This is a genomic window from Luteibacter sp. CQ10, assembly GCF_040900725.1.
GTDB lineage: Bacteria > Pseudomonadota > Gammaproteobacteria > Xanthomonadales > Rhodanobacteraceae > Luteibacter.
This window is the reverse complement of record NZ_JAEUYM010000002.1, coordinates 571778-628705: the sequence shown is the minus strand read 5'-3', so window position 1 is coordinate 628705 and position 56928 is coordinate 571778. Positions and strand designations below refer to the sequence as shown.

52 protein-coding genes (2 of these 52 only partly in view) are annotated in these 56928 nt (G+C 66.3%); 33 read left to right on the top strand and 19 right to left on the bottom strand.

Annotation, left to right across the window (positions count from 1 at the left end; all coding sequences use genetic code 11):
* Window positions 1-348, top strand: partial view of a diguanylate cyclase gene (locus JNG39_RS11650; protein ID WP_368311546.1) — the end only. Its footprint begins 1164 nt before the window's first position; 348 of the gene's 1512 nt are visible here — the last part of the coding sequence; its start codon lies beyond the left edge, outside the window; it ends in the stop codon at window positions 346-348.
* Window positions 323-1147, top strand: a complete 825-nt coding sequence (locus JNG39_RS11645) for an SDR family NAD(P)-dependent oxidoreductase (RefSeq protein ID WP_368311545.1) — start codon at window positions 323-325, stop codon at window positions 1145-1147. Before JNG39_RS11650 ends, JNG39_RS11645 begins: the two co-directional genes overlap by 26 nt.
* Window positions 1148-1177: 30 nt before the next feature.
* On the opposite strand, the gene JNG39_RS11640 is transcribed toward JNG39_RS11645, so the two are convergent.
* Window positions 1178-1678, bottom strand: coding sequence for an OsmC family protein (locus JNG39_RS11640; RefSeq protein ID WP_368311544.1), 501 nt, complete (start codon window positions 1676-1678; stop codon window positions 1178-1180).
* Window positions 1679-1689: 11 nt separating this feature from the next.
* Window positions 1690-2067: a VOC family protein gene (locus tag JNG39_RS11635; protein ID WP_368311543.1), complete on the bottom strand. Its 378-nt coding sequence runs from the start codon at window positions 2065-2067 to the stop codon at window positions 1690-1692.
* A gap of 515 nt (window positions 2068-2582) precedes the next feature.
* Between JNG39_RS11635 and JNG39_RS11630 the strand changes: the two genes are divergently transcribed.
* Together JNG39_RS11630 and JNG39_RS11625 are read left to right on the top strand one after the other, a co-directional pair.
* On the top strand, window positions 2583-5465 hold the full coding sequence (locus JNG39_RS11630) for a TonB-dependent receptor (protein WP_368311542.1): 2883 nt from the start codon (window positions 2583-2585) through the stop codon (window positions 5463-5465).
* Between the two features lie 26 nt (window positions 5466-5491).
* On the top strand, window positions 5492-6679 hold the full coding sequence (locus tag JNG39_RS11625) for a glycoside hydrolase family 27 protein (RefSeq protein ID WP_368311541.1): 1188 nt from the start codon (window positions 5492-5494) through the stop codon (window positions 6677-6679).
* 119 nt (window positions 6680-6798) lie between these two features.
* Here the strand turns inward: JNG39_RS11625 and JNG39_RS11620 are convergent, their stop codons facing one another.
* Window positions 6799-7503 carry a FadR/GntR family transcriptional regulator gene (locus JNG39_RS11620; protein ID WP_368311540.1) on the bottom strand — a complete coding sequence of 235 codons (705 nt, stop codon included), beginning with the start codon at window positions 7501-7503 and terminating at the stop codon, window positions 6799-6801.
* 152 nt (window positions 7504-7655) lie between these two features.
* Here JNG39_RS11620 and JNG39_RS11615 point away from each other — a divergent pair, with 152 nt between their 5' ends.
* Entirely contained in the window at window positions 7656-10022 is a 2367-nt protein-coding gene (locus JNG39_RS11615) for a DNA polymerase II (RefSeq protein ID WP_368311539.1), read from the top strand.
* Window positions 10023-10046: 24 nt separating this feature from the next.
* On the opposite strand, the gene JNG39_RS11610 is transcribed toward JNG39_RS11615, so the two are convergent.
* Both JNG39_RS11610 and JNG39_RS11605 read right to left on the bottom strand, forming a co-directional pair.
* Window positions 10047-11978 (bottom strand): LTA synthase family protein, encoded by a 1932-nt coding sequence (locus JNG39_RS11610; protein WP_368311538.1) that lies wholly within the window; start codon window positions 11976-11978, stop codon window positions 10047-10049.
* Between the two features lie 252 nt (window positions 11979-12230).
* A complete protein-coding gene (locus JNG39_RS11605) occupies window positions 12231-13337 on the bottom strand; it encodes a glycosyltransferase family 9 protein (RefSeq protein WP_368311537.1) in 1107 nt (368 codons plus the stop codon).
* 268 nt (window positions 13338-13605) lie between these two features.
* Here JNG39_RS11605 and tehA point away from each other — a divergent pair, with 268 nt between their 5' ends.
* Window positions 13606-14559: a dicarboxylate transporter/tellurite-resistance protein TehA gene (gene tehA, locus JNG39_RS11600; RefSeq protein WP_368311536.1), complete on the top strand. Its 954-nt coding sequence runs from the start codon at window positions 13606-13608 to the stop codon at window positions 14557-14559.
* Between the two features lie 6 nt (window positions 14560-14565).
* On the opposite strand, the gene JNG39_RS11595 is transcribed toward tehA, so the two are convergent.
* Complete coding sequence (locus JNG39_RS11595) at window positions 14566-15159, bottom strand: NTP transferase domain-containing protein (protein WP_368311535.1); 594 nt, start codon at window positions 15157-15159, stop codon at window positions 14566-14568.
* A 117-nt stretch (window positions 15160-15276) separates the two neighbouring features.
* Between JNG39_RS11595 and paoA the strand changes: the two genes are divergently transcribed.
* Genes paoA through paoC form a run of 3 tightly spaced genes read left to right on the top strand, consistent with a single transcriptional unit; the run spans window position 15277 to window position 19059 of the window.
* Window positions 15277-15915 carry an aldehyde dehydrogenase iron-sulfur subunit PaoA gene (gene paoA, locus JNG39_RS11590; RefSeq protein WP_368311534.1) on the top strand — a complete coding sequence of 213 codons (639 nt, stop codon included), beginning with the start codon at window positions 15277-15279 and terminating at the stop codon, window positions 15913-15915.
* Window positions 15912-16862: a xanthine dehydrogenase family protein subunit M gene (locus JNG39_RS11585; RefSeq protein WP_368311533.1), complete on the top strand. Its 951-nt coding sequence runs from the start codon at window positions 15912-15914 to the stop codon at window positions 16860-16862. The genes paoA and JNG39_RS11585 overlap by 4 nt, the downstream gene beginning before the upstream one ends.
* Before the next feature lie 4 nt (window positions 16863-16866).
* Window positions 16867-19059 (top strand): aldehyde oxidoreductase molybdenum-binding subunit PaoC, encoded by a 2193-nt coding sequence (paoC, locus tag JNG39_RS11580; protein ID WP_368311532.1) that lies wholly within the window; start codon window positions 16867-16869, stop codon window positions 19057-19059.
* Between the two features lie 104 nt (window positions 19060-19163).
* On the opposite strand, the gene JNG39_RS11575 is transcribed toward paoC, so the two are convergent.
* On the bottom strand, window positions 19164-20249 hold the full coding sequence (locus tag JNG39_RS11575) for an XdhC family protein (RefSeq protein ID WP_368311531.1): 1086 nt from the start codon (window positions 20247-20249) through the stop codon (window positions 19164-19166).
* Between the two features lie 211 nt (window positions 20250-20460).
* Between JNG39_RS11575 and JNG39_RS11570 the strand changes: the two genes are divergently transcribed.
* On the top strand, window positions 20461-22545 hold the full coding sequence (locus JNG39_RS11570; protein WP_368311530.1) for a catalase: 2085 nt from the start codon (window positions 20461-20463) through the stop codon (window positions 22543-22545).
* Window positions 22546-22595: 50 nt separating this feature from the next.
* Here the strand turns inward: JNG39_RS11570 and JNG39_RS11565 are convergent, their stop codons facing one another.
* Window positions 22596-23507, bottom strand: a complete 912-nt coding sequence (locus tag JNG39_RS11565; protein WP_368311529.1) for an SDR family oxidoreductase — start codon at window positions 23505-23507, stop codon at window positions 22596-22598.
* Window positions 23508-23557: 50 nt separating this feature from the next.
* Window positions 23558-24298, bottom strand: coding sequence for an SDR family oxidoreductase (locus JNG39_RS11560; RefSeq protein ID WP_368311528.1), 741 nt, complete (start codon window positions 24296-24298; stop codon window positions 23558-23560).
* Window positions 24299-24424: 126 nt separating this feature from the next.
* Here JNG39_RS11560 and JNG39_RS11555 point away from each other — a divergent pair, with 126 nt between their 5' ends.
* The 6 genes from JNG39_RS11555 (at window position 24425) to JNG39_RS11530 (ending at window position 31311) form a co-directional block, all read left to right on the top strand.
* Window positions 24425-25333 (top strand): LysR substrate-binding domain-containing protein, encoded by a 909-nt coding sequence (locus JNG39_RS11555; protein WP_368311527.1) that lies wholly within the window; start codon window positions 24425-24427, stop codon window positions 25331-25333.
* The gene (locus JNG39_RS11550; RefSeq protein WP_368311526.1) at window positions 25306-26322 is read left to right on the top strand and encodes a GlxA family transcriptional regulator; all 1017 of its coding nucleotides are present in this window, start codon (window positions 25306-25308) and stop codon (window positions 26320-26322) included. Before JNG39_RS11555 ends, JNG39_RS11550 begins: the two co-directional genes overlap by 28 nt.
* An 89-nt stretch (window positions 26323-26411) precedes the next feature.
* On the top strand, window positions 26412-27401 hold the full coding sequence (locus JNG39_RS11545; protein ID WP_368311525.1) for a DJ-1/PfpI family protein: 990 nt from the start codon (window positions 26412-26414) through the stop codon (window positions 27399-27401).
* 212 nt (window positions 27402-27613) lie between these two features.
* Window positions 27614-28675, top strand: coding sequence for an efflux RND transporter periplasmic adaptor subunit (locus JNG39_RS11540; protein WP_368311524.1), 1062 nt, complete (start codon window positions 27614-27616; stop codon window positions 28673-28675).
* A complete protein-coding gene (locus JNG39_RS11535; protein WP_368311523.1) occupies window positions 28672-30198 on the top strand; it encodes a DHA2 family efflux MFS transporter permease subunit in 1527 nt (508 codons plus the stop codon). Before JNG39_RS11540 ends, JNG39_RS11535 begins: the two co-directional genes overlap by 4 nt.
* A gap of 147 nt (window positions 30199-30345) precedes the next feature.
* The gene (locus JNG39_RS11530) at window positions 30346-31311 is read left to right on the top strand and encodes a glycoside hydrolase family 43 protein (protein ID WP_368311522.1); all 966 of its coding nucleotides are present in this window, start codon (window positions 30346-30348) and stop codon (window positions 31309-31311) included.
* A gap of 21 nt (window positions 31312-31332) precedes the next feature.
* On the opposite strand, the gene JNG39_RS11525 is transcribed toward JNG39_RS11530, so the two are convergent.
* A complete protein-coding gene (locus JNG39_RS11525) occupies window positions 31333-32781 on the bottom strand; it encodes a glycoside hydrolase family 19 protein (protein ID WP_368311521.1) in 1449 nt (482 codons plus the stop codon).
* 238 nt (window positions 32782-33019) lie between these two features.
* Between JNG39_RS11525 and JNG39_RS11520 the strand changes: the two genes are divergently transcribed.
* Window positions 33020-33604: a TetR/AcrR family transcriptional regulator gene (locus tag JNG39_RS11520; RefSeq protein ID WP_368311520.1), complete on the top strand. Its 585-nt coding sequence runs from the start codon at window positions 33020-33022 to the stop codon at window positions 33602-33604.
* 47 nt (window positions 33605-33651) lie between these two features.
* Here JNG39_RS11520 and JNG39_RS11515 read toward each other — a convergent pair whose 3' ends face one another.
* On the bottom strand, window positions 33652-34572 hold the full coding sequence (locus JNG39_RS11515) for a patatin-like phospholipase family protein (protein ID WP_368311519.1): 921 nt from the start codon (window positions 34570-34572) through the stop codon (window positions 33652-33654).
* Window positions 34573-34754: 182 nt separating this feature from the next.
* Window positions 34755-35780: a class 1 fructose-bisphosphatase gene (locus tag JNG39_RS11510; protein ID WP_368311518.1), complete on the bottom strand. Its 1026-nt coding sequence runs from the start codon at window positions 35778-35780 to the stop codon at window positions 34755-34757.
* A gap of 107 nt (window positions 35781-35887) precedes the next feature.
* Here JNG39_RS11510 and JNG39_RS11505 point away from each other — a divergent pair, with 107 nt between their 5' ends.
* From JNG39_RS11505 to JNG39_RS11480, 6 genes are all read left to right on the top strand, one after another.
* The gene (locus JNG39_RS11505; RefSeq protein ID WP_368311517.1) at window positions 35888-36655 is read left to right on the top strand and encodes a glutathione S-transferase family protein; all 768 of its coding nucleotides are present in this window, start codon (window positions 35888-35890) and stop codon (window positions 36653-36655) included.
* A 69-nt stretch (window positions 36656-36724) separates the two neighbouring features.
* The gene (locus tag JNG39_RS11500; RefSeq protein WP_368311516.1) at window positions 36725-37429 is read left to right on the top strand and encodes a helix-turn-helix transcriptional regulator; all 705 of its coding nucleotides are present in this window, start codon (window positions 36725-36727) and stop codon (window positions 37427-37429) included.
* Window positions 37430-37614: 185 nt separating this feature from the next.
* Window positions 37615-39339, top strand: coding sequence for a DUF885 family protein (locus tag JNG39_RS11495; protein WP_368311515.1), 1725 nt, complete (start codon window positions 37615-37617; stop codon window positions 39337-39339).
* Window positions 39340-39425: 86 nt separating this feature from the next.
* Entirely contained in the window at window positions 39426-39827 is a 402-nt protein-coding gene (locus tag JNG39_RS11490) for an antitoxin Xre/MbcA/ParS toxin-binding domain-containing protein (RefSeq protein WP_368311514.1), read from the top strand.
* Window positions 39824-40522, top strand: coding sequence for an RES family NAD+ phosphorylase (locus JNG39_RS11485; protein WP_368311513.1), 699 nt, complete (start codon window positions 39824-39826; stop codon window positions 40520-40522). The genes JNG39_RS11490 and JNG39_RS11485 overlap by 4 nt, the downstream gene beginning before the upstream one ends.
* An 18-nt stretch (window positions 40523-40540) precedes the next feature.
* The gene (locus JNG39_RS11480) at window positions 40541-41248 is read left to right on the top strand and encodes an SGNH/GDSL hydrolase family protein (protein ID WP_368311512.1); all 708 of its coding nucleotides are present in this window, start codon (window positions 40541-40543) and stop codon (window positions 41246-41248) included.
* Between the two features lie 366 nt (window positions 41249-41614).
* On the opposite strand, the gene JNG39_RS11475 is transcribed toward JNG39_RS11480, so the two are convergent.
* Together JNG39_RS11475 and phhA are read right to left on the bottom strand one after the other, a co-directional pair.
* On the bottom strand, window positions 41615-41842 hold the full coding sequence (locus JNG39_RS11475) for a hypothetical protein (protein ID WP_368311511.1): 228 nt from the start codon (window positions 41840-41842) through the stop codon (window positions 41615-41617).
* Between the two features lie 70 nt (window positions 41843-41912).
* The gene (gene phhA, locus JNG39_RS11470) at window positions 41913-42800 is read right to left on the bottom strand and encodes a phenylalanine 4-monooxygenase (RefSeq protein WP_368311510.1); all 888 of its coding nucleotides are present in this window, start codon (window positions 42798-42800) and stop codon (window positions 41913-41915) included.
* A gap of 137 nt (window positions 42801-42937) precedes the next feature.
* Here phhA and JNG39_RS11465 point away from each other — a divergent pair, with 137 nt between their 5' ends.
* From JNG39_RS11465 to JNG39_RS11425, 9 genes are all read left to right on the top strand, one after another.
* Complete coding sequence (locus JNG39_RS11465) at window positions 42938-43417, top strand: Lrp/AsnC family transcriptional regulator (protein WP_368311509.1); 480 nt, start codon at window positions 42938-42940, stop codon at window positions 43415-43417.
* An 83-nt stretch (window positions 43418-43500) separates the two neighbouring features.
* The gene (locus JNG39_RS11460; RefSeq protein ID WP_368311508.1) at window positions 43501-44301 is read left to right on the top strand and encodes a lysophospholipid acyltransferase family protein; all 801 of its coding nucleotides are present in this window, start codon (window positions 43501-43503) and stop codon (window positions 44299-44301) included.
* On the top strand, window positions 44298-45299 hold the full coding sequence (locus JNG39_RS11455; protein WP_368311507.1) for a YheT family hydrolase: 1002 nt from the start codon (window positions 44298-44300) through the stop codon (window positions 45297-45299). The genes JNG39_RS11460 and JNG39_RS11455 overlap by 4 nt, the downstream gene beginning before the upstream one ends.
* 165 nt (window positions 45300-45464) lie before the next feature.
* Window positions 45465-46109, top strand: a complete 645-nt coding sequence (locus JNG39_RS11450) for a YbhB/YbcL family Raf kinase inhibitor-like protein (protein WP_368311506.1) — start codon at window positions 45465-45467, stop codon at window positions 46107-46109.
* A 114-nt stretch (window positions 46110-46223) separates the two neighbouring features.
* Window positions 46224-46385 carry a DUF1328 domain-containing protein gene (locus JNG39_RS11445; protein WP_144911839.1) on the top strand — a complete coding sequence of 54 codons (162 nt, stop codon included), beginning with the start codon at window positions 46224-46226 and terminating at the stop codon, window positions 46383-46385.
* Window positions 46386-46444: 59 nt separating this feature from the next.
* The gene (locus JNG39_RS11440) at window positions 46445-46834 is read left to right on the top strand and encodes a YqjD family protein (RefSeq protein WP_368311505.1); all 390 of its coding nucleotides are present in this window, start codon (window positions 46445-46447) and stop codon (window positions 46832-46834) included.
* Between the two features lie 23 nt (window positions 46835-46857).
* A complete protein-coding gene (locus JNG39_RS11435; protein WP_368311504.1) occupies window positions 46858-47322 on the top strand; it encodes an ABC transporter ATP-binding protein in 465 nt (154 codons plus the stop codon).
* Between the two features lie 3 nt (window positions 47323-47325).
* Window positions 47326-47643 carry a hypothetical protein gene (locus tag JNG39_RS11430; RefSeq protein ID WP_368311503.1) on the top strand — a complete coding sequence of 106 codons (318 nt, stop codon included), beginning with the start codon at window positions 47326-47328 and terminating at the stop codon, window positions 47641-47643.
* Window positions 47640-48800 (top strand): AI-2E family transporter, encoded by a 1161-nt coding sequence (locus JNG39_RS11425; protein ID WP_368311502.1) that lies wholly within the window; start codon window positions 47640-47642, stop codon window positions 48798-48800. Before JNG39_RS11430 ends, JNG39_RS11425 begins: the two co-directional genes overlap by 4 nt.
* 167 nt (window positions 48801-48967) lie before the next feature.
* Here the strand turns inward: JNG39_RS11425 and JNG39_RS11420 are convergent, their stop codons facing one another.
* The 4 genes from JNG39_RS11420 to JNG39_RS11405 are packed head-to-tail and all read right to left on the bottom strand — an operon-like array spanning window position 48968 to window position 55576.
* On the bottom strand, window positions 48968-49741 hold the full coding sequence (locus tag JNG39_RS11420; protein WP_368311501.1) for an SDR family NAD(P)-dependent oxidoreductase: 774 nt from the start codon (window positions 49739-49741) through the stop codon (window positions 48968-48970).
* Window positions 49738-51171 carry an efflux transporter outer membrane subunit gene (locus JNG39_RS11415; protein WP_368311500.1) on the bottom strand — a complete coding sequence of 478 codons (1434 nt, stop codon included), beginning with the start codon at window positions 51169-51171 and terminating at the stop codon, window positions 49738-49740. Before JNG39_RS11415 ends, JNG39_RS11420 begins: the two co-directional genes overlap by 4 nt.
* 3 nt (window positions 51172-51174) lie before the next feature.
* Window positions 51175-54366, bottom strand: coding sequence for an efflux RND transporter permease subunit (locus JNG39_RS11410; RefSeq protein WP_368311499.1), 3192 nt, complete (start codon window positions 54364-54366; stop codon window positions 51175-51177).
* A gap of 7 nt (window positions 54367-54373) precedes the next feature.
* Window positions 54374-55576, bottom strand: a complete 1203-nt coding sequence (locus JNG39_RS11405) for an efflux RND transporter periplasmic adaptor subunit (RefSeq protein WP_368311498.1) — start codon at window positions 55574-55576, stop codon at window positions 54374-54376.
* A gap of 195 nt (window positions 55577-55771) precedes the next feature.
* On the opposite strand from JNG39_RS11405, the gene JNG39_RS11400 reads away from it, so the two are divergent.
* Window positions 55772-56767, top strand: coding sequence for a LysR family transcriptional regulator (locus tag JNG39_RS11400; RefSeq protein WP_368311497.1), 996 nt, complete (start codon window positions 55772-55774; stop codon window positions 56765-56767).
* A gap of 40 nt (window positions 56768-56807) precedes the next feature.
* Here JNG39_RS11400 and JNG39_RS11395 read toward each other — a convergent pair whose 3' ends face one another.
* Window positions 56808-56928 carry the final stretch of an undecaprenyl-diphosphate phosphatase gene (locus JNG39_RS11395; RefSeq protein WP_368311496.1) on the bottom strand. The gene runs 674 nt beyond the window's last position, so 121 of the gene's 795 nt are visible here — the last part of the coding sequence; its start codon lies beyond the right edge, outside the window; it ends in the stop codon at window positions 56808-56810.

Sequence of the window (56928 nt, the reverse complement as noted above, 5' to 3'; positions counted from 1 at the left end):
CTCGGTCGCGGTGCGGTCGGGCGTATCGGGGGAGAGGAGTTCCTTGTCGCCATCGGTGGTATCGACAGGTCGTCCGCCTTTCAATTCCTGGACGGTATCCGTGCAGCATTCGCCGATGGGCAGGCCATCGCAAACCAAGGCCATGAGCCCATCACGCTAAGCATGGGAGTGGCGTTTGCCGAGGGACAGACGTGGCCCTCGCTGGAGATGCTGCTGCGACGCGCGGATGAGGCCCTCTACGCCGCGAAATCCCGTGGACGTAATCGCGTGATGGTCCATGGCCTCATGGAAAACGACAGACCCTTTCCATCGAGCGATGGCGATGCACGGTGGTTGGAAAAGGGATAGTCAGGCAGGCACATATACTGTGCCGCGCGGAACGCACGGCAAGCCCGAGCAAGTCAACTTGTTCACCGAACTGAAGCCCGAGGACACCATGGCCCCATCGCAAAGCGAAAACCCTTCCATTCTCATCGTCGGCGCATCCCGAGGATTAGGCCGTGCGCTCGCGGAAGCGTTCCTGGCGAAAGGGTGGAACGTGACGGGGACGGTCCGCGGAGACGGTCACACCCCGTTGCACGATCTGGTCGGCACGCACGACGGCCGACTGGCGATTGAGCGAATGGACATGACGGTGGCCGAAGACATCGCGGCGCTACGCGCTCGCCGGGCGAACGAGCGCTTCGACATCCTTTTCGTCAATGCCGGCACCACGAACGAACATCCCGACGATACCATCGCGGAGGTCACGACCGACGAGTTCACCCACGTCATGGTCACCAACGCGCTGAGCCCGATGCGTGTCATCGAAGGTCTCGAATCGCTGGTGAACGACGACGGCCTCATCGGCGTGATGTCGTCGGGCCAGGGAAGTATCGCCAACAACGAACGTGGCGGCCGCGAGCTGTATCGCGGATCGAAAGCGGCGTTGAATCAATTCATGCGCAGCTACGCCGCCCGCCACGCCGGCTCACGCCGGGCGCTGCTCCTGCTGGCGCCCGGATGGATCCGCACCGACCTAGGCGGTGATGACGCGCCCTATACCGTCGAAGAGAGCATTCCGCTCATCCTCGATGTGATACTGAAAAAGCGCAGTCGGCCTGGCCTCGAGTATCTTGATCGGAACGGGCTCACCGTACCGTGGTGAGCCCGCTCGACCACGCCTGGAACCGACGTCTCAGCCCGTCAGATCGAATCGATCGCAGGCGTCTGCCATGGCCAACGCATGCGCCGAATCGCGAGGAAGCGCGTGCCCGTCATGGGACGGTTCGTCCACCCGCCTCGAGGTGATGTCCGCACCGGCGGACATCGTCTTATGCACCGGACATCGATCCGCGATTTCCATCAGGCGCGCCGTCTGCGCTTCATCCAGCGCACCCTCGATGTAAATGCCGCGGTCGAAGCGGTCGCGGCCGGTACGCGCGTCGCGGCTGTGCAATACGGCGACCTGCACTTTTTCCAGCGGCAGGCCCTTCCGGCGCGCATACATCTGCATCGTCATCGCGGTGCATGCACCGAGCGCGGCGCCGAGAAGTTCGTAGGGCGTGGGTCCGGATGCGAGGCCGCCCAACTCGGTCGGTTCATCGACGTAAAACGTGGGGCCCTGCGCCGCCACCGACACCTGGTGGGTGCCGGTGCCGGTGGTTTCGACCACGACGGGTTTGGGAGAGGTTGCCATGGCGCAGTTTCTTACGGCCCCAGGTACATCGCTTCGATGTTGAACCCGTCAGGGTCCAGCACGAAGGCGGCGTAATAGTTGTCCTGGTAGTGCGAGCGGATGCCCGGAGGACCATTCTCGATCCCACCCGCGTCGACGGCCGCCTCATAGAAACGCTTCACCGCATCGCGGCTGTCCGCGGCGAACGCCACGTGCCCGTCGCCGGGCTTGCCGTGGTCGTGGATCCACAGGCTCGGATAGCCATCGCGTCCGAAACCGTGGCGGGTGCGACCGTTGTTCTCGCGGGTGATGATCAACGTCACGCCCAGCGGGGCGAGGGCCTGCTCATAGAAGCGGCGTGATACCTCGGCATCTTTCACGGCAAATTCGATGTGATCGATCAACGACATAGTCATTCCTGGCGTGGTGGCGCGCTCGGCCACGTCATCGGTCACCGGAATGTCGCATGAAACGCCCCGCGGATGCAGCCATGCGGCCCGTGGGAATCTCCCACGTCGGCGATGTCCGCAGGCGGCGCGGGAATCGAGGGCGAAGACGGTTCCCCGAACCGCTCGAAGGCGCCTTTCCGTCGATGCGGCTGATTGCAGCGCAACATGACGGCCTACATATGACCCCGCCGCCCGGTCACCGCCCCGTGGCGAAGCCCGCTTTTTCGGCACGTAGAGCCGGCAAGTGCCTGTAAGCAAGGGCGTGCCGCGTTCTTGTTGCGCCGCGGCTTGCAGGTACGCGTTTGCGTATTAATCTTAAAATACTACAAATGGAAGATCGGCCCGGTTGCCTTGGGGAAGGGTGGGGTCGGTGGCCGTAAGCCGCGGTGAGGCCGTCACGAGGGATGACCGCGCCGATGGACACGACGCTTTGCACGTCCGAAAAAAAGCTATTTCACATAGAGGGGAGGAAAGTCATGCAGCTCACGAAGATGGCGTTCGCGGTTCGCGCGGCGCTGGTTGCGACGGGTGTCATCGGGATGGCCGGCTACGCCGTGCAGGCAAGCGCCCAGGCGGCCCCCGCCGCAAGTTCCACGAGCGCCGCGCCCGCCACGCCAGCTCCGCAGGACGATGCGACCAAGAAAGCCCAGGACAAGAAGGTGACCGACCTCGGCGCCATGACCGTGACCGGTCAGCTGGCGGCGTTGCAGCGCGCGCAGGAGATCAAGCGCGACGCGGTCAACGTGGTCGACTCGATCTCGGCCGAGGAAACGGGCAAGTTCCCCGATCCCAACGTCGCCGACGCCTTGCAGCGCGTTCCCGGCGTATCGGTGAATCGCAGCGGCGGTGAGTCGAGCCAGATCGCCGTGCGCGGCTTCGGTCCGGAATTCGTCGCCGTCACGGTCAACAACCGGCAGATGGCCACGGCCTCCGGCTCGCGTGCGTTCAACTTCGACGTGCTGCCCTCCGAAATCATCAGCGTGGCGCAGGTCAACAAGACCTCGTCGGCCGACATTCCCGAAGTGGACATCGGCGGCGTGGTCAACATCCAGACCGCGCGCCCGCTCGACTTCACCGGCATCCACGGCGCCTGGAGCGCGGCCGGCGTCAACAGCAACATCGACGGCGACTGGAAGGGCAAGACCACGCCCAAGGCCTCGGGCGTGTTCGGTTGGACCAACAACGACCACACCTTCGGCTACATGGTTTCGGCCACGTACTACAAGCGCAAGGATACGCAGATCAACACCCAGGCGAACTCCTGGTACGCCGATCAGAACATTTCGCAGTCCGCCGGCCTGGCCGATCCCAATTACCAGCACGTCGCCGTTCCCGAGACGCTGCAGAGCAACTTCATCGACGAGACGCGTACCCGCAAGGGCGTGAGCGGTGCGATCGACTGGAAGCCGATCGACCGCCTGACCGTGCAGCTCGATACGCTCTACTCGAGCTACAAGGTCGACAACCTCCAGCGCGCGTTCGGCGAGTACGGCAACACCAACGACATCCAGTCGCTCACCACCGACGAGAACAACACGGTCACCAGCTTCACGCGCAAGGCCCAGAGCAACTCGACGATGGCCAACGACTACATCCTGTCGTCGAGCCCGAGCTACGAGAAGAGCTACCAGAACGGCCTGAACCTGGGCTTCGACATCGACCCCAACACCAAGCTGAGCCTGGACGTCTCCAGCTCCAAGGCGTGGAACAAGGTCAGCCCCGACGGCTACTTCCTCGTGATGGGCGCGAAGAACTTCGGCGTCAACCCGACCTGGACCAACGGTGGCGACAACCGCCCGCCGGCCTACTCCAACATCCTGTCCACGACCGACCTGACCAACCTGGACGCGCATTGCTGCAACGCGGGTTCGGGCAACAACGTCACCAACAAGGTCGACCAGTACCAGCTCAAGCTGGACAAGAGCTTCACCGACGGCATGCTGGCGCGGTTGGTGTTCGGCGGCGAGTACACCCGGCAGTCCGTGACGTCGGTGAGCTACGGCACGCCGAACGGCATCCTGTGCAACGCGTATTGCGGCTACAACGTTCCCGTGGATCCGAATGCGGTGGGTGCCTACCTCTACACGCCGCCGGATCGCGTCAAGGGCGTCACCTCGGCGGGCCTGCCGGACCAGTGGGTCGCCTACGACCCGCGCGCGTACCTGGCCTGGCTGGCCTCACCGGCGGCCTACAACCAGCTGCCGGCCGACAAGCGCGACGCCCTGCTCGCCGGGCTCGCGGCCAACGGCGGCAACCTCGACGCGGCCATCAACCCGGGCAGCTACAACAAAGTGGCCGAGAAGCAGAAGTCCTTCTTCGCCAAGGCCGAACTCGAAGGCACCCTGTGGAACATCCCCTGGGGCCTCGACCTGGGCATGCGCTACGTGAACGTGACCTCCACCTCCACGGCCATCAACCAGCCGCCGATCAGCTATCGCATCGACCCGAACGACACCAGCAACGGCCAGGTCGCCTACGGCGGTCTGCAGCCGCAGTCGGCCGATGGCGGTTACCACAAGTGGTTGCCGTCGCTGAACTTCAAGTGGAACCTGCTCGACAACCTGATTTACCGCTTCGCGTACTCCAAGACGCTGACGCCGCCCCAGCTGAGCAACCTGTACTACAACACCAGCTTCGGCACGCGCCCGAATTCGCTGACGATTTCGCGCGGCAACCCGGCGCTGCAGCCCTACACGTCGACCAACTTCGACATGGGCCTGGAGTGGTACATCAACGATGCGAGCTACCTCGCGGTCGAAGGCTTCCACAAGAAGGTCGGCAACTTCACCACGCTGGTGAGCACGCCTACCACGTTCCTGAACGACTCGGCCAGCGGCAACCCGCTGACCTGGACGCTCACCCAGCCGGTCAACCTCAACTCGTCGAAGATCTACGGCGAGGAAGTGACCTTCAACTACCAGTTCAAGAACGTGCTGCCCGATCCGTTCGACGGGCTGGGCATGGCCTTCAACTACACGCACGTGTCGAGCAGCACCTCGCTCAGCCCGGGCCTGATCTCCACCCAGGGCGCGTTCGCGGTGCCGGGCATCGGTAATTCGGGCAACCTCAGCGCGTATTACGAGAAGGGCCCCGTGCAGGTGCGCCTGGCCTACAACTGGCGCGGTTCGTACCTGGAGAGCATCTCGTACGGCGCCGGCGCGCAGCCTGCCACGCGCACGTCCTACGGCCAGCTCGACCTCAGCGCGAGCTACGCGATCAACAAGAACCTGTCGGTCTTCGTCTCCGGCACCAACCTCACCCACGAGCATCTGTACGACTACTCGGTGTACCGCAACCGCTTCCTCTATGCCGAAGCGGACGGCACGCAGTACACCATCGGCGTGCGCGGCACCTTCTGATCCACGGAGTATCGATGAACGTTTCCATGACAACGCTTCTGCGAGGCGCGGCGCTCGGCATGCTCATGGGCGTGCTCGGCGTCGTCGCCGCCCCTGCGAACGCCGCGCAATCCACGCCGGCGCTCCCGCAGATGGGCTTCAACAACTGGAACTCCACGCATTGCCGCGATGAATTCAACGAGGACATGATCCGCGGCATCGCCGACAAGTTCGTCAGCCTCGGCCTGAAGGATGCGGGCTACCAGTACGTCAACATCGACGACTGCTGGGCGAACTGGCAGCGCGACAAGGATGGGCACCTGCAGCCCAACCCGAAGCGCTTCCCCAGCGGCATCAAGGCGCTGGCGGCCTACATCCACTCCAAGGGCCTGAAGTTCGGCCTGTACTCGAGCGCCGGTACCTCCACCTGCGAGCCGCTGAAGGAAAACCGTGGTTTTCCGGGTGGCCTGGGCCACGAGAAGGACGACGCGAAGTCGTTCGCCTCGTGGGACGTGGATTACCTCAAGTACGACAACTGCAACAACCAGAAGATCGACGCGAAGAAGCGTTATACCGCCATGGCCGACGCCCTGCGCGAAAGCGGGCGGGAGATCTTCTTCAGCATGTGCGAATGGGGCGAGAACAAGCCCTGGCTGTGGGCCGGCAAGGCACCCGTCGAAGCCGGTTCCTGGCGTACCACGGGTGACATCACCGACACCTACGCGTCGATGCTGAAGATCTTCAAGCAGAACGTGGTGCTCGACCAGTACGCGAGCATGGGGCACTGGAACGACCCCGACATGCTCGAAGTGGGTAACGGCGGCATGACCGACGTCGAATACCAGAGCCACTTCAGCCTGTGGTCGATCATGAACTCGCCGCTGCTGATCGGCACGGATCTACGTAAGATCAAGCCCGATGCGCTGAAGATCCTGCTCAACAAGGATGTCATCGCCGTCAACCAGGATCCGCTCGGCGTTCAGGGCAAGCAGGTGAGCGATGCCGGCGGCATCCACGTCATCGTCAAGCCGATGAAGGACGGCTCGCATGCCGTGGCCGTGTTCAACGAGAACGACGCGGCGAAGGATGTCAACGTGACGGTCGCCGACCTCGGGCTGAAAGCGGGTAGCTACACCATGCGCGACCTATGGGCGCACACGGATGCGAAGGGCGACGGTTCGATCAAGGTGAACCTGGCACCGCATGCCACGGTGATGTACCGGATCAGCGAGTAATCGCGCTTAGGGCAAGCCCGTTCGCCGATACGATCGGCTCCCACCCCTTCGGTAGTCAGGTTGTCGAAACCTTGCGACCGAAGGGGTGGGAGCCGACCGTGTCGGCGAATCCGACGGAGCTATCGGCTACGCTGTTTCTTCAGGTTGCTGCGCGAGTCCGACACCATGCGGTTCATGGCCTGCCTGGCCACCTCGGGGTGACGGCGACGGATGGACTCGTACACCTTGTAGTGCTGCGGCAGCGCGTTCTTGAAGTTCGCTGAATTCCGCGCAGATAGCACGAAGTAAGTACCCAGGGCACTCTCGATCACCGAGAACAGCGACGACATCAGCTCGTTGTTCGTCGCCCGCAACACGGCCTCATGGAAGGCCAGATCGGCTACCGCCCATGCGTCCAGGGTCTCGGCGGCCGCCATGGCCTCGTAGGCCGACTCGATCACCGCGAGCTGTTCGTCGGTGCGGCGCCTCGCCGCCGCGGCCGCCGCGGCGGGCTCGATGAGTTCGCGCATTTCCACCAGTTTCTCGACGAAGGCATCGGTGGGCATGGACTCGCAGCGCCAGGCGAGCACGTCGGCATCGAGCTGGTTCCAGTACATCTCCTCGCGCACGCGCGTGCCGGTCTTCTGGCGCGATTCGATCAAGCCCTTCGCCGACAGGACCTTCATGGCTTCGCGCAACGCGGTGCGGCTGACGCTCATCCGCTCGGCCAGCACTTCTTCGCGAGGGAGGTTCTGTCCGATGGCCAGCTCGCCGCTGACGATCAAGCGGCCCAGCTCCTGGATGACCTGGTGATGCAGGTTCCGTACGACCGCCAGTTTCACCATCTGCCGATCCCCTATCGGAAAGCCCGGTATTTGTCCTACAAATACTGCTTCGTGACTTATAGCAGATCGAACGTCCAGCGTCATTGATGGCCATGCCGACCGTCGAGGGCACCGGAGGATCCTCGCACCGCCTGGAGTATCATCGGCGGCCCATGACGCCCCCGACGAACGCCGCGACCGCTTCCGAACCCGGCTTCATCCTTACGCGCCACTGGCGCGATACCCATGAAGGCGCTGAAGTCGAATTCTGGGTCACGACCGCGCGGGGCCCTTCGCTGGTGTCGGTGCCGGCGCATCCGTCGGTGGCCTTCGTTCAAGCGTCGCGTCGCGAGGATATCGAGGCGGCGATCGGCGGAGATCGCTCGGTAACGCTGAAGCCCTTGCCGATGAAGACCTTCGACGGGGAGCCGGTGCTTGGCCTGTACACGAAGGGCTACCGGACCATGCTTCGCCTGGAGAAGCGACTCGCGGAAAAGGGCGTGGCGGTTCACGAGGCCGACATACGGCCCGCCGATCGGTACCTGATGGAGCGCTTCATCACGGCGTCGGTCACCGTCGACACCGTGCCGGACGGGCGGCGGCGGATCCGGGCCGCCGACGCGTGGCGTCCCTCGCTACGCACCGTGTCGCTCGATATCGAGACCAGCGAGCGTGGCGAACTGTATTCCGTCGCCCTGGAAGGCTGCGGCCAGCGGCAGGTCTACATGCTCGGCGAGGCACCGTCCGGTGATGCCTCGCCCGACGGCTTCGACCTGACCTACTGCGCGGACCGAGCGCAGATGATCATGGCGTTGAACGCGTGGTTTCGCGAACACGACCCCGACGCGATCATCGGCTGGAACCTGGTGCAGTTCGACCTCAAGATGCTCCAGGCCTGCGCCGATCGGTGCGGGCGGGTGCTCGCGCTGGGACGCGGGGGACGGCCCATCGAATGGCGCGATCACCGGCGCCGCGAAGGCTTCGTGTTCGCCTCCATCCCCGGGCGGCTCGCCATCGACGGCATCGAGGCGATGCGGGCCGCGATGTGGTCGTTTCCTTCCTTCAGCCTCGAAACCGTCGCGCAGTCGCTGTTGGGCGAAGGCAAGTCCGTGGACGACCCGTGGCATCGCATGGCCGAGATCGAACGGCGCTTCCGTGAAGACAAGCCCGCATTGGCCGCCTACAACCTCAAGGACTGCGAGCTGGTCACGCGGATCTTCGACAAGGCGACGTTGCTGGACTTCGCGCTGGAGCGGGCGAACGCCACCGGCCTGCAGGCCGATCACTTCGGGGGATCGATCGCCGCCTTCAGCCACCACTACCTGCCGCGCATGCATCGCGCGGGATACGTGGCGCCGAATGTCGGCGACGGTTCGGGGCCATCCTATCCGGGTGGCTTCGTGATGGATTCGCGCCCCGGACTCTACGACTCCGTGCTCGTGCTGGACTATAAGAGCCTGTATCCGTCGATCATCCGCACCTTTCTGGTCGACCCGGTGGGATTGGCGGAAGGACGCGACGACGAGGATGCCGTTCAAGGCCCCAACGGGACGCGGTTCTCGCGTACCAGGCATTGCCTGCCGGGCATCATCGAAGCCCTGTGGACGAGTCGGGACAAGGCCAAGAAGGCCGGCAACCAACCGCTCTCGCAGGCATTCAAGCTGCTGATGAATGCCTTCGTGGGTGTGCTCGGCGCTTCCGGCGCGCGCTTCTTCGATCCCAAGGTGGCCGCCGCCGTGACCCTCCGCGGGCACGAGATCATGCGCGACACGCGCACGCTCGTGGAAGAAGCGGGCTACGAAGCCATCTACGGCGACACCGACTCGATCTTCATCTGGTTGGGGCGTGCGCATGCCGAAGACGAGGCCATGGCGGTGGCCGGTCGGCTGGTCGAACGGATCAACCGGTGGTGGACGGACCACCTCGCGTCGTCGATGCGCATCGAGAGCTTCCTCGAAATCGAGTTCGACACGCACTACCGGCGATTCTTCATGCCGACGATCCGCGGCAGCGAGCTGGGCAGCAAGAAACGGTATGCCGGCCTCACGGTGGCCGATGACGGGAGCGACGAGCTGGTGTTCCGTGGCCTCGAAACGGTACGAAGCGACTGGACCCCGCTCGCCCAGCGTTTCCAGCGGGAGCTGTTCGGGCGGATATTCCGTGGCGAGCCGTACGTGGACTTCATCCGCGGCTACCTGAAGGCCTTGCACGCGGGCGAGATGGACGACCTGCTGGTCTATCGCAAGCGGCTTCGCGGCAAGCTCAGCTCGTACGAGAGCATCACGCCGCCGCAGGTACGCGCCGCGCGGCTCGCCGACGAGCATCATGCACGGCAGGGGCGGCCGCTGCGCTATCAGAACGGCGGGTGGATCGCCTACGTCATGACCGTCAGCGGACCGGAGCCGCTCGAGGCCAGGCATTCGACGATCGACCACGAGCACTATGTCGACCATCAGCTGGCGCCGATCGCGGATGCGATCCTGGCCCCCCTGGGCGACAGCTTCGCGAGCCTCGCCAGCCGGCAGGTCGAGCTGTTCTGAAAGCGTGGGGCCGGCGCGACGCCGCTATGGCGTGTGTCGCATCAATCCGTGCGTGAAGAGATAGGCTGCCGTCTGGTAATAGGCCACGGCGTCGTCGCCGTTTTCCTTGTTCGGATGCTCCGCAGGCTCGGCGTCGCCGCTCACCCTGTCCGGAATCAGTTCCTTCACCGGTTGCCGCGGCACGAGCGAATCCAGCCGGTCGCCGCGCAGGTAGCCCAGTTCCTGATAGGTGCTGACGAAGGCCCGCTCACGCCCGGGCTCCAGCTTGAAGAGATCGTAGCCGTAGAACCGCGAGGTATAGCTGAAACCCAGCATGCCCAGCAGCGTCGGCGGAATGTCGATCTGGCTCATCAGCCGGTCGACGCGCCCCGGCGCGATATGCTTCGGCGAATAGATGTACAGCGGGATGTGGTAGCGATTGAGCGGCAGGCTGGTCTTGCCCGCGCTGGTGGCGCAGTGATCGGCCGTGATGACGAACACGGTATCGTCGAACCACGGTTTGCTCGCGGCGCGCTTGAGGAAATCGGCGATCGCCCAGTCGGTGTACTGCACGGCGGCCGGCCGCGTGCCCTGCGGAAGGGGTACGCGACCCTTGGGGAACGTGAAAGGCCGGTGGTTCGACGTGGTCATCACGTGGCCGAAGTACGGCTTGCCCTTCGCGTAGGCGTCGTCCATGCGCTTGATGACGAGGGAGAACAGGTCTTCGTCGGCCACGCCCCAGACGTTTTCCGCGTGGATGTCCTTCGCGTCGATCACGTTCCGGTCGATGGCGTCGTAGCCGTTGCTCGAGAAGAAGTGATTCATGTTGTCGAAGTAGCCGTAGCCACCGTAGACGAATTCGGACGTGTAGCCCTTTGCGTTGAATACGTCGGCCAGCGACCAGAGGTGCTCGTTGTCCGGACGCTTGACGATGGACTCGCCGGGCGTCGGCGGCACCGAGAGCGACAGCGCCTCCAGGCCGCGCACCGTGCGCGTGCCGTTGGCGTAGAGCTGCGTGAAGAACAGGCTCTTCGACGCCAGCGCATCGAGGTTCGGCATGAGATGCCGATGCTTGGACACGTCCAGCCCCTCGACGTAATCGCCCGACAGGCTCTCGACGCTGATCAGGACGACGTTGAGCTTCTTTTCCGGACCCGCGCCCTCGATGCGGCGCGTGATGTCCATGGGATCGTCGCTGGTGAACGTGGCATCCGGCGTCTTCAGAAGGGTGCGAAGGCGACCGAAGGCCTGCTTGTCGGGAAGCGACGGGTAGTACTTGGCGTAGTCGAGCTCGTTGTCCCGAAAGGCCGCGAAGAACTGGTAGATGCCGTTGCCCGCGAGTTCGTTGACGTAGTTGTTTCGCGATTGGTCTTTCATCGAGGCGTCGAACGCGAAGCTGACGCCCACGGTCAGCACGAGCCATGCGGCCACGACGCCAGTGCGTGCCAGGAAGCGCGAACCCTCGTCGCGGGGCGCGATGCGCCGGCGACTCGCCCAGATCACGGCGACCGTCGCGAGCACCAGCAGTATCGTCCACGTCGCGATCGGATACGACTCGCGGATATTGCCAACCACCTCGTGGGTGTAGACCAGGTAATCCACCGCGATGAAGTTGAAGCGCGCGCCGAATTCGCCCCAGAACACCAGCTCGGCCGCGCCCAGGTACAGCACGCCGAAGGCGAGGATGAAGGCGAAGGCGGTAAAGATGCGTCGCCCCCACGTGGATACGTAAGCCCGGCGCGGAACGAGCCACAGCACCAGCAGCATCGGCCAGCCGACGTAGAGCAGGGTGATCAGGTCGTAACCCAGGCCCACGCCGAACACGTAAAGCCAATCGATGACGTCGTGCGGCACGCCCTTGCCCGTCTTGACCAGGAGGATCAGCCGAACGAGGAAGGCGACGGCGACGAACAGCGCGCCGAACCATGCAAGGGGTTGGAAGCGCTGGCGAAGAGCGCCGAAGGATGCCGAAACCAATGAAGGATGCCTTGTGAACGAGGCCAGGCCGTTACGGCTGGCACGCGCCAAGCCTAGGAGCGGAGGCTTACGTCTGCCTTTCCCTTTCCTTATAACGACCTTAGCAAGAACTTTCGACCAAGGGTCACATCATGGACTCTGACGGAGAAGAGCGTCGGATCTTGCGCGTAGCGCGGCCGAAAACGCGTATCGACAAGCTCATCGCAGCGTCACCGTGGCGGCCCGCTCCCGATGAATCGGCAGGGTCCGTCCTCAGGCCGGAACGCCGATGGTGCGCAGAATCCGCTCGGCGGCTTGCCGGGCCGCGATGACGGCATCGCCGTCGGTGGTCTGTATGGCCAGGTTCATGCCGCCATAGGGTGCATAGCGGCGCGCATCGGTGGTGCCGAACAGTCCGATCGTCACGGCGCTCGTGGCGCCGGCGAGGTGCATCACGCCGCAGTCGGCGCTGACGTACATCCCCGCAGCGTCGATGAAGGCGGCGAGTTTGCGTACGTCGCTGGTGAAATACGTGGGGTAGCGGCTGCCCACGCGCGACTGGCCGTCGGCGGCCACCAGCTCGACGATGCGCAGGGGGCCGGTGAGGGAGGTCACTTCAGCCAGGAACGTCGACCACCAGCCCTCGTCGTAGCGCTTCGCGCCCGTGGCATTGGGAAAGATGGCCAGCACCGGTGCCGTTTCCGGGTACGAGGAGGACACCACGCGCCGTAGCGTGGCGCGTCCGGTCCTGAGCTCGTCTTCCGACAGGCGCAGGTCCAGGGGAGGCATCGGAAGCGTCGTATCCGCGCCCAGCGCCCATCGAAGCGCGTGCACGGGCCGCGCGGCCAGGTGCATCGGCACGGCGTCACCCGCGGCATCGACGCGCAGACGGAAGCGGGCCACGCTCATCGAGGCGAGTATCCTGCCCGAGGACGATCCCGACGCGGCGTCGATGACCAGGTCGTAGCGTTTCTTGCGCAACGCGAGGAGGGTTCCGATCGTGGCCAGCGGATGGCGGACCGCCTTGCGGTGGAGGAGGAACGTATCGCCCAGCATGGCGTAGCCGCCGTAGATGTCGAGCGTGGCCGAGCCGGCGCCGAGCACGTCGATTTCCGCGCCGGGATAGACGCGTTCCAGCTCCGCCATCAGCGGCGTCATCAGCACGGTATTGCCCAGCCGATGGTTGGGCCGGCACACCAGTACGCGCTGGATGCCGATCCGGGGAAGCGCGCCCGCCGTCACGTCGTTGCGCGCGGGGGGAACCAGTCTGTTCACCAGCCAGCGGACGGCACGGCGGCGCCATTGCTGGAGCGAACCGTGGTTCGGAACGCGCCCGGACGACACCGAGGAGGCCTGCGCGAGGGGTAACGTGCTTGTCATAGACGCTGCTCTTGGCCTGGACCACCCAGATACCGCGCCTACGATGCCAGCCGAACCTTAGCGGTTCCTGTGATGCGACGCGTCCGGCGCGCCGGGCGGCGGAGCGCTGCGGCCGTTCCGGCAAGGGCGTCGCGACCGGGGAGCCCCGGCGACGCATGCGTGGAAAAGTGCGAGAAAGCCGTCGCCAGGGTGTGCTACAGAAGTGCGCCGACGCGGATCCCCGCGGCCGGACTCCTCGACCAGCGCCACTTGACCAGGACAACCCGCCATGGCGATTCGACCCGTTCCCGCCTCGTTTTTCGGCATCGTGCTGGGCCTCGTGGGCCTGGGCGCCGATTGGCGCTGGGCGTCGCATCTATGGAACATGCCGCCGATCGTCGGCGAAGCCATCATGGCGGCAGGTTTCGTCGTATGGGCGCTGCTCATCGCCTCGTACCTGCTCAAGTGGGTGACGGATCGACGCGAAGCCGTGGCGGAAGCCATGCATCCGGTGCAGTGCTGTTTCATCGGCCTGGCCCCGGCGAGCACCGCGCTCATGGGTGTCGTGCTGGCGCCGTATTCGCACGTGGGGGCGATGGCGTTCCTGTGGATCGGTGCCGTCGCCCACGTGCTCTTCAGCGTATGGCGCCTGGGCGGCATGCTGCAGGGCGACCGCGAGATGACCACCGTCACGCCGGTCATCTACCTGCCGTCGGTGGCCGGTAACTTCATCGTCGCGATCGTCGCGGGTGCGCTCGGCCATCCGTCCTACGGCATCCTGTTCCTGGGCGCCGGCGGCTTCGCCTGGCTGGCGCTGGAGTCGGTGATCGTCAATCGCATGTTCCACGCCGTGCCGTTGCCGGTGCCGCTGCGACCCACGCTGGGCATCCAGCTCGCGCCGCCCGTGGTGGCCGTCACCGCCTGGCTGGCGATCGATCCGGGCATGCCCGGCCCCTTCGTCCAGGCGATGTGGGGTTACGGCCTCTTCCAGCTGTTCGTGTTGATCCGCCTGTTGCCCTGGATCACGAAGCAGCCGTTCGCACCGAGCTATTGGGCTTTCAGCTTCGGATTGACCGCGATCTCGGCAGGCGCGATCCAGATGGTGTCGCGCGGCGTGACGGGAGCCATCGCGGTGATCGCACCGGTGATCTTCGCCCTGACCAACATCGCGATGGCGCTGATCGCCATCGGCACGGTGGTGCGCATCGCGCAGGGAAAACTGTTGCCGCCGAAGACGGCGTGACCCGGCCTACCCAGGGGTGGGCACCGGATCGAGCAGGTTTCCGCGGATGGCCGCCAGCACGTCGTCTTCGGTGTCCAGGTCCTGGACGAGCCCGTCATCGCGAACGGAGCGGACGTCTCCCGTGCGCCACAGCTCGCGGAATCCCCGGTCGCCTTCGAGCGACGAGGCGCGCCGCATCGTCGCGGGCCGAAGGACGACAGGAACGCCGCGGATCGGACCATAAGCACTGACCACGTCGCATTCGCCGTCGTAAGCGGCAAGCAACGCCTGCAGATGGGCCTCGGAAAGCGCTGGTTGATCCACCACCGTGACCAGCACCGGCAACGCGCGGCCTTCGAGTGCGTCCGATGCCCGCCGCAGCGACGACGCCATGCCGCTGGCCCAGCGGGCGTTGATCAACACGTCGCCGTCCGGCAGCTGCGCCGCCAGCGTATCGGCGAACGCGCCCAGCACCACGATAAGCCTTTCCGGCCGAGTCGACGCCACGAGCCGCCGGGTGCGCGCGAGAAGGGTCTCTCCGCCGATGGTGAGATTCTGCTTGATCCGTCCGAGCCGACGGCTTCCGCCGGCCGCCAGGATCACCGCATCGTGCCGCTGCATCCTGATGCCTTCCGCGCGTGGTGGTTTCATGAAAGCTACACCAAGCGGGGCCTGGATTCTGGTATCTGTGATCGCAGCACGCATCCTTCGACTACCCGCCGGCATCGAGGTAACGCCATGGATTCCAACGATCTGCAGGTTTCCCGCCGCGGATTCCTGAAACTCAGCGCGGTGTCCGCCACCGTGGCCGCGTCGCCTCCGCTGCTCGCGAAAATGGCCACGGCCGACGGGGGCCGTCCCCCGGTCATGGCGCAGGTGGCGATGGAGGTCAACGGCAAGCCGCAGACGCTCGAGCTGGACACGCGCACGACGCTGCTCGACGCCCTTCGCGAGCACATGCACCTCACCGGTACCAAGAAGGGTTGCGACCATGGTCAATGCGGTGCCTGCACGGTGCTGGTCGACGGGCGACGGATCAACAGCTGCCTCACCCTCGCCGTGATGCACCAGGGCGCCAAGGTCACCACCATCGAAGGCCTGGGCACACCCGACAAGCTGCATCCGATGCAGGCCGCCTTCGTCAAGCACGACGGTTACCAGTGCGGCTACTGCACACCCGGACAGATATGCAGCGCCGTCGGCGTGCTCGACGAGATACGGCGCGACGTGCCCAGCCACGTCACCGCCGACCTGGGGTCGAAGGCCGCGGTGGGAGAGGTCGAACTGCGCGAGCGCATGAGCGGCAACATCTGCCGGTGCGGCGCGTATTCCAACATCATCGAGGCGATGACCGAGGTCGCCGGGAGCAAGGCATGAAACCGTTCACCTACGAACGTGCCACCTCCCCGGCCCAGGCGGCCGCCGCGGCGGCACGCACGCGCAACACGAAATTCATCGCCGGCGGCACCAACCTGCTCGATCTCATGAAGATCGGCGTGGAGGAGCCGGACCACCTGGTCGACGTCAACGGCCTGGACCTGGACACGATCTCGAAAACCGACGACGGCGGCCTGCGCATCGGCGCCCTGGTACGCAACACCGATCTCGCCGCCGACCGCATCGTGCGCAGCGACTACGCCGTGCTCTCGCGCGCGCTGCTCGCCGGTGCGTCGGGCCAGTTGCGCAACAAGGCGACCACGGCGGGCAACCTGCTCCAGCGCACGCGTTGCCCGTATTTCTACGACACGCATCAAGCCTGCAACAAGCGGCTCCCCGGCAGCGGTTGCGCGGCGCTCGGCGGCTTCAGCCGTTCGCACGCCATCGTCGGCGTCAGCAAGGCATGCATCGCCGCGCACCCCAGCGACATGGCCGTGGCGATGCGATTGCTCGATGCCAAGGTGGAAACCGTGCAGCCAGACGGCAAGGCCCGCAGCATACCCATCGCCGACTTCTACGTGCTGCCTGGCAACACGCCGAACGTGGAGAACACGCTCCAGCCTGGTGAACTCATCACCGCGGTGACGCTGCCCAGGCCGTTGGGAGGTACGCACGTCTATCACAAGGTGCGCGACCGGGCTTCGTACGCGTTCGCCCTGGTCTCCGTGGCGGCCGTGGTGCAGAAGGACGGCAGCGGTCGCGTGGCCCTCGGCGGCGTGGCGCCCGAGCCGTGGCGCGTCGAGGCCGCGGAGGCCGAACTGCCGCAGGGCGCGAAGGCCGTCACGGCCCGCCTGCTGGCCGGCGCGCAAACGACCCAACACAACGCCATGAAGGTTCCGCTGGTCGAACGCACGCTTGCCTCCGTGCTGGCGCAAGCGAAGGGGTGATGCCATGAAATTCGATACGCCCGCCACCATCAATCCCATCGATCGCCTCAAGGTCGTCGGCAAGCCCCATCCACGCGTCGAGGGGCCGCTCAAGACGACCGGCACCGCGCGCTATGCCTATGAGCGCCACGACGCGGTACCCGACCACGCCTACGGGTACATCGTGCCGGCGACGATCGGCAAGGGGCGCGTGCTTTCCATCGATACCAGCCGCGCAAGGCGCGCGCCGGGCGTGCTGGCGATCGTCACGGCGAAGGACGCCGGCGCTCTCGGCAAGGGCAAGTACAACACCGCCAAGCTGCTCGGCGGCCCCGAGGTCCAGCATTACCACCAGGCCCTCGCGGTGGTGGTGGCCGATACCTTCGAGCAGGCGCGTTGGGCCGCTTCGCTGGTGAAGGTGGAATACGCCCGCGAGAAAGGCGCGTTCGACCTGGCGGCCGCGAAAGGCTCGGCCACCAAGCCAGGCGACGACGCGGACAGCGCGGTCGGCGACTTCGCGGGGGCCTATGCAGGCGCTCCGGTGAAGTTGGACGCCACTTACACCACGCCCGACCAGTCGCACGCCATGATGGAACCGCATGCCTCCATCGCGGCGTGGGAAGGCGACAAGGTCACGATCTGGACGGCCAACCAGATGATCGCCTGGAGCAAGGGCGACGTGGCGGCCACGCTCGGCCTGCCCAAGGACAACGTCCGTCTGATCTCGCCCTATATCGGTGGCGGTTTCGGCGGCAAGCTTTTCGTCCGCGCGGACGCCTTGCTGGCCGCGCTCGGCGCGCGGGCCGCGAAGCGGCCGGTGGCCGTCACCCTGCCTCGGCCGGTGATGTTCAACAACACCACGCACCGGCCGGCCACGATCCAGCGCATCCGCATCGGCGCCGGCGAAGACGGCAAGATCACGGCGATCGGTCACGAAAGCTGGTCGGGCGATCTCAAGGGCGGCGGTCCGGAAACCGCGGTGAACCAGACCCGCCTGCTCTACGCGGGCGCCAACCGCATGACCGCGATGCGCCTCGCCGTGCTCGATCTGCCCGAAGGCAATGCGATGCGCGCGCCAGGCGAAGCGCCCGGCCTGATGGCGCTGGAAATCGCCATCGACGAAATGGCCGAGAAACTGAAGCTCGACCCGGTGCAGTTCCGCATCCTCAACGACACCCAGGTGGACCCGGAAAAACCGGAACGCCCGTTCTCGCAGCGCAACTTCGTGCAATGCATGCGCGAGGGTGCCGACCGTTTCGGCTGGAAGAACCGCTCGTCCACACCGGGCACGAAGCGCGACGGCGCCTGGCTGGTCGGCATGGGCGTGGCCTCGGCTTTTCGCAATAACCTCGTGATGAAATCGGGCGCGCGCGTGCGGCTGGCCGCCGATGGAACGGCCACCGTCGAGACCGACATGACCGACATCGGCACGGGCAGCTACACCATCATCGCGCAGACCGCCGCCGAGATGCTCGGGCTGCCCATCGAGAAGGTGGTGGTGAAGCTGGGCGATTCGGACTTTCCCGTCTCCGCGGGATCGGGCGGCCAGTGGGGCGGCAACAGTTCCACCGCGGGCGTCTACGCGGCCTGCGTGAAGCTGCGCGAGAACGTGGCGAAGAACCTCGGCCTCGATCCGGCGACGGCGGTGTTCGAGGAAGGCAAGGTCAGCGCGGGGGGACGCAGCCTGCCGCTGGCGCAAGCCGCCGCGAAGGGTGAGGTGGTGGGCGAGGACACCATGGAATACGGCGACCTCGAAAAGCGTTTCCAGCAATCCACCTTCGGTGCGCATTTCGTCGAGGTAGGCGTGCACGCCGCCACCGGCGAGATCCGCGTACGGCGCATGCTGGCCGTTTGCGCCGCGGGACGCATCCTCAACCCGACCTCGGCACGCAGCCAGGTCATCGGCGCGATGACCATGGGCGTCGGCGCGGCGCTCATGGAAGAGCTCGTGGTCGACAAGCGGCTTGGCTTCTTCGTGAACCACGACCTGGCCGGCTACGAAGTGCCGGTGCACGCGGACATCCCCCACCAGGAGGTCGTGTTCCTCGACGAGACCGATCCGAAGTCCTCACCGATGAAGGCCAAGGGGGTGGGCGAGCTGGGCATCTGCGGCGTGGCCGCGGCGATCGCCAATGCCGTGTACAACGCCACCGGCGTGCGCGTGCGCGATTACCCGGTCACGCTCGATAAGTTGCTGAGAGGATTGCCCACGGTTTGACGCTTTTCGCCGATACGATCGGCTCCCTTCCCTGGTAGAACGTCTGCCACCGAAGGAGTGGGAGTCGATCGTATCGGCGAATTCCTGCGAAGCGCGATCCCGCGTCAATGGATCGCGCCGTCGCGGTCGCGCAAGGGCCCGCCGGAGCGGTCATGGATCGTCGCGACGATCTCCGCGGCGATGGCCAGCGCGATCTCCGTCGGGGTTTCCGAGCCGATGTCCAGTCCGGCCGGCGCGTGGACGGTGCGGCCGGACAGCCGCTCGCCCTCGTGCATGCGCCGCACGCGGTCGCGCGAGCCGATGACGCCGACGTAGGTCAGCGGCGTATCGCGTAGCGCGTGGATGTAGGCCATGTCCTGTTCGAGGTTGTGGGTCATCACCACCACCGAGGTATATGCGTCGAACGGGTAGTGCCGGGTCAGGGCATCGGGACTCGCGCATACCGTGTGCACCTCGCCCGGAAGGGTCGGCAGGCGCAGGCGGTCGGGGTTCGAGTCGACCAGGGTCACGGGCCAACCCAGGGCGGTCGCCAGCGGGAGCATGGCATGGGCCGCCGCGCTGCTGCCGATCACGACGAGGCGGTGCAACGGTGCGACCAGCTCGACCAGCACCTCGGCGGTTCCACGCGACGTTTGCAGCGAAAACGTGGACGACCGGGCATCGTGGTCGGATACGGTGGCGGCGAGCGCCTCGTCCAGCACGGGGTCGCCGATGCCGTCATAGTGCCGTTCCCCGCCGAACCAGACCTGGCGTCGAGGCGGCACGGCCTGCCCGTTCTGGGCGAACAGGGTCACGAGGCGTCCCGGACGGCGCCGCCGGATACCCTCGTCGAGGGCATCGACGAAGTCGAGGCAACGAGGCCCCACCAACGGCTCGATCAGGATGTCCAGCTCGCCGCCGCACCCCATCTCGATCATCAGGTCCAGGCCGTTCGCCGCGTTGTACCGCACGATCCGCGGGGTGCCGTCGCGCATGGCGTCCCGCGCGCGCTCGACGATGTCGCGCTGCGGGCATCCGCCGGACAGTTCACAGACGATGCCGCCGTCGTCGTGCACGAGCATGCTCGTGCCTACGCGGCGGAACGTGGATCCGCGAGTACGGGTGAGCGTGGCCAGCGCGCCCGTGCGTGACCGTTCACGCAGGTCGATGAGCGCGTCGACCAGCGTGCGCAGTTCGTGGGCCGAGTTCATGGGTGTCGTGCGGTCCCTGCGATAAAGGAAGCCACTATGAAGCCTTTTTCATCGCCGCTGGGTCAAGCACCGGACATCAAGGCGCCCAAGACGCCCCGTCGAGGCTTGCTGCCGGACGTCGCGGCCGCGCTCCCGGCCGTTCATGGCATCGCGACCCTTTCTATACACGCGTGAGCGCAGGTTGGCCTGACCATTCAAGCCGGGGTCCGCCATGGTCAGCAAGAAGAAGAGCGCCGATGCGTCGGCAGCGAGCGAGTCGCGTGGAAACGGGGACGAACTCCACCAGGAAGCCGGAGGCTCGCATGCCCCGTTGACGACCAACCAAGGCGTCGCCGTCAGCGACGACCAGAACTCGCTGAAGATCGGTGAGCGCGGCCCCGTGTTGCTGGAGGATTTCATCCTCCGCGAGAAGATCACCCATTTCGACCACGAACGCATCCCGGAGCGCATCGTCCACGCGCGCGGCTCGGCGGCGCATGGGTACTTCGAACTGACGGCCTCGCTGGCCGACTACACCACCGCCCGGGTGCTCACCGAGGTCGGCGAGCGCACGCCCGTGTTCACCCGTTTCTCCACGGTGGCGGGCGGTGCGGGATCGGTGGACACGCCGCGCGACGTGCGCGGCTTCGCGGTGAAGCTGTATACCAAGGAAGGCAACTGGGACCTGGTGGGCAACAACATCCCCGTGTTCTTCATCCAGGATGCGATCAAGTTTCCCGACCTGATCCACGCCGTGAAGATGGAACCCGATCGCGGGTTCCCGCAGGCGGCCAGCGCCCACGACACGTTCTGGGATTTCATTTCCCTCACGCCCGAAGCCTTCCACATGATCATGTGGGCGATGTCCGACCGGGCCATCCCCCGGTCGCTGCGCATGATCGAGGGCTTCGGCATCCACTCGTTCCGCCTGGTGAATGCCAAGGGCAAGAGCACGTTCGTGAAGTTCCATTGGCGGCCCAAGCTGGGCCTGCAATCCACCGTATGGGACGAGGCGGTGAAGCTGGCGGGCGCCGATCCAGACTTCCATCGCCGCGATCTCTTCGAGTCGATCCAGGCGGGCAACTTCCCCGAATGGGAGCTCGGCGTGCAGTTGTTCACTGAGGAACAGGCGGCCAAGTTCCCCTTCGATCACCTGGACGCCACCAAGCTCATCCCCGAGGAGCTGGTTCCCCTGAAGATCGTCGGCCGGATGGTGCTGGACCGTTGGCCCGACAACTTCTTCGCCGAAACCGAGCAGGTGGCGTACTGCCCCTCGCACCTGGTGCCGGGCATCGATTTCAGCAACGACCCGTTGTTGCAGGGGCGGCTGTTCTCCTACCTGGACACCCAGCTGTCCCGCCTGGGCTCGCCCAATTTCCACCAGTTGCCCATCAACGCGCCGAAGTGCCCGTTCGCGAACAACCAGCGCGACGCTCACATGCAGCACCAGGTGCCGAAGGGACGCGTGGCTTATGGCCCGAGTTCGCTGGAGGGCGATACGCCACGCGAGGACCCACGCCGCGGCTTCCGCTCGTTCGCCGCCGAGGAAGCCGGGGCGCGTGGCCGCATTCGTGCGGAAACCTTCGCCGATCACTACAGCCAGGCTAGGCTGTTCTACACCAGCCAGACCGTCTACGAGCAGGCGCACATCGCCTCCGCGCTGGTCTTCGAATTGTCCAAGGTGGAAACGCTGCACGTGCGCCAGGCCGTGGTCGGCCATCTTCGTCATGTTGACGAAGACCTCGCCAAGCGGGTCGCCGACGGCCTGGCGCTGGACAAGCTCCCGCCGGCGCCCAAGGCGAAGGCCGCACTCGTCGAGATGAAGCCGTCCCCGGCGCTGCAGATCATCGGCAAGATGAAGGCCACGCTCGAGGGACGCACGGTCGGCATCCTCATCGACGACGGTTCCGACGCGGCATCGGTCGCGAGCGTCAGGAAGGCGGCGGAGAACGCCGGCGCCACGGTGAAGATCGTGGCACCGAAGGTGGGCGGCGCCCGTCTGTCGGACGGCGGCAAGATGGAGGCCGACGGCCAGTTGGCCGGCACCCCGTCGATCAACTTCGATGCCGTCGCCGTGGTGCTGGGTGCCGAGGGCGCCAAGGCATTGGCCAAGGAAGCCGCCGCCGTCGACTTCGTGCGCGACGCCTTCGGCCACCTCAAGGCCATCGGCCTCGATGCGGGCGGCCGGAGCCTGTTCGAGGCGGCCGGCCTGGAGGCCGACGAAGGCGTGTTCGACCTGGCGAAGCACAAGGCGTTCATCGAGGGTGCGAAGGGACGTTTCTTCGACCGCGAAGCGAAAGTGCGCCTCCTGGCCTGAAGCACTCCCACGGCGAGGGGCCGGTCGAACGGCCGGCCCCTCGCCGTGGGTTACCCGATGCGCGGCGTGAGCAGGTCGGCGAAGCCCACCCGGTGGAGCATCTCGGCTTTGATCCGGTCCATCACGGTGAACACGACGTCCGCGCCGTCCTGGGTCGGATCGACGTGCACCCGGAAGGGACGCTCACCGAAGGGTTTGGCGACGAGATCGACGATGGCGTCGGCCACCAGCTCGGCGCGGGCGCTGTCCGGCACGATCTCGGCGAACGCGGAGTTCACCTGTTCGATGAAGCCGCGGTACGGGCTGTCAGGGGCGTCCTGGTATTCGGCCAGGCGGGCCGTGTCGGCTGGCGGCGCGGTGTGGGCGAAGTGGTTGGTGCCGTTGGTGAAGGCTCCGGGCACGACGATGGAGGTTTCGATGCCCCAGCGTGCGAGTTCCCGGGCGTACTGGATGGCGATGGCGTCCATGGCCGCCTTGGCACCGAAATACGGCGCGAGGTAAGGCGGCGTGCCACCGGTGACCGAGGACGACGAGACCCAGATCACCAACCCTTTTCGTTGCCTGCGCAGCTGGGGAAGGGCGGCGCGGTTGACGCGCTGGGTGCTGAGCACGTTGACGTCGTAGACCTGGGCGTACTGCTCGGGGGTGAAGGCTTCGGCGGGGCCGGACACCATGTGCCCCGCGTTGTGCATCAGCACGTCGATGCGGCCGGCGTCCGCGATGACGGTGGCGACGGCGGCATCGACCGAGTCCTGGTCCTGCACGTCCATCTCGACGGTGCGCAGGTCGACGCCGTGGTCCTTCGCGAAAGTCGCCATCTCGGCGACCACGGTGGCGTTGCGCCCGGTGGTGGCACGCATCGACGCATAGACGGTATGTCCGGCGCGGGCCAGGGCTTCGGCGGTGAGGCGGCCGAAGCCGCTCGATGCGCCGGTGATGAGGATGACGTTGTTGGGGGTCATGGCGGTATCTCCCGATGGGGATGCGTGGGGGAAGGAAAGGCGGGCCGACGTCAGATGATTCCGCCGTTGGCGCGCAGCACCTGGCCGTTCACCCAGCCGCCGTCGGCGCCGGTGAGGAAGGACACGACGGCAGCGATGTCGTCGGGCTGGCCGAGGCGCTCCAGGGGAGCCGCCTTGGCGAGGCGATCGACCACCTCCTGCGGCTTGCCGTCGAGGAAAAGCCGGGTCGCGGTGGGCCCGGGGGCCACGGCGTTCACCGTGATGTTCCGGCCGCGCAGTTCCTTGGCGAGGATGTGGGTCATCGCCTCCACGGCGGCCTTGGTGGCCGCATACACGCCGTAGGTCGGCATGAGCAGGCCTACGAGGCTGCTGCTCAGGTTGATGATCCGGCCACCGTCGCGCAGGCGTCGGGAGGCTTCGCGCAGCGTGTTGAAGGTGCCCTTGAGGTTGACGGCGATGTGGCTGTCGAACAGCGCGTCGCTGCTTTCCGCTAGCGTTTCCAGGTTCATGATGCCGGCGTTGTTCACCAGTACGTCGAGTCCCCCGAACGCGGCTTCGGCGTTGTCGAAGAGGCGGGCGACGGCGGCCGGGTCGGTCACGTCGGCCTGGGCGGTCACGGCGCGGCCGCCGTCCCGTTCGATCTTCCGGGCGAGCGCTTCGGCGTCGTCCGCGCCGCCGGCGAAGTTCAGCAGGACGTTAAAGCCGTCCCTGGCCAGGCGTTCCGCGATCGCGGCGCCGATGCCGCGGGAGGCGCCGGTGACGAGGGCGGTCCGGGCTTGATTCGTGTTCATGGCGTGGTCTCCGATAAGTGCCCTGGGGGGGCGTGGAGACAGTCTGTGCCGGAGGTCGGGATAGATAATCCACCCGGGTTGGGTTTTACTGTTTTGCGCCCACGAACAATGCTCAAGGGAGGGGACATGGATCGGCTCGACGTGATGAAGCTCTTCGTCCGCGTGGTGGAGCGGCGCAGCTTCACCCAGGCGGCGAACGACATGGAGGTGCCGCGTTCCACCTGCACCAAGGTGATTCGCGACCTGGAAATCCGCCTTGGCACGCGCCTGTTGCAGCGAACCACCCGCGTGGTGCGCCCCACGCTGGACGGCGAGGCGTATTACCAGCGTTGCATCGCCATCCTCGACGACGTGGAAGACGCCGACGGCGCCTTTCGCGACCTGGCGCCGAAAGGCCTTCTGCGCGTGGAAGTGCAGGGCACGCTGGCACGTCACTTCCTGGTGCCCGCGTTGCCGTCGTTCTTCGCGCAATACCCCGACATCGAACTGTCGATGAGCGAAAGCGACCGCTGGGTGGATCTCGTGCAGGAGGGCGTGGACTGCGCGCTGCGCTACGGCCGTCCTCGCGACAGCGAACTGGTGGCGCGCAAGGTCGCCGAACTCGACCGCCTCACCGTCGCCACACCGGAATACCTGGAAAAATTCGGCACGCCCGCGACCGTCGATCACCTCGAGGGCCATCGCGTGGTGGGGCTGCGCTCGATCACCAGCGGCTTGGTGACACCGCTGGAATTCCGCGTCAACGGCGAACTGCGCACGGTGACGCTGCCGGGTCCCTTCACGGTTACCGGCACGGAGAGTTACCTCGCCGGCATCCGCCTGGGCCTGGGCATAGCGCAGGTGCCGCGCTTCCACGTCGAGGACGCGTTACGCGAAGGACGTCTGGTGGAGATCCTCAAGGACACGCCGCCGCCGAGCGTGCCCGTCTCGCTGCTCTATTCGCGCGTGCGCCAGCTCTCGCCGCGCGTGCGCGTCTTCCTGGACTGGGCCGCGCGCGAATTCGCCCTGTGCATCCCGTCGATGCGGGAGCACTGAACACCGTGGCGACGCGCATCGTCTGCATGCTCGCCTACGAGGGCGCGCAGTCGCTCGACATCAGCGGGCCGCTCGAAGTGTTCGCTCTGGCCAGCCGACAGGCGCAGGAAGACGGTCTCGCCCAGGCGCCCTTGTATCGCACGCAGGTGCTGACCAGGGACGGCGGCGCGGTGGCCCTGTCTTCCGGCATGCGCTTGTTGCCCGACCATGCGTGCGCGGCGATGCCCCGGGATACCGACACGCTGCTGGTCTGTGGCGGCATGGGCGATGCGGTGGACCGGGCCCGTGACGACGGCGCGCTGGTCGACTGGCTGCGGGGTGCCGCAAGACGGGTACGCCGCATCGCCTCGGTGTGCAGCGGTGCCCTGTTGCTGGCGGAAACCGGCGTGCTCGACGGATGCGAAGCCACCACGCACTGGAGCGACGTGCGTGAATTGCGCGAGCGCTATCGCGCGGTCAGGGTGGTGCCCGATGCCATCTATACGCGTACGGGCGAGGTCTGGACCTCGGCCGGCATTACGACCGGCATGGACCTCGCGCTGGCCATGGTCACGGCCGACCACGGCGCGGCGCTGGCGTTGAAGGTCGCGCGGCGCATGGTGATGGCGAGCAAGCGCTCGGGCGGGCAGAGCCAGATCAGCGCGGAACTGGCCGCCCTCGACCTGCCCGACCAGCTCCATGAACTCGCGAACTGGATTCGTGAAAACCTGCGCTCACGCCTCGACGCCGACCTGCTCGCGGAGCGCCTGCACATGAGCACGCGCCAGTTCGGCCGTCGCTTCGGCGCGGCCTTCGGAACCACGCCGCAGAAATACATCGAGGGTTTACGCGTGGAACAGGCCAAGCCCCTGCTGGAAAGCACGCGCAAGGACGTCAAGCGCGTGGCCGCCGAGTGCGGGTTTCCCTCCGCCGAAGCCATGCGCCGGGCGTTCGTGCGTCACCTGGGCATGGCGCCTAGCGACTATCGGCAGCGTCTGTCCGGCGAATGACGATGTCCGTCGCGGCGGCCACGATGTCCGCATGCGAGGGATGCCGTTCGCTACCGTGTCGATCGCATTCCATCTTGGGGAGATCTTCGATGCGTTCGACCGTGTTGCGTTTCGTCGCGATCGTGCTGGCGCTTTTCGCCGGCGCCGCCTTCGCCGCCCATGAACCGATGAACGAGCCCGTGGTGCGGGTGGGCATCGTGTTGTTCGACGGCGTGCAGATCATCGATTTTTCCGGACCGTACGAGGTATTCGGCACGGCCGGGTTCGGCGTGGTCACGCTCTCGCCCGACGGCAAGCCGGTGAAGACGGCCATGGGCCTCACCGTGACGCCCGACGCGAGCTTCGCCGGTGCACCACCCTTCGACGTGCTGCTGGTGCCCGGCGGTGACGTCGCCGACGCGCAGAAGGATCCGCGCATACTCGACTTCATCCGCAAGCGTGCGGGGTCGTCGCGCTACACGATGTCGGTGTGTACCGGCGCCTTCATCCTCGGCTCGAGCGGCCTGCTCGATGGCCTCAAAGCCACCACGTTCACGCCGCGGATCGACGGGCTCGCCGCGGCGTTCCCGAAGATCGACGTCGTTCGCGACGTGCGTTGGGCCGACAACGGCAAGATCATCACCTCGGCGGGCCTGTCCTCGGGCATCGATGCGGCGTTGCACCTCGTGGCGCGCCTGCGCGGCACGGAATACGCGCGCACCACGGCGATGCGCCTGGAATACGACTGGAAGCCCGAGGGTGGCTTCGTTCGCTCGCGCATGGCCGACCGGTATACGCCGCAGAAGCTGTATGCACAGGTCGAGTTTCCCAAGGACATGAAGAGCGAGGACATCTATACGTATGGCGACGAACACCATTGGCGCAGCCGCTTCCGGGTGACCTCGGCGACACCGGCCCCGGCGCTGGTCGAGCGGATCGCGGCGGGCATCGAGCGTTTCGGCGGCTGGACGCGGCAGGGAAAGGATGCGCGTTGGACGAGCCGACAGGAAGGCCACGACGTGACGCTGAGCATCGCCACGGCCCCTGGGAAAATGGCTGGAACGTTCGAGATGGAAGTGGATATCGACGTGGGGGCCTAAGGCACGGCCGGAGAACCCGGCTCTGGGCTCCTGCGCGCGCAGGAGCGACGTGAGATTTCTTGTGCGCGGCGGTGAATCTTTTAGCCGGTCGTTCCTGCGCACGCTGGAACCCAGAGCCCCAGTCTCCATTCAAGCCCCAGACCGCAATACTTGCAAACTAAAATGACGACCATAATAATTGATAATACGACCGTCATTTCACCGGTAACCCCGTGTCCGCCATCGCCGAAACCACCGCCCCGTCCGCGCGCAAAAAGCGGCTGAAGCCCGTCATCGCCGCCGCCGTCATCCTCGCGGTACTGACTTATGCGGCCTGGTGGTGGGCGAACGCCCGCTTCGTCGAAGACACCGACGATGCCTACGTGGGCGGCGACATCACCGTGATCGGCTCGAAGGTGGCCGGTTACGTGAGCGACGTGGTCGTGGTTGACAACCAGGCCGTGCACCGTGGCGACCTCCTGGTGAAGCTCGACGATCGCGACTATCGCGCGGCCCTCGATAAGGCCCTGGCCGCCGTGGCAGCGCAGGACGCCGCGTTGCGCAACCTCGACGCCACGGAAAACCTCCAGCGCAGCGTGATCGACCAGGCGCTGGCCGGCGTCAGCGGCGCGCGGGCGGAAGCGACCCGGTCGAAGCTCGACGACGAACGCTTCCGCCAACTGGTGGGGCGGGGCGCGGTGTCGGTGGAGAGCGCGCAGCGCGCCCAGGCCGACTTCCAGACCGCCCGGGCCACCACGGCGAAGGCGACCGCGGCGGTCAGCGAGGCGCGCCGCCGGCTCGACGTGATCGACACCGAGCGGCACCAGGTGGAAGCCGCGCTGGCCCAGGCGCGGGCCGAGGCCGAACAGGCCAGGCTCAATCTTTCCTATACCGAACTGCGCGCACCGGTGGACGGCGTGGTCGGCAACCGCAAGGCGCGCGTCGGCAGCTACGTCACCGCGGGCAGCCAGATGCTGGTGGTGGTTCCCGCCCGGGGCCTATGGGTGGACGCGAACTTCAAGGAAGACCAGCTCGCCCGCATGCGCGTGGGACAGGCGGTGGACATCCGTGCCGACGTGATGCCCGACAAGGTCTTCCATGGGCACCTGGCCAGCCTCGCTCCGGCCACCGGCGCGCAGTTCAGCATCCTCCCGCCGGAGAACGCCACGGGCAATTTCACCAAAATCGTGCAGCGCGTGCCCGTGCGCGTGACGCTGGACGGCAACGATGGCGACCTGGGTATCCTGCGCCCCGGCCTCTCGGTGACGACGCGGATCGATACGCGCGCGCCATGAGCCCCGTCGCACACCTGTCGCCAGCGCAGAAGGTGTTCGCCTTCGCCACGATGTGCCTGGGCATGTTCATCGCATTGCTCGATATCCAGATCGTCTCGGCGTCGCTGCGTGACATCGGCGGCGGACTGTCGGCGGGTGCGGACGACACCGCATGGGTGCAGACCAGCTACCTCATCGCCGAGATCGTGGTCATTCCGCTGTCGGGCTGGCTGAGCCGGGTGTTTTCGACGCGCTGGCTGTTCGCGGCATCCGCGGCGGGCTTCACGCTCACCAGTTTGCTGTGCGGCATCGCCTGGGACATCCAGAGCATGATCGCGTTTCGTGCCGCGCAGGGTTTCCTCGGTGGCTCGATGATCCCCCTGGTGTTCACCACGGCGTTCGTCTTTTTCGAAGGCAAGCAGCGCGTGGTCGCGGCCGCCACCATCGGCGCATTGGCTTCGCTGGCGCCGACGTTGGGGCCGACCCTGGGCGGCTGGATCACCGACAACTATTCGTGGCACTGGCTGTTCTTCATCAACTTGCTGCCCGGCGCGTTCGTCACGGTGGCGGTGCCGATGTTCGTGAAGATCGACCAGCCCGATCTTTCGTTATTGCGCGTGGGCGATTGGCCGGGCATCGCGCTGATCGCCACCAGCCTGGCCTGCCTGGAATACACGCTGGAAGAAGGGCCGCGCTGGAACTGGATGGACGACGCCGTCATCCGCGCCACGGCGTGGATCGGCGCGATCTCGGGCGTGCTGTTCGTATGGCGCGCGCTCACCGCGGAGCATCCGATCGTCGACCTGCGTGCCTTGCGTGACCGCAACTTCGCGCTCGGTTGCTTCTTCTCGTTCGTGACGGGTATCGGACTGTTCGCGACGATCTACCTCACGCCGTTGTTCCTGGGACGCGTGGAAGGCTACAGCGCCCTGCAGATCGGCCAGGCCGTGTTCTCGACGGGCGTGTTCCAGATCCTCACCATCCCCGTGTACGCGATGCTGGCCAACCGCGTCGACCTGCGCTGGATCCTGATGATCGGACTGGCGATGTTCACCGCGTCGATGTTCGAGTTCACGCCGATCACGCACGACTGGAGCGCGCGCGAACTGCTCTTTCCGCAGGCGTTGCGCGGCATGGCCCAGCAACTTTCCGTGCCGCCCATCGTGACGCTGACGCTCGGCGGCCTACCCCCCGCGCGATTGCGCCAGGCCTCGGGCCTGTTCAACCTCATGCGCAACCTCGGCGGCGCGATCGGCATCGCCGCCTGCGCCACCCTGCTCAACGACCGCACCAACCTCCATTTCCAGCGCATGGCGGAGCACCTGAACGCCACCAACGAGGCGATGAACGGGTTTTTCGCCACGATTCCCGATGCGCAGCAGGGGCTCGCGCGACTGTGGCAACTGACCTATCGCGAGGCGCAGACGCTGACCTACAGCGACGCGTTCCACGTGATGATGCTTTGTTTCGCGGCGGCGACGGTACTCGTGCCCCTGATGCGGCGCGTGCAGCCGCCGAAGGCGCCGTCGGCGGATGCGCATTGAGAGCCGCACCACCGTTTCGCGAAAACCGGTTGTCCGGCGCAGGCCGGCGCCCACGGCGATACGCGCGGCTTTCGCCCGACGGTTGCCCGTCGAAAGATGGCGGCTCCTGGGTTAGCATCGACGTTCCACGATGGGAGGGAAAGATCGATGCGGCTTCGTACGATGCTCGGGTGCGCCCTGCTGGCGCTGACGACGGCAGGCGCGGTACAGGCGGGAAATCCGGTTTTCCCCGGCTGGTACGCCGACCCCGAAGCGGCCATCTTCGAAAACCAGTACTGGATCTACCCCACCACGTCGTTGCGCTACAGCGAGCAGCAGGGTTTCGACGCGTTCTCGTCGCCCGACCTCGTACACTGGACGAAACACGCCAAGGTGCTCGACATCAAGGCGATCTCGTGGGCGAAGAAGGCGCTCTGGGCGCCGGCGCTGGTGAACAAGGACGGCAAGTACTATTTCTTCTTCGCCGCCAACGACATCCAGAGCGACAAGGAACTCGGCGGCATCGGCGTGGCCGTGGCCGACAAGCCCGACGGCCCGTTCAAGGACCTTCTCGGGAAGCCGTTGATCGGCGCGTTCCACAACGGCGCGCAGCCGATCGACCAGTTCGTGTTCCACGACGACGACGGCACCTGGTACATGATCTACGGCGGCTGGAAGCACGCCAATATCGTGCGGTTGAAGCCGGATTTCACCGGCGTGGAGCCCATGGCCGACGGCACCGTGTACAAGGAGATCACGCCGGAGAAGTACGTCGAAGGGCCGCTGATGTTCAAGCGGAACGGCCATTACTACCTCATGTGGTCCGAAGGCGGCTGGACGGGCCCGGATTATTCCGTGGCCTATGCCATCGCCGACAAGCCCACCGGGCCGTTCAAGCGCATCGGCAAGATCCTCCAGCAGGATCCGGCCATCGCCACCGGTGCCGGCCACCATTCGTTGTTCCACGTGGTCGACGACGACAGCTGGTATATCGTCTACCACCGCCATCCGCTCGGCGACACCGACGGCAATCACCGCCAGGTGGCGATCGACCGGATGGTCTTCGACAAGGACGGGAAGATCCTGCCGGTGAAGATGACCAACGAGGGCGTTCCCGCGCGTCGGTTGCGCTGACGCACGGGAACGCCGGTCGGCTTATGACTGCGTGTCGTCGACGATCTCCACGTCGGGGAAGGCGCGGCGCACGCACTGCACGTAGTCGCCGTCCTTCAGCGCCGAATGCGCGGTCTGGTAGGTGACGAGCTTGCAGCCCGGTTCCTGGGTCCAGTTGTTTTCCCAGTAGATCGGCAGGGCGCCCGCGCCGTTCTCGGCGAACTCCTTCATGCCGCGGCAGCCGAGCTTCTCGTTCGGCTCCAGCGGCACGCCGAGCTTGGCCGCGAAAGCGCGGTAGTAGGTGATGCGGTTGGCCGACGCGGCGTGCTCGGGACCGGTGCCGCCGCATTCGACGCCGCCGTTCATGATCATGGTGGTGACGCCGAAGCCCGGCGAGCGACCGTCGGCCAGGTCGGCGGCATTCGGCTGCCAGGTGCCGTCGATCACGTGGAGCATCGAAGGCTTGGGCGGCTGCGGATAGGTATAGAAGAAGCTCGCGCTGGCCAGGTTGAGCCAGGTGTCCGCCACGCGCTCGGGCGAATCCAGCAGCAGGTGCACGTCACCGTACATGGCCTCGGAGAACGGGCCGTAATTGAAGTGGTACGACAGCTGCTTCGCGCCGCGACCGAAGTAGCTCTTGTAGCGCCCGTCGGGCCAGGTGCCGCACGGCCAGGCTTCGGTGCTCCAGCCGTTGGCGCCGCATTCGCCGTTATAGCCGCTCTTGGTCTCGTCGAAGCCCATCTCGCGCACGTGCATGAGGCCCTGGCGGTATTCCTCCTGTTCACGCCACGACTCGTGGCCGCCGGTTTCCTGGGCGAAGTGGGCGAACATCGTCGCGAGCGTCTTGCGGCAGATGGCGTCGGCGTCGCGGCCGTCGTCGTAGTCGGCACACATCGACGGGAACTTGGCCACTGCCTGGAGGAAGCCGTGATAGGTGTACTCGGGCTGGCGCAACGGGAACAGGTAATCGAACGTGGCCTCGTCGACGATCGACTCCACGCGGCGCACGTTGGCCGGGTTTTGCGGGCGGCCGGGATTCACCGCTTCCACCGTGGCGTTGTCGAGCGTGCGGATGGAGCGGCGCACCGACTGCATGAGCGGACTGGCGGTCAGCGCGGCCTCGTCGGCGAGCAATCGGCTCAGCAGCACCTCGCGCGGCTCGCCGGGCGTACCGGGCTCGCCCGGATTCCCGGGGCCGGGTTCGCCCGGCGGCGGGGACACCGGCTCGCCCGGGCAACCGGTGGGCGTGCCCGTGGCGACGCGTTCCCACGAGGTATCCCATGGGTTGGGTGCGGTATCGACGTGGTCGGGCGTATGGCCCGGCGGGGTCCACCACTTGGCGCGGTAGGTCTGGTTTTTCCAGTTCACCACGCAGTTTTCGACGTAGATTTGAGAAGAATCGTAGTCGAGGGCGGCGGCGAGAGGGGAGATCAAAGCCGAAGCGACGGCGAGAGCCGCGCAGAGGGCGCGGCGGCGGGGAAGGGGCGTCATGACGGCATCCTTGGCTCGTATGGATGGGGAAGGTGCTTGCCACAAGGGGCAAGAGTCACGCTATCAGCGGACACCTTCGCTCGACATGGAAGCTTTCTGAAAATCCTTTGCGAATAAGCTCATAGAGCAGGCGAACGGCGCCGGAGCGCGCGGGGGACGCTTGATGAGGCTCGACATTTCAATCCGCAAGGAGGCGTTAGAATGGTTGCCGGTGGAACCATCCCGGGGAGTTAGCAACATGCGTTATGAGAAAGGCCACAAGGAGCAGACCCGACAGCGGATCGTCGAGGCGGCCTCCGAGCGGTTTCGTGCCGACGGTATCGATGCCGTCGGCGTGGTCAGCCTGATGAACGACGTCGGGCTCACCCAGGGAGGGTTCTACAACCACTTCGGTTCGAAGGAAGATCTCGTCCGCGAATGCGTGGCCACCGGTTCGAGCGCTTCGGTGCAGAAGATGTCGTCGAAGGTGGCGGCGTCCCGCGGCGAACCCTGGCGCGCGCTGGTCGGCGCCTATCTTTCGGCGGAGCACCGCGACCATCCGGAAACCGGTTGCGTTGCCGCCACGCTGTCCGGCGAGATGGCGCGGCGCCCTGACAGCACGCGCGAAGCGTTCACCGACGGCTACACCGAAATGGTCGAGCTCATCATGTCCACGTTGCCCGACACCGTGCGCGGCAAGCGCCGCCGCACGCTGGCGATGACGGTGTTCGCTTCGTTGGTGGGCAGCATGTCGCTGGCCCGCGCGGTGGCCGACCCGGGCCTGTCCGACGACATCCTCTCGCTGGGACGACAGGCGGCCCTGGAGCTCATCGACGCGGGCTGATCCGAACGGATCGCTCCCACCCCTGCGGTCGGTGGTGCTTTCGGGTATCAGCGCGCCGGCACCGGCGGCTTGCCCATGGCCGCCGTCTTCTCCGCGATCTTCGCCCGGATGGCCGGCAGGGCGGCCAGCGCGGCGCGCTCGCCTTCGAGGATCGCCACGTTTTTCTGGTCGAAGTCGGTCGGCCCGATCTGGCCCACCTTCGGGCGGATCACCACGTCGGCGCGAGAAAGCTCCTGCTCGGCCAGCTTGCGTCCCATGATGGTGATCGACTGGCCGACGATGCCCACCATGCTGCCGGGATTGCTGCCGTCGGGACGCGCGGAGATGTCCACCGCGATGACGATGTCGGCGCCGAGCTGGCGCGCGGCGTCCACCGGCACCGGACTTACCACGCCGCCGTCGACGAAATGCCTGCCGTTGATTTCCACCGGCTCGAACACGCCGGGAATGCTGCTCGACGCGCGCACGGCCTGGCCCGCGTTGCCACGGATGAAGACGGCGCGCTCACCGTTTTCCAGTTGCGTGGCGACGGCGGCGAAGGGTTTGGCCAGCTTTTCGATCGGCCGCTGGCCGAGCAGCCGGTTCACGTAATCCTGCAGTTTCTGGCCCTGCACCAGGCCGCCGGAGAAGAAACGCACGTCGCGGATGCTGCCTTCGTCGAGGGCGAAGGCCTGTTCCTGGAGACGGAAGGCATCCATGCCGCTCGCATAGAGCGCACCCACCACGCTGCCCGCGCTGGTGCCCGAGACCACGTCGGGATGGATGCCGCTGGCCTCGAGCATCTTGATGACACCGATGTGCGCGAAACCCTTGGCCGCGCCGCCGCCCAATGCCAGGCCGATGCGAGGTTTGGCGGCGAGTACGGGCACGGCGGTATCAAGCCGCGTATCGGCCTTGTGGCCTCCGCAACCGGCGAGCAGGACGGCGAGGAAGGGTACGAGCCAGGAACGGACGCTGCGCGGGGTCATGGGAGGGGCGAATGGGAAGGCGGGTGGATGATCGGGCCGCGAGGCGGCGCCCGGCGGGCGTAAAGGTGGCGGAACACGGGCGGTATGCATCGCCGATACGACCGGCCTCCCGTGGCAAGGTCCGAATGACCTGCCTACCGAAGGGGTGGGAGCCGATCGTATCGGCGAATCCCGCGGAGCGATCAGCCCCGGGTTCCGTCGGCTTCCAGGTGATACCGCGTGGCGATCTCCACCTCGTTCTTCGACCCCAGGAACACCGGCACGCGCTGGTGCAGGCCCGTGGGCTGGATGTCCATGATGCGCTCGCGGCCCGTGGTGGCGGCGCCGCCCGCCTGCTCGACGATGAAGGCCATGGGATTGGCTTCGTACATCAGGCGCAGCTTGCCGGTGGCGCCCTTGCCGGTGATCTTGGCGTCCAGCGGATAGAAGAACACGCCGCCGCGGGTGATGATGCGATGCACGTCGGCCACCATCGAGGCGACCCAGCGCATGTTGAAGTCGCGTCCGCGCGGGCCCTCGGTGCCGGCCAGCAGTTCGCCCACGTAGCGTTGCATCGGGGCTTCCCAGTGGCGCTGGTTCGACATGTTGATGGCGAACTCGCCCGTGTCGGCGGGAATGGTGATGTCGCGCTTGGTGAGGATGAAGCTGCCGATCTCGCGGTCGAGGGTGAACTCGCTCACGCCGTGGCCGAAGGTCAGCACCAGCAGGGTGCTCGGGCCGTACACCACGTAACCGGCCGCCACCTGCTCGGTGCCCGGCTGGAGGAAGTCGGCGGTGGTGGCTTCGGTCACGCCGTCGGGGCAGCGCAGCACGGAGAAGATGGTGCCCACCGACACGTTCACGTCGATGTTCGACGAACCGTCGAGCGGATCGAACAGCAACAGGTGGTGGCCCTTCGGGTAAGCGTCGGGAATCGGCTGCGGATCTTCCATTTCCTCCGACGCGCAGGCGGCCAGGTGGCCGCCCCAGGCGTTGGCCTCGAGCAGGATCTCGTTGGAGATCACGTCGAGCTTCTTCTGCGCCTCGCCCTGCACGTTGTCCGACCCGGCATTGCCCAGCACGCCGCCGAGGGCGCCCTTGCCGGTGGCCACCGAGATGCGCTTGCAGGCGCGGGCCACCACTTCGATCAGCAGGCTCAGCTCGCTGGTGATGCGGTCGGCGCGCTTGGCTTCGATCAGGAACTGGATCAATGAAATCGATTTCGTCATCGGGACGGGCTCTGGCGCGAAAACGTCCATTGTAGGGGCTGCTGACAGCACGTTGTCAGTAGCCCCCGCCCATGATCGCCCTACCGAGCCACCGGGAGGGGACCCGCATGTATCGCTTCCTTGAACGACTTGCCGACCTGTACGCGCCGCTGTCCCGCTGCGGCCTGCTGACGGACGGACCCGTGCCGTGGGACCGGCTCCGCGCCACCATCGACGAACCCCAGAGGGAGAAAGCCATGAACAGCCAGCGCATCGTTTTCCATCACGCGCCGCACAGCCGCTCCACCAGCACCTTGATGCTTCTGGAAGAGCTGGGTGCGCAGTACGACATGCACCTGCTCAATCTTTCCGCGGGCGAGAGCCGGCGCCCGGCTTTCCTGAAGGTCAACCCGATGGGCAAGGTGCCGGCCATCGTGCACCTGGGCAGCCTGGTGACCGAACGCACGGCGATCTTCAGCTACCTGGCCGACCTGTTTCCCGAAGCCGGATTGGCGCCGGGGCTGTCCGACCGGCTGCGCGGCCCCTACCTGCGCTGGTTGGCCTTCTACGGCAGCTGCTTCGAGCCGGCGGTGATGGACCGCCACCTCAAGCATGCGCCCGCGCCCCTGGCGTATTGCCCCTACGGCGATTTCGACACCGTGCTGGACATGGTCCGCACGCAGCTCGCCACGGGGCCGTGGCTGCTCGGCGAACGCTTCACGGCGGCGGACATCCTCTGGGGCAATGCGCTCGAGTGGACGATGGGCACGGGCCTGATGCCCCGCGAAGACGTCTTCGAGAGCTACGTGGCCCGCCTGTCGGCTCGCCCGGCCATCCGCCGCGCCGCCGACCAGGACGCGGCCCTGGCCCGCGCGCAGAACCGCGCGGCGGCGTGAGGACGTGGCCATGGGCGTCCGTGACCTTCATCGCTTCCCGCGCGCCGCGCGGAAAGCGATGATGCGCCGATGCGCCGCGCCGATCGCCTGTTCCTCATCATCAACGCCCTGCGCGGGCGGCGCACGGCCTTGCCCGCGCGGCAACTGGCCGACATGCTCGAGGTCTCCCCACGCACCGTCTATCGCGACGTGGCCGACCTCCAGCTCTCCGGCGTGCCCATCGAGGGCGAGGCTGGCGTCGGCTACATGCTGCGCAAGGGCTCGGACATCCCTCCGCTGATGTTTTCCGCCGACGAACTCGAAGCCCTCGTGGCCGGTACGCGTTTCGTTCGCTCCTTCGCCGGCGAACGGCTGGCGCGCGAGGCACAGTCGGCACTCATCAAGATCGAGGCGGTGCTGCCACCCGAGCTGCGCGAGCGCTCGGCCAAGTCGAAGATCTTCGCGCCCATCTGGCGCGATCCCGAACAGAACCGCATCGCCGCGATGCTCGACTGCCTGCACGAGGCGGTGCTGGGGCGGCGCGTGCTGTGCCTTGAGTACCGGGACGTCGAAGGCCGCGCGAGCACGCGCGAGGTGGAACCGTTGTGCCTGTCGTTCTGGGGCGGCTCGTGGACGTTGGGCGCCTGGTGCCGGCATCGGCAGGCGTTCCGCAACTTCCGGCCGGATCGGGTGGAGAGCTGCAGGGAGTCGGGCGAGACGTTCGCGGATCTGCCGGGGCGCGATCTACAGGCGTACCTGGATACGATGCGCGTTTACTACGCCGGGTTGGAGTGATGTCGCGGTCGTGATTCGCCGATGCGATCGGCTCCCACCCCTTCGGTGGCAAGGTTTCGATAGCCCTGCTACCGAAGGGGTGGGAGCCGATCGTATCGGCGAAGGCCGCGCGACATGACCCATGGCGGTGGAGCGGCATCATGGCCGGTGCGATCATCGGGCCTTTCCCCGTCACCGGAACCCCCATGTCCCCCTGGCTCCGCACCCTCGCCTTCGCCGGCCTCGTCGCCGGCACCGCCCATGCCTCCACCGCCGACGACGCCTTCAAGTCGATCTACGAGAAGGAGTGGGCCTGGCGCAACGGCCAGGCGGGCATCCTCACCTCCGGTGAAGCGCAGCCGGGCGGCGGCCGCCTGGACACAGTCGACGCGGCGAGCCAGGACAAGCGCCTGGTCTACTGGAACGACGTGCTGGCGCAGCTCGACCGCATCGATCCGAAGGCGTTGAGCGATGGCGAGCGCATCAACTTCGCCATCTATCGCGAGCAGATCCGCAACCTCGCCGCCGCGCAGACGTTCAAGCAGTGGCAGATGCCGTTCAACAGCGACTCGGCGTTCTGGTCCGACGTGGGCTACGTGTTGCAGGGCGACAACCTGCGCACGGTGCAGGATTACCGCAATTACATCGCGCACCTGAAGCAGGTGCCTGCCTGGATGGACCAGGAAATCGCCAACATGCGCCTTGGCCTCGCGCGTGGTTTCACGGTACCGCGCGCCGTGCTCGATGGTCGCGACGCTTCCATCGCCGCCGTGGCCGGGCTGAAAAAGCCCGAGGACAGCGCGCTCTACCGGCCCTTCGCCACGCTGCCGAAGACGATGCCCGCCGCCGACGCCGATGCACTGCGTGCGGAAGCCCGCCAGGCCATCGCCGAAGGCGTGATCCCCGCCTACGCGAAGCTCCTGGCTTTCTTCCGCGACGAGTACGTGCCGAAGGCGCGGCCGACCCTGGCCGCCGAATCGCTGCCCGACGGCAAGGACTACTACCGCCAGCAGATCCGCGAGTACACCACGCTCGACCTCTCGCCCGATGAGATCCATGCCATCGGCCTGCGCGAGGTGGCGAAGATCCACGCGCAGATGCTGGATACGATGAAGGAAACCGGTTTCAAGGGCGATTTCCCCGCGTTCCTGCAGTTCCTGCGAACCGACCCGCAGTTCTATGCGAAGACGCCCGACGAACTGCTGATGCGCACCGCCTGGGTCGCCAAGCAGGTGGACGGGAAGCTCGGTAACTACTTCGGCCTGCTGCCGCGCCAGCGCTTCGCCATCGAGCCGGTGCCGGCCGACATCGCGCCGTATTACACCTCCGGCCGCGGCGGCGCCGACACGTATCTGGTGAACACCTACGACCTGCCGTCGCGTCCGCTGTTCAACATGCCCGCGCTCACGCTGCACGAGTCGATGCCGGGCCATGCGCTGCAACTGGCCTTGTCGGCCGAACAGCAGGGCCTGCCGCCGTTTCGTCGCGATGGCTACATTTCCGCCTACGGCGAGGGTTGGGCGCTGTATTCGGAATACCTCGGCAACGAGATGGGCATCTACCACACGCCGTACGAGCGCTTCGGCTATCTCACCTACCAGATGTGGCGCGCCTGCCGCCTCGTGGTCGACACGGGCATCCACCACAAGGGCTGGACGCGCCAACAGGCCATCGACTACCTCACCCGGAACACGGCGCTCAGCCAGCGCGAGATCGCCAACGAGGTGGATCGCTACATCAGCTGGCCGGGGCAGGCGCTGTCGTACGAACTGGGTTACCTGAAGATCCTCGAGCTGCGCGAACGCGCGGAGAAGGCATTGGGCGGCAAGTTCGACCTGCGCGCGTTCCACGACACGATCCTCGCCCTGGGCTCGGTGCCGTTGCCGGTGCTGGAGGAGCGCATCGATGCCTGGATCGCCTCGCGGAAATGAAGTCATCGCAGTGGGCTTGGCAGCGGTAGCGCAAACACTCCACCAATGGTGTAAACTTCATCACAACTCCACAGGTGAAGCCGAAGATGCGCCCCGCCATCCATGCCGAACCGCTCCACGCCGCCGACCTCGGCGGCCCGGCCCTCAGGGCCTTCTTCGCGCTGGCCGAGCACTGGAAGCTCAAGGCCGCCGAGCAGCGCACCCTCCTGGGCGATCCGCCCGAATCCACCTACTTCAAGTGGAAGAAACAGCAGGACGGCACCCTCTCGCGCGACGCCATCGAACGCATCAGCTACCTGCTCGGCATCTGGAAAGACCTGCAGATCCTCTTTCCCGATCCCGCCCAGGCCGACGCCTGGGTGCGCAAGCCCAACCAGGCGGCCCTGTTCGGCGGACGCTCCGCGCTCGATCGCATGCTCTCGGGGAACGTGGCCGACCTCTACGTCGTGCGGCAATACCTCGACGCCCAGCGCGGTTGGAACGGATGAGCGCGCTGCCGCCGCAGCGGCGAATCCGCTGGGCCCAGGCCTACCGCATCGTTCCCAGCCGTTTCCCGCCGGTGGGATTGTTCGACCGCATCGCCGATCCGGCGGACATCGACGCGGTGATGGCCGTCGAATCCCTCACCAACCCGCGCCTGCGCGACGAAATGGGCGCGCTCAGCCTCGTGCCGCCGGCACGGCGCGTGTCGGGCCCGGGCACCACGCCGATCATGGCCGCGTTCGCCCACATCCCGCCCGAAGGCAGCCGTTTCTCCGACGGTCACTGGGGCGTGTTCTACGCGGCCCACAGCATCCCCACCGCCATCGAGGAGACGGTATTCCATCGCGAGGCCTTCCTGGCCGCGACGAAGGAGCCGCCCACCGACGTGCAGGTGCGTTGCTACAAGACCGCCGTCAGCGCCAGGCTGCACGACATCCGTGGCGGCTGGGGCGCCGAACACGATCCGGATTCGTACGCCGCCAGCGTGCGGCTGGCGCGCAGTCTCCGCGACGACGGCTCCAACGGCATCGTCTACGACAGCGCGCGGCATCCCGGCGGCGAATGCGTGGCGGCGTTCTATCCCGACGTGGTGGCGCCCTGCGTGCAGGCCGAGCACTTCATCTATCGCTGGAACGGCAAGCGTATCGAGGCGGTGCTCAAGGTCACCGCGGTGGAGCGTGGTTTGCCCCCGAAAGCCTGAGGAGGTACGGTCGGACGGATGAAACGTCCGATCTTCGCCCTCGCTCTTCTCGGCCTCGCTTTCGGCGCCGCCGCCCGCGACAACGATCACGCCCGCTGGGAATCCGACATCCAGGCCTTCGAGGCCACCGACAAGGCCAGCCCGCCCCCGGAGCACGCCGTGCTCTTCGTGGGCAGCTCGTCGATCCGCATGTGGACCTCGCTGGCCACCGACTTTCCGACCTACCGCACGATCAATCGCGGTTTCGGCGGCTCGGACATGGACGACGCCACCGCCTTCGCCGACCGCATCGTGAAGCCTTACCACCCGGTCGCGATCGTGGTCTATGCCGGTGACAACGACCTGGAAGGCGGCGACAGCCCGGAGAAGGTGCGCGACGACTTCACCGCCTTCGTGGCCAAGGTGCGCAAGGACGAACCCGACGTGCCGATCGCCTTCATCTCGATCAAGCCGAGCGTGGCCCGTGCGAACCTGCTGTCCCAGGTCGCCGAAGCCAACCGATTGATCCGCGACTGGTCGATGCACCAGAAAGGCGTGGCCTTCCTCGACGTCGCGCCCGCCATGCTCGATAAGAACGGTCAGCCCAGGCCGGAATTGTTCATCGAGGACGGCCTGCACATGAACCCGAAAGGCTACGCGCTATGGGTCGCCCAGGTGCGCCCGTGGCTGGCCGACCACGCGACGGGCGCCGAAGTTAAACAGACCCCAAACGCGGCCACCCGGTGATACGGGAACTTCACGGCTCCGCCCTTATCTAAGTATTCGATCGCCGAGAGGCGACCTGTTGGCAAACAGGCCGAACCATTCGCCTGATTGTCCCGGGTCCCGTCATTTCCCCTGATGACCTGGACCCGACGCGACCCCGGCAGCTCCTCCCCTGGCTGCCGGGGTTTTATTTTGCCTGCGATATATGCCGTCCACCTGCCGAAGGGCTACGGGTGGGCGAGGACCCTGTCCGCGAACCCTCCGCCTGTCGTGCATACGAATGAGGCCATGCAGTGATCGGGCGAGCGGTCGAAAACCGCCCGGATCACTGCATGGCCTCATTCGCGATAGCCACTGCCCTTCGGTAGATGGCCCGGATAAACCCCGTCAGATCGGCTTGATCGACGTATCGAACGCCCGCCAATGCCCGTCGTTGCCCTCGATGTTCAGGACCACCCGCGCCGGCCTGCGTCCGGACTCGATGCGCTGCCCTTCGGCAAGCGCGCACGCCAGCGCGTCGTCGCGCGAGCAGAATTCACCGAATTCGGTCTCGTTCTTCTGCAGCAACCACAGACCCGGACCGACGGAAGCGAAAGGAATATCGAAAACGACCACGATGCATCCACCCTGATTTCAACAACGTGGGTGCATCGTAGAGGGACGTTCGTTAGGCCGCCGTTGAGCTTTAGTTGTCCGCGCCGGCGGCGAAGCCTTCGCGGGTGCCGGCCTGGAACACCTTGTCGCCCGGGAGCACGTCCGCGGCCGCCACCGGCACGCCACCGGCCAGCCTGGCGTAGATGGGCGTGAAATCGGGCCGGGTGGCGTCGAACAGCTGCTGGAAATCGTCGATCACGAAGTAGGTCTGCTGGAAGGTGTCGATGCGGTACTTGGTATTCATCACCCGCTCCAGGTCGAACCCGATGCGGTTGGGCGCCTTCGAATCGATGGAGTAGATCGACTCGCCTTTCGAGCTGACGATGCCGGCGCCGTAGATGCGCAGGCCCGCGTCGGTGCGGATCAGGCCGAACTCCACCGTGTACCAGTACAGGCGCGTGAGGTTCATCAGCGCGTCCGGGCCGATGGCGTGGGCCTTCATGCCGCCCTTGCCGTAAGCCTGCATGTAATCGGCGAACACCGGGTTGAGCAGCAACGGCACGTGGCCGAAGAGGTCGTGGAACAGGTCCGGCTCGGAGAGGTAGTCCAGCTGCTCGGGCTTGCGAATCCACCAGCTCACCGGAAAGCGACGGTTGGCCAGGTGGTCGAAGAACACCTCGTCGGGCAACAGGCCTTCCACGGCCACGATGGTCCAGCCGGTAGCCTTGCCCAGCACCTCGTTGAGGTCGTCGAAGCGCGGGATGCCGCCCTCGCCCATGCCGAAGGTATCCAGGCCGTCGAGAAACTCCTGGCAGGCATAGGCCGGCAGCAGCTCGCGCTGGCGACGGTACAGGGTGTCCCAGACCTCATGGTCGGTCTTCGTGTAGCTCGCCCATGGCTGCTCGACGGTGCCCGTCGCGTAGACGGGCACGTATCCGCGGTCGGTCTGCTGGTGTTCGACGCGGCGGGGGGTGTCCATGGCGGGCCTCCTGGGTGCGGTGGGATGGGTCGAACAACAGCTTAGCCAGAATCGCGCACAACAGGCTTGTTTTGTTGCATGGAAGCTCGCCATCTGTGCAATGATCAGGCAATCAGGACCGAAAAGAAGACAGAATCATGCAAGCCAGCCTCGACCGCACCGACCTGCGCATCCTTGCCGTGCTCCAGGCCAACGGTCGGATCACCAACGCCGACCTCGCCACCGAGGTGAACCTTTCCCCCTCGGCCTGCCTGCGCCGGGTACAGAAGCTGGAAGCCGATGGCGTGATCGCCGGTTACGGGGCGCGTCTGGAACCGCGGGCCCTGGGGTTGGGCCTCCAGGCCTTCGTGCGCGTGCAACTGAGCCACCATGAATCGCCCGCCATCGACGCCTTCACCGACCGGGTCTCCGCCTGGGAGGAGGTCGTGGCCTGCTATGCGCTCACCGGCGACATGGACTACCTGTTGCAGGTCTACGTGGCCGACCTCGACGGATTCTCGCGTTTCCTGCTCGATCGCCTGCTCAATGCCTCGGGCGTGGCCGACGTGAATACCAGCTTCGTGCTGCGCACCGTCAAGGCTTCCACGGCCCTGCCGCTGGGCTCCGCCACCGCATAAAGCCCCGTAAGCGCCCGATAGACAAAAACAATCGGTGTTTCCCCTAGCGGGCGAGGTCGCCCATCGTTAATCTTGTCCGCTCGATGGAAGCCGCCACCGCCAACCTGACCCCTCGCGACCGCCTGCGTCCCCTGCGTTACGTCTGGCGGGTGCCCTTGCTCGTGCTCCACGTTCTGTTCGGCATCCTGATCTGCGCCCTGATCCTGAGTTGGGCGGGCGGGGTGATGAAGAACGGCCGCGAGCCGCTGGCCCATCGCACCATCCGCATGTGGTCGACAATGCTGCTGCGCATCTTCGGTTTCCGCAGCCGCCGATTCGGCACGCCGCTGCCCGACCCGGTGCTGTTCGTGGCCAACCACACCTCCTGGCTCGACATCGAATTGCTGCACTCCCAGCGCGCCGCCTGCTTCGTGGCCAAGGCGGAAATCGCCAATTGGCCGCTGGTGGGCTGGATGGCCTCGCGCGGCGGCACGATCTTCCACCGTCGCGGCAACAACCACTCGCTCGCCTCGGTGATGGCGGTGATGGTGCAACGCCTGCGCGAAGGCCGCTCGGTGGCCGTGTTCCCCGAGGGCGGCACCGGCCACAACGGGGTGCTGCGCGTGTTCCATGCACGCATCTTCCAGGCGGCGCTCGACGCCGACGTGCCCGTGCAGCCGGTGGCCCTGCGCTTCGCTCGCCACGGCCGCCGCATCGTCGACGCGGGTTTTCGCGAGGGCGAGAGCTTCATGGGCAACTTCCTCCGCCTGCTCGGCGAGGCCCCGCTCGATGTCGAGGTGCATTTCCTCGAGCCGGTGGCGATGTCGCCCGACGGCCGTCGCCGCATGGCCGAAGCCTCGCGTGAGCGCATCGCCGCCGCGCTGGAAGACGGCGCCGTCGTATGAGCCTGCCGAAAGGCTCCGATTTCGTTCCTCCCTGGCCCCTGCGCAGCGGCCATGTCCAGACGATGCTCTCATCCAGCGGCGTGCGCCGTCGGCTGCTGCCCAAGCGCGCCCACAAGGTGCAGGAGAACGCCCACGAAGTGCTCATCGACGTGGGCCAGGGCGATCGCCTGAGCGGGCGCTACACGGCGCAGACCACCGGCGCCGAATCACGCGGCCTGGCCATCCTCTTCCATGGCTGGGAAGGCAGCGTCGATTCCACCTACGTGCTGCAGACCGGCAGCCGTCTGCTCGAAGACGGCTGGGACGTTTTCCGGCTCAACTTCCGTGACCACGGTGACAGCCACGGGCTCAACGAAGCGCTGTTCCATTCGTGCCGCATCGACGAGGTGGTGATCGCGCTGGGCGAGATATCGCGCATGTTCCCGTCGCGCGCGGTGGGTATCGCCGGGTTTTCGCTCGGGGGCAATTTCGCGTTGCGTGCCGCCATGATGGCGCCCTCGCAGGATATCGCCATCGACTACGTGATGGCGGTATGCCCCATCATCGACCCCAGCGAGGGCCTGTTCTCCCTGGAAAGCTCGGCGCCGTGGTTCTATCGCACGTACTTCATGCAGAAGTGGCGCCGTTCGTTGCGCATGAAGCAGCAGGCGTTTCCGCAGCAGACCTATTTCGAACTGGACGAACTCAACCAGAACATGCGCGACCTCACGCGCTCGCTGGTGCTGCGCCACACCGATTTCGGTTCGCTCGAAGCCTATCTCGACGGTTATTCGGTAGCGGGGGATCGCTTGATGGGCCTGCACGTTCCCGCCACCATCCTCACCTCGCGCGACGATCCCGTGATCCCCGTCGCCGCCTTCGACCAGTTGCGCCTGCCTCCCAACGTGGAGCTGGACATCACGAAATACGGCGGCCACTGCGGGTTCATCCGCGACTTCAGCATGACCAGCTTCACCGACGACTACATCGCTGCCCGCTTCGACGCGATACGGCGCTGACCTGGCTTTCGCGAACGGCGGGCTAACCTGAGTCTTCGATGCATCGCGCTGTCGGCGACGGGATCGCTGAAAGAAGCAGAGGCCGTTTCGCCGATGCCTGCGGGTCGGACGACGAGAACGGCGCCATCCATCGACTCTCCTCCACGAAGCAAGAAGGACATCCCCATGCGCCTCAAGAGCGACAGCATCGAACACGGCAAGCCGATCCCCGCGAACAACGCCTTCATGGAAATCGGCGGCGAGCGCATCAAGCCCGCCGGCAACGCCACTCCCCATTTGGCCTGGACCGAAGTGCCCGCCGCGGCGAAGTCCTTCGCGATCGCGGTGATCGACACCGACGTGCCGTCGAAGCCCGACAACGTCAACGTCGAAGGCCGCGAGGTGCCCCGCGACCTGCCGCGCGTGGAATTCGTGCACTGGCTCATGGCCAACATCCCGGTCGAATGCCGTGAGCTGGCCGAGGGCGCCTGCGGCGAAGGCATCGTGCCGCGTGGCAAGGGCAACGGAAAGCTGAAGGACGACCTGGTCGGGCCGCCGGGCACGGTGCAAGGCCTCAACGACTACACCGGCTGGTTCAAGGGCGACACGGACATGGAAGGCCACTACCACGGCTACGACGGCCCGTGCCCCCCGTGGAACGACACGATCGCCCACCACTACCACTTTCACGTCTATGCGCTGGACGTGGAAACGGTGGCGCTGGAAAACGGCTTTACGCTGGCCGAATTCCGTGAAGTCATCAAGGGTCACGTCATCGACGAGGCCGTGCTCACGGGCACCTATTCGCTCAACCCGAAAGTGAAGGCGTGACGGCGTCGTGAAGCGCTTGCTGAACGCCGCGCCGCCGGCGTTCAGCACGTTCACGCGGCATGCGCGCCGCGCGGGATTTAAATGATCCCGCGTACTAACGACGGAGACGCTGCCATGCTGCACTACGCCCTCATTTTCCTCGTGATCGCGATCATCGCGGCCGTCTTCGGCTTCGGCGGCATCGCCGGCACGGCGGCCGGTATCGCGAAGATCCTTTTCGTTATCTTCCTGATCCTGGCAATTATTTCGTTCTTCCGGGGACGCGGCGCGCCGTGACCTGCCTGTCACCCCCTGCCCATTAACCTGACCTGCCCGATCCGATGGAGATGTCTACCATGAGCAAGCCCGAGGACCGCGTTGCCAACGCCGCGACCGCCGCCGCGAATACCCTTTCAGCCGCCGAGCGCATCGAAGAGCGTGCCGAGCGCGTGAAGCAGGCCACTTCCGACGCCGTCGACCGCACGAAGGACGCCGTGGATCGCGCGGCGGACAAGGTCGAAAGCGGCCTGCACACCGCCACCGACAAGGCCGCCCACGGTGCCACGCGCGCCGCCGAAAAGGCGGAGGAAGCCAAGCTGCGCGGCAAGGAGGCTTACGACGATGCGGTCGACCGCGCGAACGACTGGCTCGACGTCGCTCGCGACTATGTGCGTGAAAAGCCGGTACAGTCCGTCGCGATGGCCATTGCCGCCGGTTGGCTCGCAGGCCGGATTTTCCGTAACTGATTCGCTGGCCCGGGGGACGACGCATGCGGGAAGATAGTCCCTCGGGGCTCGGTGGCGACGATGAGGCGGTGGACCCGCGGCCCGGGGCGGCGACGCCGACCTGGTTCGACGATGTTCGCCGCCTCGGCGTCGGCTTGAAGAATCTGTTCGGCGCCCAGCTGAAGCTGGCGCTGGCGGAGATCGGGCTCGCTCGCAGCGGCATCGTCATGATGCTGTTCATGGGGTTGGCGGCCATCGTGTTCGCCGTGGCGCTGGGCTTCACGCTGCTGGCCCTGGCCGGCTGGGGCCTGGCGCAGTGGTTCGGCTCGTGGGCGTGGGCGCTGACGGCGCTGGCCGGCCTTCAGTTGATCCTGCTGGTGCTGTCGATCCTGGTATTCCGCCGCGGCATGCACTGGCTTACCCTTCCCGCCACGCGTGCCGAAATCGCCACCCTGGCGAGGGAAGCGGCGACACGGGGCAGGGCGGAAAGCGAGCGCGCCGAGGATTAAACAATGGGTATTTTCAGCAATATGGCGAAAGTCGCCGAAGCCCGGGCCAAGGTCGTCATCGCACGCGAGGAAACCGTGGCGCCCGCCGCCTCGCTTATTGCCCGGGGTTACGAACACCCGCTCACCGTGGTGGGCCTGGCCGCCGGTTCCGGCTTTTTGCTGGGCACGGCGAAGGTCAATCCGCTCGCCGTGCCGGGCGTGAGTGGCCTGGTCGCGGGCGGTAGCGCGGACATCGTCGGCAAGCTCCTTTCCATGGCCGCCGGGAGCCTCCTGGGCGACTTCGCGGGCGACGCAGCCGACGTCGCCGCCGAGTCGCCGTGACCGACGCCGCCAGTCCGCTCCCCACGCCGCTCGCATCCACGGCGGCGCCCGGTTCGGCCGTGTCGTCGCTGGTGGCGCGACCGCGCCGCAAGGCGGGGGCAGGGCGCAGCACCCGGCGCATCTCGCGCCATCTTCGTGCCATCCGCATTTCGCTTACCGGGATCATCCTGCTGGCGGTGGTCTACACCATCGCCATCGGCAAATCGTTGCTGGTGCCGCTGGTGCTGGCGGCTTTCCTCGGCCTGGCGCTGAATCCGATCGTCGCGACTGCCGCGCGCTGGCGCGTGCCCCGATGGCTCGCGGCCGTCACGTTGATGATTTTGCTGGGCGCCGGCATCGTCACCGCCGTGGCGACCCTGTCGCAGCCGGCGATGAACTGGTTCCACGACGCCCCCACCGCGATGCGTTCGCTGGCGCCGAAGATCAAGCCGCTCACGCAGCAGATCGAAGCGGCCAGCCGCGCCACGCAATCGCTGGCCGGCGGAGTGGTCACGCGCGCGGTCCAACAGCCCAACAGTCTGGCCTTCACCGCATGGGACGTCATGTCCACTGCGCCGAAAATCGTCGCCAGCGTACTGACCGTGGCGCTGCTGGTGTTCTTTTTCCTCGTGTATGGCGACGAAATCCTGCGCCGGGCGGTGGAGATATCGCCCACGTTCGAATACAAGCGGCACACGGTGAGCATCGTGCGCAGCATCCAGGTAGAGGTGTCGAGCTACCTGCTGCTCACCGTCGCGATCAACGTCACCTTGGGCCTGGTCACCTCGGGCATGCTGTATTTCTATGACGTACCCGACCCCCTACTGTGGGGATGCTTCGCCACGGTGGCGAACTTCATTCCTTACGTCGGTTCGATCACCACGACGGCGGTGCTGGCCGTGGTCGGCTCGCTGCATTTCCAGCAGGTCGGCACGGCCTTGCTGCCCGCCATGACCTTCGCGGGCATCACGGCCGTGGAAGGCAACATGATCACGCCGATGCTACAGGGGCGCCGTTCGCGGCTTTCGCCCGTCGCGATCCTGCTGTGGCTGCTCATCTGGGGCTGGTTGTGGGGCATTCCCGGCGCGCTGCTCGCGGTGCCGATGCTGACGTGCGTGAAGCTCATCACCGCGCGGCTGCGCGGGTGGACGTGGTTCGCGCATATCATTTCGCGTTAGAGCCGATGGTGTGTCATCGCTCCGTGGCGTAAACGGCGCTGGGTTCCTGCGTGCGCAGGAACGACGTTATTTCGTGCGTAACGGTGAATCGTATGGATCGTCGTTCCTGCGCACGCAGGAACCCAGCGCCTTGTGTCCGGGCAAGCGACACCGCTTACTACGCCCATTCACCAGCCGATCCTCATGCGATCCCGGTAGAACTCGCCGTTCCCCGCCTCGCGTTCCTGCAACAACGCCGCCCACACGATGCCTTCGGCGGCCTCGGCCACCGGCCGTCCGCCGCTGCCGCCTAGCGTCGTGGCGGTCCAGCCGGGCGACACCGCGTTGATGAGGATGCCGCTGCCGGCCATTTCCTTCGCCACCACTTGCGTGTACGCGTTGAGTGCGGCCTTCGACACGCGATAGGCGGGTGCCGTGTCGCAGCACATCGCCACGGTGGCGCATTCGCTGGATACGTTCACCACGCGTCCATAGCCGTGACGGCGCATGAGTGGCAGCGCGGCGCCGGTAAGACGCCACGCGCCGAGCAGGTTCACCTCGAGCGCGTCGCGGATCCGATCGAGGTCGGGCCGCGCCGCGCGTGCGTCGTGGTCGAAATAACCGCCCGCGTTGTTCACCAGGATGTCCAGGCGACCGGTGCGGCCCTCGATCTGCGCGATGGCGCTTTCCACGTCGGCGGACTTCGTCACGTCGAGCTTCAATGCATGGGCATCGCCGCCGAGCGCGCGAACGGCCTTCAAGGCTTTCTCGTTCTTGCCCGGCTCGCGCATGCCCATGAACACGGTGATGCCGCAGGAGGCGAGTTGCTTGCTCACCTCCAGGCCGATGCCGCGATTGGCGCCGCTCACCAACGCCACGCGCTGGTTGAGCGGCGGTTCCACCACCGTGGCGGCGGAACGGGTTTCACGCACCGGCAGGCGATGGACCTTGGCCGGGCTCATGGGGCTTTCGCAACCTCGCTGCACGAGGTATCGCCACAGGCTTCCCAGCCGCCACCGAGCGCCTTGTACAGCTGCACGGCACGCACGTTGATCGCGGCTTCGGCTTCGGCGAGCTGGTCTTCGGCCGAGAGCTGGGTGCGCTCGGCATCGAGCAGCTCGAGGTAATCGGTGCGGCCGGCGTCGTAGCGAAGCTTCGCCAGTTCCGCCGCGCGACGGCTCTCCTTTGCCTGCACGATCAGCTTTTCCACCCGCACGCGCTGCTGGTTGAAGCCGACCAGCGAATTGTCGACGTCCTCCAGCGCGGTCAGCACGGTGCGGTCATAGTTGGCGCGCGCTTCTTCCGCACGCGCCTTGGCACCCTTCACGCCGGAGTTCACCCGCTGCACGTTGAGGCCCGACCACGCGATGCTCGGCGCGATCGAGAACGCACGCGTATCGGCACCGCCGAAATCGTTGCTGCGCCCGGCGAGGAAACCGATGAAGCCGCCCAGCGAGATGTGCGGGAACCAGTCGGCCTTGGCCACGCCGATGCGCGCGTTGGCGGCGGCCAGCTCACGCTCGGCCACGCGGATGTCCGGGCGGCGGGCCAGCACCGCGTCCGCACCGCCGATGGCGATACTTACGTCGATGGGCTTGAACGTGGTGGGCGACAGGTCGACGTCGAGTTCGCCCGGGCGCACGCCCAACAGCACCGCGATGCGGAACTGGTCGGCTTGCGACTGCGTTTCGAGCACGGGCAACTGCGCTTCGACGGCGGCTAGGCGGGCCTTGGCGCTGGCCAGGTCCTGCTCGGCGCCGGTGCCGACCTCCACGCGCGCCGAGATCACCTTCAGCGAATCCTGCTGGTTGGCGATGTCGCGTTTGGCCACGTCGATGCGCAGCTGCGTGCCGCGCAGGTCGAAGTAGTTGCGCGCGACTTCGGCGAACAACGTGACCTGCGCGTCGTGCAACGACGCCTCGCCGGCGGCGGCATCGGCGCGCGCGGCTTCCACCTGGCGACGGATGCCGCCGAACAGGTCGAGCTCCCACGACGCATCGAAGCCGGCCTGGTACGTCGTGACCGTGGTGCGCTGGTCGGTGAAGCCGGGTTGCTGCCCACGGGCCCGCGAATAATCGATGCCCGTTTCGATGTCGGGAATCTGCTGCGACTTCGCCGTACCCAGGGCGGCGCGCGCCTGGTTCAGGCGCGCCACCGCGATCTTCAGGTCGGGCGCATTCGCCGCGGCGCGCTGGATCAGCGTGTCGAGCGTCGGGTCGCCGAACTGCTTCCACCACTGGGCCTGGAAATCCACGGTGGTCTGGTGCGCCGGATCGACGCCTTGCAGCGTGACCGGCGCTTCCTTCGGCGCGTGGTAGTCCGCGCCCACGCTCGCGCAACCGGCGAGCACGAGGGCGGCGAACAGGGCGGTGCTACGGAACAGGGTTTTCATGGATCAGGACTCCCGTGCCGCGTGTTCGAGAAGACGGCGTTCGCGGCGAGCGGCGCGGCGGGCGGCCGAACGCTCGTTCATGCCACGGATCAGCACGTAGAACAGCGGGGTGAAGATGAGGCCGAAGAAGGTCACGCCGAGCATGCCCGCGAACACCGCCACGCCCATGGCATGGCGCATTTCCGCACCGGCGCCATGCGAGGTCACCAGCGGCACCACGCCCATGATGAAGGCGAACGAGGTCATGAGGATCGGACGCAGTCGCAGGCGGGCGGCCTCGAGCACGGCATCGACGCGGTTCATGCCCTCGATTTCCGCCTCGCGGGCGAACTCGACGATCAGGATCGCGTTCTTGCACGCCAGGCCCACCAGCACGATCAGGCCGATCTGGGTGAAGATGTTGTTGTCGCCGCCGGTGACGATCACGCCCGCGATGGCCGAGAGCAGCACCATCGGCACGATCAGGATCACGGCCAGCGGCAGGCTCAGGCTCTCGTACAGCGACGCCAGCACCAGGAACACCAGCAACACCGACAGCGGGAACACCAGCACCGCCGTATTGCCGGCGAGGATCTGCTGGTAGGTCAGCTCCGTCCACTCGTAGGTCATGCCGTTGGGCAGGTTGGCCTTGACCAGTTTCTCCATCGCTTCCTGCGCCTGGCCGGTGCTGTAGCCCGGTGCCGCGCCACCGTTGATTTCGGCGGTGGGGAAACCGTTGTAATGCTGCACGCGATCCGGGCCGTTGCTCTGGCGCACGGTGACGAACGACCCCAGCGGCACGAGGTCGCCGTTGGCATTGCGCGTCTTCAGGTCGGCGATGTCGGACGGCTCGTGGCGGAACGACGGCTCCGCCGACACGTTCACCTGGTAGGTGCGGCCGAAGCGGTTGAAGTCGTTCACGTAGAGCGAGCCGAGGTAGGCCTGCATCGTCTGGAACACGTCGCCCAGGTCGATGCCTTCGCTCTTGGCCTTCTCGCGATCCACGTCGGCATCGAACTGCGGCACGCTCACCTGGTAGCTGGAGAACAGGCCGAACAGTTCCGGCGTCTTGTGGCTGGCGGCGATGATGCCCTGGGTCTGCTTGTACAGTTCCTCGAAGCCCATGTCGCCGCGGTCTTCGATCTGCATGCGGAAACCGCCGATCGTGCCGAGGCCGTTGACCGGCGGCGGCGGGAAGATCGCGATGTAGGCGTCCTGGATGCCGGCGAACTGCTGGTTGAGGCGCGCGACGATGGCATTGGCCGAGAGGTTCGCGTCACGGCGGTCCTCGAACGGCTTCAGCGTCACGAAGACGATGCCCGAGTTGGTGCTGTTGGTGAAACCGTTGATCGACAGGCCCGGGAACTGCACGGCGCTTTCCGCACCGGGATCCTTCAGGGCGATGTCGCCCATCTTGCGGATCACCGCTTCGGTGCGATCGAGCGACGCCGCGTCGGGCAGTTGCGCGAAGGCCACCAGGTACTGCTTGTCCTGCGGCGGCACGAAGCCGGTGGGCGTCTTCATGAAGCCGAACACGCCCAGGGCGACGAGACCGGCGTAGATCACCAGCACGACGGCCGAGAAACGCAGGATCTTCTTCACGCCGCCGACGTAGCCGTGGGCCGCGCGTTCGAACGTGCGGTTGAACGGGCGGAAGATCCAGCCGAGGTAGCGCTCCATCCACAGCGTGAGCCGGTCCTTGGGCTCGTCGCGACCCTTGAGCAGGATGGCCGACAGCGCCGGGCTGAGGGTGAGCGAGTTGAACGCCGAGATCACCGTGGAGATGGCGATGGTCAGCGCGAACTGACGGTAGAACTGGCCGGTGAGGCCGCTGATGAAAGCCGCCGGCACGAACACGGCGCAGAGCACCAGCGCCGTGGCGACGATGGGGCCGGTCACTTCCTTCATGGCCTGGCGCGTAGCCAGCTTGGGTTCGAGCCCGTGCTCGATGTGTCGCTCGACGTTTTCCACCACGACGATGGCGTCGTCCACCACGATGCCGATGGCCAGCACCAGGCCGAACAGCGACAGCGCGTTGAGCGAGAAGCCCACCAGGTACATCACGGCGAACGTGCCGATCAGGGAGACCGGGACGGCCACCAGCGGGATGATCGAGGCACGCCAGGTCTGCAGGAACAGGATCACCACCAGCACGACGAGCACGATCGCCTCGAACAGCGTGTGCACCACGGCCTCGATCGAGCCGCGCACGAACACGGTCGGGTCGTAGACGATGGAGTAGTCCACGCCCTGCGGGAAGTCCTTCTTCAGTTCCGCCATCTCCTTGCGCACTTCGTCGGAGATCGCGATCGCGTTCGAGCCCGGGCGCTGGAAGATGGGAATCGCCACCGCCTCCTTGTTGTTGAGCAGGCTGCGCAGCGCGTAGTTGTTCGAACCCAGTTCCACGCGGGCCACGTCACGCAGGTGCGTGACCGAGCCGGTGGGGTCGCTGCGCACGATGATGTTGAGGAAGTCGTCCTCGGTGACGAGGCGGCCGCGCGTATTGATGTTCACCTGGAAGGCGTTGTCGTTGCGGCCCGGGGGCGCGTTGAGCGCACCGGCGGCCACTTCGATGTTCTGCTCGCGGATCGCCTTCACCACGTCGCCCGTGGTGAGGTTGCGGATGGCGAGCTTTTCCGGGTTCATCCAGATGCGCATGCTGTACTCGCCCGCGCCGAACAGCTGCACGTCGCCGACGCCGTCGAGGCGGGCGAGCTGGTCCTTGATGCGCGTGCGGGCGTAGTTCGACAGGTAGAGCATGTCGTACCGGCTGTCCGGCGAGGTCAGGTGCACCACCATCGTGAGGTCGGGCGAGCTCTTGGTGGTGGTCACGCCCAGGCGCTGCACTTCCTCGGGCAGGCGCGGCAGGGCCTGCGCAACGCGGTTCTGCGTCTGCACCTGCGCGTTGTCCAGGTCGGTGCCCAGGGCGAAGGTGACGGTGAGCGTCATCGTGCCGTCGCTGGTCGACTGCGAGGAGGTGTAGAGCATGCCTTCCACGCCGTTGATCTGCTCTTCGAGCGGCGTGGCGACGGTCTCGGCGATCACCTTGGGGTTGGCGCCGGGATAGGTGGCCTTCACCACCACGGTGGGGGGCACCACTTCCGGGTATTCGCTGATCGGCAGCTTGAACACGGCGATACCGCCCGCGATCAGGAACAGCACCGACAGCACGCCCGCCAGGATCGGGCGTTCGACGAAGAATTGCGCGATTTTCATGGGAGGATCAGTCCTGGTTCTGCGCCACGCTGTCGACGCCCGCCGGACGCGAGGCCACGTTCTGGCCGGCGTTGGGCACGAGCGATGCCATCGCGACACGCTTGGGGTTCACCTCGACGCCCGGACGCACGTGCTGGAGGCCGTTGACCACCACCACGTCGTCGGCGCCGAGGCCGTCGTCGACCACGCGCAGGCCGTCCACGAGGGCACCGGTGGACACGCGGCGGTAAGCCACCTTCTTGTCCTTGCCCACCACGTAGACGTACTTGTTGCCCAGGTCGGTGCCCACCGCCTTGTCGTCGATCAGCGCGCGCGGCACGGGGTTGCCGCTGCGCAGTTCGACGCGGGCGAAGAGGCCGGCGGTGAAGGCGCCATCGGCGTTGGGGAACACGGCGCGCAGGCGGATCGTGCCGGCACCGGCACGCACCTGGTTGTCGATGAAGTCGATCTTGCCGGCGTGCGGATAGCCGCTCTCGTCGGCCAGACCCATCTGTACTTCCGGCGCGCGGCCGTTCTGGCGGCGCAGGCGGTCGAGCTTGAGGAAGGTCTGTTCGTCGACGTCGAAGTACACGTACATCGGATCGACCGTCACCACGCTGGTCAGCGTATCGCTGGGCGTCACGAGGTTGCCCGGGGTGATGCGCTGGTTGCTCACGCGGCCGTCGACGGGCGCGCGTACCTCGGTGAACGAGAGATTGAGGCGGGCGGCGTCGAGCGCCGCCTGCACCGAGGCGACCTGCGCGCGTGCGCTGGCGGCGGCGGTGTCCAGGCGATCGGCTTCCTCCTGGGACACGGCGTGCTGCGCCACGAGCTTGGCCCCGCGGGCGGCGTTGGCGTCCGCGTTCTTCGCTTCGGCCCTGGCCTGCACCAGGTTCGCGGCCAGGCGATCGGCCTCGGCCTTGTACGGGCGCGGGTCGATGGTGAAGAGCAGGTCGCCCTTCTTCACCGTGGCGCCTTCGTGGAAGTGCGTCGAATCGATGTAGCCGCTCACCCGGGCCTTCACGTCGATGGTGTCCACGGCCTGCACGCGGCCGGTGAACGAGGCGCTGTCGGTGACCGGACGCAGCAGCACCTGGGCGACGGTGACCTCCGGGGCCGGCGGTGCGGCGGCGGGTTCGGCCGCGCGGGTGGGCCCGCCCGCGCTCAGCCAGATGGCCGAGGCGACGGCGACCGCGAGGGCGGAAGAACCGAACAGGATTTTCTTCTTCATGGCTGTCCTGGATGAGTCGGTAAGGGATCGGATAAGACGTTGCGGTGCGGCAGGATGTGACCTCAACATTGGTTGAGGTCAAGCCGGACCACTTCAGGTGGCGAAATCTAGGTCTTGCTCGTCAAGCGAAAAATGGGTCTACAATCACCTCGCCTGTGACGGTCAGTCACGAATTCGAAGATTCCGAGGTCGACGATGGAAGATTTTTCGGCGATAAGCGTTTTCGTACGGGTGGTCGAAGCCAAGAGCTTTTCCGCTGCGGCGCAGCATCTGGAGATGACCCCCTCGGGTGTCAGCCGCGCCATTTCCCGCCTCGAGGAAAGCCTCGGCGCGCGGTTGTTCTTTCGCTCCACGCGATCCTTGCGTTTGACCGACGATGGCTCCGCGTTCTATGCGCGTTGCAAGGAGATCCTTGCCGATCTCACTGAGGCCACCGAAGCGCTGGGCTACGCCCGGACCAAGCCCGCGGGCAAGTTGCGGGTGGCCGCGTCATCGGCCGTGGGACGCTCCGCGATCATCCCCAACCTGGTCGAGTTCGAACGGCGCTACCCCGATATCCGGCTCGAACTGACCATGTGCGATTACCCCTTCGACTTGAACGAAGAGGGTTTCGACTGCGCCATACGCATGGGCGAGCTGGCCGATTCGAGCCTCATCGCGCGCAAGATCGGCCATTTCAGCAACGTGCTGTGCGCCGCGCCGGCCTATCTCCAGCGCCACGGCACACCGGGCAGCATCGACGACCTCAAGTCCCACCGCACGATCAATTTCGTCTATCCCACCACCGGCAAGCCCTATCAGTGGCAGTTCGACACGCCGGGCGGCCGCGTGGCGGTGGACGTCGACGCGCACATGCTGATCAACGACGGCGAATCGGTGATCCAGGCGGCCGTGGCCGGCCTGGGCATCATCCAGACCCCGCATTGCCTCGCCGCCAACGCGCTGGCGAAGGGCCAGTTGGAGATCGTCATGCCCGACACGATCTCGACCGGTTCGAACCTGTGGATCGTCTACCCGCAGAAGAGGCATCTCTCGGCGCGCGTGCAGGCCTTCATCGAGTGGACCAGCGAACTGTTCCAGCGCACCAGCGATCCGCAGTGCCGGATCATGGCGCAGCAGGAAGCCGAGCTGCGCCTGCGCCGGCAGCAGCTCCTTGAGCAGAAAACCGTGGAGATTGCGGAGGTCGCCTGATCCGCCGTCGCTCCTGCGTTCGTAGGAGCGAGGGCCAGGCTCAGCCGCCCGCCGGCAGGAAAAGCAGCAACGCGATACCCAACACGATGCGATAGATCGCGAAGGGCGTGAAGCGGTGCGAGCGGATGTAACCGAGCAGCCACTTCACCGCGGCGAACGCG

Bases quoted from the DNA above. Each gene is read 5' to 3' on its own strand.
- JNG39_RS11645 (WP_368311545.1), top strand. From the start codon at position 323: ATGCACGGTGGTTGGAAAAGGGATAGTCAGGCAGGCACATATACTGTG.
- JNG39_RS11640 (WP_368311544.1), bottom strand. From the start codon at position 1,678: ATGGCAACCTCTCCCAAACCCGTCGTGGTCGAAACCACCGGCACCGGC.
- JNG39_RS11635 (WP_368311543.1), bottom strand. From the start codon at position 2,067: ATGTCGTTGATCGATCACATCGAATTTGCCGTGAAAGATGCCGAGGTA.
- JNG39_RS11630 (WP_368311542.1), top strand. From the start codon at position 2,583: ATGCAGCTCACGAAGATGGCGTTCGCGGTTCGCGCGGCGCTGGTTGCG.
- JNG39_RS11625 (WP_368311541.1), top strand. From the start codon at position 5,492: ATGACAACGCTTCTGCGAGGCGCGGCGCTCGGCATGCTCATGGGCGTG.
- JNG39_RS11620 (WP_368311540.1), bottom strand. From the start codon at position 7,503: ATGGTGAAACTGGCGGTCGTACGGAACCTGCATCACCAGGTCATCCAG.
- JNG39_RS11615 (WP_368311539.1), top strand. From the start codon at position 7,656: ATGACGCCCCCGACGAACGCCGCGACCGCTTCCGAACCCGGCTTCATC.
- JNG39_RS11605 (WP_368311537.1), bottom strand. From the start codon at position 13,337: ATGACAAGCACGTTACCCCTCGCGCAGGCCTCCTCGGTGTCGTCCGGG.
- tehA (WP_368311536.1), top strand. From the start codon at position 13,606: ATGGCGATTCGACCCGTTCCCGCCTCGTTTTTCGGCATCGTGCTGGGC.
- JNG39_RS11595 (WP_368311535.1), bottom strand. From the start codon at position 15,159: ATGCAGCGGCACGATGCGGTGATCCTGGCGGCCGGCGGAAGCCGTCGG.
- paoA (WP_368311534.1), top strand. From the start codon at position 15,277: ATGGATTCCAACGATCTGCAGGTTTCCCGCCGCGGATTCCTGAAACTC.
- JNG39_RS11585 (WP_368311533.1), top strand. From the start codon at position 15,912: ATGAAACCGTTCACCTACGAACGTGCCACCTCCCCGGCCCAGGCGGCC.
- paoC (WP_368311532.1), top strand. From the start codon at position 16,867: ATGAAATTCGATACGCCCGCCACCATCAATCCCATCGATCGCCTCAAG.
- JNG39_RS11575 (WP_368311531.1), bottom strand. From the start codon at position 20,249: ATGAACTCGGCCCACGAACTGCGCACGCTGGTCGACGCGCTCATCGAC.
- JNG39_RS11570 (WP_368311530.1), top strand. From the start codon at position 20,461: ATGGTCAGCAAGAAGAAGAGCGCCGATGCGTCGGCAGCGAGCGAGTCG.
- JNG39_RS11565 (WP_368311529.1), bottom strand. From the start codon at position 23,507: ATGACCCCCAACAACGTCATCCTCATCACCGGCGCATCGAGCGGCTTC.
- JNG39_RS11560 (WP_368311528.1), bottom strand. From the start codon at position 24,298: ATGAACACGAATCAAGCCCGGACCGCCCTCGTCACCGGCGCCTCCCGC.
- JNG39_RS11555 (WP_368311527.1), top strand. From the start codon at position 24,425: ATGGATCGGCTCGACGTGATGAAGCTCTTCGTCCGCGTGGTGGAGCGG.
- JNG39_RS11545 (WP_368311525.1), top strand. From the start codon at position 26,412: ATGCGTTCGACCGTGTTGCGTTTCGTCGCGATCGTGCTGGCGCTTTTC.
- JNG39_RS11535 (WP_368311523.1), top strand. From the start codon at position 28,672: ATGAGCCCCGTCGCACACCTGTCGCCAGCGCAGAAGGTGTTCGCCTTC.
- JNG39_RS11530 (WP_368311522.1), top strand. From the start codon at position 30,346: ATGCGGCTTCGTACGATGCTCGGGTGCGCCCTGCTGGCGCTGACGACG.
- JNG39_RS11525 (WP_368311521.1), bottom strand. From the start codon at position 32,781: ATGACGCCCCTTCCCCGCCGCCGCGCCCTCTGCGCGGCTCTCGCCGTC.
- JNG39_RS11520 (WP_368311520.1), top strand. From the start codon at position 33,020: ATGCGTTATGAGAAAGGCCACAAGGAGCAGACCCGACAGCGGATCGTC.
- JNG39_RS11515 (WP_368311519.1), bottom strand. From the start codon at position 34,572: ATGACCCCGCGCAGCGTCCGTTCCTGGCTCGTACCCTTCCTCGCCGTC.
- JNG39_RS11510 (WP_368311518.1), bottom strand. From the start codon at position 35,780: ATGACGAAATCGATTTCATTGATCCAGTTCCTGATCGAAGCCAAGCGC.
- JNG39_RS11505 (WP_368311517.1), top strand. From the start codon at position 35,888: ATGTATCGCTTCCTTGAACGACTTGCCGACCTGTACGCGCCGCTGTCC.
- JNG39_RS11500 (WP_368311516.1), top strand. From the start codon at position 36,725: ATGCGCCGCGCCGATCGCCTGTTCCTCATCATCAACGCCCTGCGCGGG.
- JNG39_RS11495 (WP_368311515.1), top strand. From the start codon at position 37,615: ATGTCCCCCTGGCTCCGCACCCTCGCCTTCGCCGGCCTCGTCGCCGGC.
- JNG39_RS11490 (WP_368311514.1), top strand. From the start codon at position 39,426: ATGCGCCCCGCCATCCATGCCGAACCGCTCCACGCCGCCGACCTCGGC.
- JNG39_RS11485 (WP_368311513.1), top strand. From the start codon at position 39,824: ATGAGCGCGCTGCCGCCGCAGCGGCGAATCCGCTGGGCCCAGGCCTAC.
- JNG39_RS11480 (WP_368311512.1), top strand. From the start codon at position 40,541: ATGAAACGTCCGATCTTCGCCCTCGCTCTTCTCGGCCTCGCTTTCGGC.
- phhA (WP_368311510.1), bottom strand. From the start codon at position 42,800: ATGGACACCCCCCGCCGCGTCGAACACCAGCAGACCGACCGCGGATAC.
- JNG39_RS11465 (WP_368311509.1), top strand. From the start codon at position 42,938: ATGCAAGCCAGCCTCGACCGCACCGACCTGCGCATCCTTGCCGTGCTC.
- JNG39_RS11460 (WP_368311508.1), top strand. From the start codon at position 43,501: ATGGAAGCCGCCACCGCCAACCTGACCCCTCGCGACCGCCTGCGTCCC.
- JNG39_RS11455 (WP_368311507.1), top strand. From the start codon at position 44,298: ATGAGCCTGCCGAAAGGCTCCGATTTCGTTCCTCCCTGGCCCCTGCGC.
- JNG39_RS11450 (WP_368311506.1), top strand. From the start codon at position 45,465: ATGCGCCTCAAGAGCGACAGCATCGAACACGGCAAGCCGATCCCCGCG.
- JNG39_RS11445 (WP_144911839.1), top strand. From the start codon at position 46,224: ATGCTGCACTACGCCCTCATTTTCCTCGTGATCGCGATCATCGCGGCC.
- JNG39_RS11440 (WP_368311505.1), top strand. From the start codon at position 46,445: ATGAGCAAGCCCGAGGACCGCGTTGCCAACGCCGCGACCGCCGCCGCG.
- JNG39_RS11435 (WP_368311504.1), top strand. From the start codon at position 46,858: ATGCGGGAAGATAGTCCCTCGGGGCTCGGTGGCGACGATGAGGCGGTG.
- JNG39_RS11430 (WP_368311503.1), top strand. From the start codon at position 47,326: ATGGGTATTTTCAGCAATATGGCGAAAGTCGCCGAAGCCCGGGCCAAG.
- JNG39_RS11420 (WP_368311501.1), bottom strand. From the start codon at position 49,741: ATGAGCCCGGCCAAGGTCCATCGCCTGCCGGTGCGTGAAACCCGTTCC.
- JNG39_RS11415 (WP_368311500.1), bottom strand. From the start codon at position 51,171: ATGAAAACCCTGTTCCGTAGCACCGCCCTGTTCGCCGCCCTCGTGCTC.
- JNG39_RS11410 (WP_368311499.1), bottom strand. From the start codon at position 54,366: ATGAAAATCGCGCAATTCTTCGTCGAACGCCCGATCCTGGCGGGCGTG.
- JNG39_RS11405 (WP_368311498.1), bottom strand. From the start codon at position 55,576: ATGAAGAAGAAAATCCTGTTCGGTTCTTCCGCCCTCGCGGTCGCCGTC.
- JNG39_RS11400 (WP_368311497.1), top strand. From the start codon at position 55,772: ATGGAAGATTTTTCGGCGATAAGCGTTTTCGTACGGGTGGTCGAAGCC.